Here is a 57,671-nt window from a genome sequence, read left to right on the forward strand (position 1 = left end):
GTACTGCGGTAACACGTGGGAGAGTAGGTCGGTGCCAAATATTAAAAGAAACCCTTCAGCAGAAATGCTCAAGGGTTTTCTTCGTTTATGGGCATTTTGTTCTGTACCCTTCACTTTTCCACCATTAGGGAGTGAATAAAAGTTAGGGGGCCTGATACCGGATATTCCCTAATGCCCTTAATCCCTTAATGGTGAAAGGAACTGTAACAGCGGTTATTTCTATCATTAAGGAGTTAAGATGAGTTAAGGGGTTGTTCCCGCAGATTACACTGATTTGCGCAGAGTATATTCATCAATCGTTTACACTTCAATCCCAGGTTCAATAGCCCTGATGGCAGCGGAAATCCCTTTTGGGCAGGGGTAGATTGTTTATCCCAAGGGTTTCCCAAAAGGATTGCAGCGGACAGCAGGACGGAACCCAACCTATATTTTACTGTTATTGCGCTCCAGATCATCAAAAAATTAATCTTCTGGATTATACTTAACAAATAATATTGAATAGCGTATTTAAAAGAAGAGATTAAGCGTTAGCTTCCTCTTTAACCGCTAACTGCCCGCAAGCGGCATCGATATCTTTACCACGGCTACGGCGGATATTGGTATTGATCCCCTGGCTTTTTAAATAATTGGAAAAAGCATCGATCTTATCGCCTTCTGCATTGGTGAAATCGGCGAAAGAAATAGGGTTATATTCGATCAGGTTTACCTTGCAGGGAATATGTTTACAGAATTTAGCTAAATCCATAGCATCCGAAATTTCATCGTTAAAATGATTAAAAACAATGTATTCGTAAGTTACCGGATTTTTAGTTTTAGCAAAATAATATTTTAGCGCATCGGCCAATGCTTTTAACGAGTTGGCCTCATTGATCGGCATAATCTCATTACGTTTTTTATCATCAGCAGCATGAAGCGAAAGTGCCAGATTAAATTTTGCACCATCATCGCCTAATTTCTTGATCATTTTAGCAATACCCGCAGTAGAAACCGTAATACGCTTATAACTCATGTTTAAGCCATCAGGAGCAGTGATACGCTCAATCGACTTCAGTACATTGGCATAATTTAACAGTGGCTCTCCCATGCCCATATACACGATATTGGTAAGCGGATTGTTATAGTTCTGTTTAGCCTGTTTATCGATCAATACTACCTGGTCATAAATTTCATCTGCGTTTAGATTACGCTTACGGTCCATGTAGCCAGTTGCACAGAACTTACAGGTTAAACTGCAACCTACCTGAGAACTTACGCAAGCGGTCATACGGTCTTCTAAAGGAATTAAAACCCCCTCTACAATATTACCGTCTGCTAACCTGAAAGTGTTTTTAATGGTATGGTCGTTACTGAACTGAGAATTGTTAACCTGAACAGCATTAATGGCAAAAGTTTCGTCCAATGCCTTACGAAGATCTTTAGAAAGATTGCTCATCTGCTCGAAACTCGTAGCCGATTTCTCCCAAAGCCATTGGTAAATCTGCTTAGCCCTAAATGCAGGCTGTTGCATCGCTACAAGGCGTTGTTGCAATTGAGGTAGATCTAATGCACGGATATCGGTTTTTTTTGCTGTTACCATTTGTTGCAAAGGTACTTAAAAAAGGTGTAAGGCAGAAAGGTAGAAGGTTGAGGGTGCCTGCAAGATGCCAAATTTTACAATTAATTAGCTTTATCTTCCTCTGCCTCTTGAGTTTGACTTGCTGATAGCCTTACCTTTGGCAGGCCTGGAATTTCTGTTCCCTGCATTGCTTTTACCTGTCGGTTTTGCTCCTGAATGACCTGCGCTCTTTTTTCCTGTTGATTTTGGGCCAGACGGCTTTGGTTTAAATGCCTTTTTTGGCTGTTCTTCTCTAAGTTCAGGGATTTCTTCCCAGGCATTTGCTTTTTTCTTAGTGCTTTTGGGCTTTATTTTGGCTTCGGATGATGAATTTTCAACACTTTTAGTGATGCTTTTCATCTCGTCTTCGGTAAGTTCTCTAAATTCTCCTGTAGGAATACCTTTTAAATTGATATTCATAATGCGGGTACGCTCTAGCTTGGTAACCTCGTAACCAAAATGCTCGCACATTCTACGGATCTGCCTGTTTAAGCCCTGAATTAAGATAATATTGAATACAAATGTGCTGATCTGCCTTACCTTGCATTTACGCGTATTCACCCCTAAAATCGGAACACCATTGCTCATTTCGAAAATAAAATCTTCAGTAATCGGTTTGTTTACCGTTACCACATATTCCTTTTCGTGTTTATTTCCTGCCCTTAAAATTTTGTTAACGATGTCGCCGTTGTTGGTTAGAAAGATCAGACCTGACGAATCTTTATCCAATCGGCCAATTGGGAATATCCTTTCGCTGTGGTTAACATAATCTACAATATTATCGCGTACGCTGCCTTCTGTCGTACTGGTAATGCCGACAGGCTTGTTAAAAGCCAATAGAATGAAATTACTTTCTTCTTTAGGTTCGATATTATGACCGTTTACCATCACTTTATCGCCTGCAAAAACCTGATCGCCTACTTTGGCCCTTTTTCCATTGATGAAAACTGTGCCCTTTTCGATATAACGGTCTGCTTCACGGCGTGAACATAATCCACTTTCACTGATGAATTTATTTAAACGGGTTGCAGAGTTATTGTTCATACTGCAATTTTACGGAAATAAATCGTGTTATCCATTCTCGATACTGGCAACAAATGAATCGATAGTGCTTTTGAGTGCTGTTAAAGTTTCCTTATCGGTAATTGCTGCCTCGTTATTAATCTTCGCTTTTGCAAATGAGATAAGCTGGGGCGATACCCTCGCTTCAATTACCGTTAAAATATCAATGATGGATCGATAAGCTTTTTCGCCTTGGGTTGAAGCAACAAGTGCTAAAACGGGTTTCCCAGAAAATGAGGCTGAACTTACAGTCCAATCGAGGAGGTTTTTTAACGACCCCGGTAAGCCCATTGCGTATTCTGGTGTAGAGATGATGATTCCATCTGCCTTTTTGATGATTGAGCGAAGCGCTTCGACGGGCTGTGGTGGATTTTCCTGGTCTAAATCAGGATTGAAATGTTGAATATTTGCAATGGATGGAAGGTTTGTTACCTCGAAGTTTCCACCCAAAAGCCTGGAGATGGCAGTTATGTAAAGTGCATTGGTTGATACTGCTTTCGTGCTTCCAGAGATTGCCAATATTTTTTTCATTGCTAAAAGTAGCAAAGCGGAAATGGAATGTCAAGGTAGTCTGGTAATCGTGTTGTCATTTCAAAACGGGCCGTCGAAACACACCAGGTTTCAACAGCCCATTCGAAAAAATTATTAACAACTAAAAGTTTTGATCGTCTGCACTTGGGCCATAGCTGCCTGGGATTGGGATATCCAACAATCTTAAGTAAACGCCTAACTGTGCCCTGTGGTGAGTAGTTTGGCTAAGTGAATGGCGGATGGTTTCGTATTTAGAATAATCTGCCAAAACCTGTTTGCCCATGCTCAACACCCAACGGCCATCTAGGTCTTCTTCTGTAGCTTTTTCCAATTCTGCTTTTCCCAGTGCATAATTTTCCGCTAGAATTTTAACCAGGTCATCGGCACTTTCTACAGGTTTTTCTACATAAGGTGCTGTTTCAAAATCCAGTCCATCAGTAGTTAAAGCCAGCGAAACCCAACTCGGCAGATCAGCAATATGAACCACAAGCGATTTCATTTTCATGCTTTTTTCGTGTGGTGCCCAGTCAAATTTATCTACAGGTACAATAGCCAGGAATTTTTTTGTCGTATTAAATTCGGCTTCTAACTCTTTCAATAATAATTTAATAATGTCCATATTTTTCTGTTTTGTTTTTTCTGCGGTATTTAAATCCATTAGTAGTAAATCGGCTATACTCATGATTTTGGTGTTTAGTTATACAAAGAAAATACAGCCCACTGACAACCCTATGGCAGTGTGAAAAATATTTTTTTAATAATTTACGGGAAGCAAGTGCATGTATTCACTTAACGGCATGTGCTGCGTTTTTTTGAAAGGAATACCTAAATTTTTAAGGCAGATGATCCGGGTGAGGTTAAAATCACGGTATTGATTCCGGTAATGGCACCAGGCAATTAAATGCCAGCTAAAAGCATAGAAAATCAATCCAATTGGTTCTACTTCTCGTCTGCTCACTTCCTCCTTATTGTTTTTATAATCGAGTTCGATCAGGTGTTTTTCGGCAATGGCGTGTTGAATAAGTGATAGGTATTCGAAGTTAAAATTTAATCTTTCAGGAATCTGCAATTTAATGTGCTGGTTCAAGGTTTCGAGCTTTTCCTTTTGTCCCGATTTTAATACCGCCTTTACTTTTGTCAGTGCTGTAGCGTAATGGGTACGGATAGAAATATCCGCAAATCCGTTCACCAAACTTTCAACCAATAGCAGTGCATTGGCTTCGTCCATATTAAAAGAAACTGGCGGCAGGAAATAACCCTGAACCAGATAATAGCCTTTATGCTGTTCAAAACTTACCGGTATTCCCTGTTCACCTAATGCTTTAATATCACGGTAAACCGTGCGTATGCTCATATCAAACCTTTCCGCAATTTTTTCTGCGGTAATGTATTTTCTGGATTGAAGCAGGGTTAAGATTCCGAAAAGTCGGTCGATACGGTTCATAGTTTGTTTTTTAGGCATTTAAAATTAAAGTTTTTTAATCAATTTTTCTTGTGGTACGTTATTTGTAAAAGATAAACACATATCAATTCTATAGGTTAAACCGTTATAATTAGGGTTTATCATACATAATCTAAATTAAATGGCTGCTATTATCCAAAAGCGTTTCTTCCGGGCAATAAAAAGTAAAGTAATTATAGGTTTCCTGTTCGCCTGTTTTGCATTGCTATTGGCATGGGGCATCAGCAAGTTTGCTTTTACGCGGATGCTGGATACCGTTGAAGAAATTTCGGCGCCAAACGACCGCTTAAGGATCGTAAATGATCTCTCACATAAGATTGCAAGATTAGATCAGTTACAAAGGGATGAAGCTTTCAATAAACAAGGAACCTATAGTTTTCTTAAAGAGTCGCGTAAGTTAAGGGCTAGTTTAGATACCTTACGTAAATTGTACAAGGGCGATTCCGCTCAGTTGGCCAGGATAAAGTCGATCAAGAATCTGTTAACCGACCGGGATAAACAATTTATCAATTATTTAAAAGTGAGAGAAACGTTGGTGAATACCAAATCGTTCTCTAATGAGGTTCAGAAATTAAATGAACTGGTTGCTACACGTACCAGGCAGACGGACAGTGCGGTACTGACCACCGAGACAACTACATCGACCACTACGGTTGCACCTGAAGAAGAACAGAAATCGAGAGGTTTTTTAAGTAAACTGTTTGGCAAGAAGAAATCTGATGTATATAAAATTATTAATGAGGAGTTTAAGGTAAAGCGCGATACGCTGAATGCTAAAGCTGAAGATAGCATTATGAAGAGCATGACGGGGGCCTTAAAAAACATAGAACTGGAGCAACGTCAGAAAAGTCAGAAATTTTTAAAACGCGAAGCAGACCTATCAAATGCCAGTAATGCCCTGACAGCACAGATGCTACAGATTTTAAGAGAAGTGGAGGGTGAGGCAGTGGCCCAGGTAGATTTAAACGGTATTCAGGCCAAAGAAGTAGTTAATGACGGGATTACGCAGATTACAACCATTATTATTATCTTTTTTCTTTTAACGGTTATTCTGCTGTATTTGATTTTAGCTGACATTACAAAAAGCAACAGGTACAGAAGGGCATTGGAGCTTGCTAAAGATGAGGCCGAATACCATGGTAAGGCTAAGCAACGGTTCCTATCGAACATGAGCCATGAGATCAGAACGCCACTACAGTCTATTTTAGGCTACGCCGAGCTGATTACCCAGCAGGATGTACCGAACAAAAAAGATGTGGATGCCATTTATCAATCTTCCATTCATTTACTTCAAATTGTGAACGAGGTATTAGATTATAACCGGATTATTTCGGGCGAATTTAGTTTTAATAACCAGGTGTTCAACATCAAAAAAGCTTTAGATGAGGTAGTTTCGGTAATGCGGCCTTTGGCAGAACAGAAATCACTTCAGTTAAATACATCACTTGATCTTGCCGATCTGGAATTTGTAAAAGGCGATGCTTTTAGGTTAAAGCAGATTTTATTTAACTTATTGGGTAACGCTGTAAAATTTACATTGAGAGGCGAAATTAAACTTTCGGTATCGTATAAAAAGCAAGGTGATGCTCTGCATTTCCATTTTACTATAAAAGATACCGGAATTGGGTTTGAAGAAAAGGATATTCCTAAAATCTTTAATGAATTTGAGCAGATAGAATCTCCTGAAAAATACATCATTAATCAGGCTGGTACAGGTTTGGGACTGCCTATTGTTAAATCTTTGATCGAAACGCAAGGCGGAAGAATTTATGTAAAAAGTAAACCAGGCATTGGTACTACATTTAATATTTACATGAAATATGAAAATACCAGTGAGCGTGTAAACGATGCTTTGGATTTGGAACATTTTGCAATTGTAAACCCAGGCACGGTTTGGGTAATTGATGATGATAAACTCATTCTAGATTTATGTGGAATGATTTTTCAGAAAAACAACATCCCGTTTAGAAGCTTTACCCAGGTGGCCGATATCTTACACGCAGCACCTGAGCCAGATTTAAAATACGTGCTGGTTGATATGCGTATGCCTGAAATGACAGGATTCGAACTTTGCCATTTGTTAAAGAAGAAACTACCGGGGCACATTAAATTTTACGCCATTACCGCACAGGTTTTACCCGAAGAACGCGAAATGGTTTTGAGTGAGGGCTTTGATGGACTGATAATGAAACCGTTTAGGGCTGTAGATATTCTATCTATATTTGATAGAACTGAAATTTTAACGGAACAGCCTGAATTCGATTTTTCTTCCATTGAGAAAATGACTTTTGGCGACCACCAAATGCTGGAAAAAATATTGAACCGTTTTAAACAGGATTCTATAGATGATGCTGCAGCGTTGAAAAAACATTTGATCGATAATGACCCAGATCAGGCCAGGTTATTGGTTCATCGCCTTGCAGGGCGCACGGCGCAAATGGGTTCGAAGACTTTGGCAGGCGCATTCCGCACCCTGGAATTAGAAATTGCCGAAAAAGGCTTAACCAGCAATATTAAATCTGAAGTTTTATTACAGATCAGAAAACTGGATAGCTTAATTGCCTTTATGGAGGAAATCGATTACGCCAATGCCGGATAATTATTCTATACCGTAACGCTCCATCTTGGCATAAAGGGTTTTACGGTCGATGTTTAAAATCTTAGCGGCTTTTGATTTGTTATGTCTCACTTTGATCAACGTTTCAGTAATCAACGCTTTTTCATTCTGTTCGTTTACTGCTTTAAGGTCGGATGAATTACCCGGAGCTGACTGGTGATGGACAGAGATCATCATTTCATCAGGTAATGCGCCAATCTGGGCAACATCGCCTGGGCTTAATAAAACCATACGTTTAATCACATTGCTAAGCTCCCGCAAATTTCCCGGCCAATCGTAACTAAGCAAAAGTGCTTTTGCCTCACTAGAAACACTTTTTACATTTCGTTGTAAATCGCGGTTTGAAAGCTGTATAAAGTGGTTGATAAACAGTTCTAAATCTCCGCCTCTATCTCTCAAGGGCGGAAGCTGGATTTTGAATTCATTTAAACGATGATATAAATCTTCTCTAAACTCGCCCTGTTGCATACTATTGGCGAGATCATCATTGGTAGCCGTAATGATGCGAACATTAACCGGGATTTGTTTGGTACTGCCCAAAGGCTGGATTACCCTTTCTTGCAAGGCCCTCAGTAATTTAATCTGCACTTCGTAACTTAGGTTACCTACTTCATCTAAAAATAGTGTTCCGCCATTTGCGGCCTCAAATTGGCCTTTTTTGTCATTTAAAGCGCCTGTAAAAGCACCTTTTACGTGCCCGAATAATTCGCTGGCGGCTAAGTCTTTCGATAATGCCCCGCAATCTATTGCTACGAAAGGTTTATCGGCACGCTTGCTTTGCTGGTGCAGGGTTCTGGCGGCAAATTCTTTTCCTGTACCGCTTTCGCCCTGTATAATTACCGACATGTCTGTTGGGGCTACCAAACTGATGTGCTCATACAATTTATCTGCAACTGCACTTTTCCCTTTTATAAAATCACTGTTTGTTTCTTTTGGTTCAACACTTTTTAAATCCTTTTTAGCTAAAGAATTTTTGATCACCATGAGTAATTCATCTGGATTAACCGGCTTGGTAATATAATCAAAAGCACCCAATTGAATAGATCTGACCGCAGTCCGAACATCATTAAAACTGGTCATGATGATTGCAGGTATGGATAGACCCAGATCACGAATGTGGCTAAGCACTTCTAGACCTGTCCCATCAGGCAGACGGTAATCGATTAGAAGTAAGTCGAATTCATTGTTTTCAACTTGCTTAAATGATTGCTTTACTTGGGTTACAAGGGTAATCTCATGACCGTTTTTTGTTAAAAAACCTTCAAGTAATTGAGCAAATGTAGTATCGTCTTCTAAGATCAGGATTCTCGCCATGTAACAAAAATAAGAAAAGCCGGACATAATCCGGCTTTCTTATAATAGGTAGATGTAATTATTTGGGTTTTTATTGTACTGGCTTACCGTCTTTATCAATTTTAACCGAACCAGTTTCTGCTTCTTTTTTAACATTGATTAAGTAGTATTCCTTTGTTCCTTCTTTAACAGACCAGGCTTCAGTAGCAGTCCATCCTTTATAAGCATCAGATTTTAATGCTGTTGTAACTGGAGCAGGAAGTTCTTCCAATTTAACCGGAGTTTTTACTGCGCTATCTTGAACTGCAACAATTGCAGCATTTTTGATTGTATTTACCTCACTTGCCTGTACTGCTGAGAATCCTGCAAAAGCTAAGAACGCAGCTGATAAAATTAATTTTTTCATGATATTATTTTTTAGATAGTATTATTTTAGTTTATGCGCAGCCCGAAGGCCACGCTTATATTGATTATGCCTGTGCGGCGTATTTATTTGAGATTATTGTACTGGCTTACCGTCTTTGTCGATTTTAACTGAACCAGTTTCTGCTTCTTTTTTAACATTAATTAAATAATATTCTTTCGTACCTTCTTTAACAGAGAAAGCTTCAGTAGCGGTCCAGCCTTTGTATGCATCCGATTTTAATGCGGTGGTTACTGGTGCAGGAAGTTCTTCCAATTTAACCGGAGTTTTTACTGCACTATCTTGAACTGCAACAATTGCAGCATTTTTAATTGTATTTACTTCACTTGCTTGAACTGCTGTGAAACCTGCGAATGCTAAAGTAGCGGCTAAAATGATCTTTTTCATGATATATAATTTAAAGTGTTTGTAACTTGCGTTACTTTAATATGCTTGTTAATTATTTAATTATGGAGCGAATATTTTTGTGTTGATTATTGAACAGGTTTACCGTCTTTGTCAATTTTAACAGAATTTGTTTCTGCTTCTTTTTTAACGTTGATTAAGTAATACTCTTTTGCTCCTTCTTTCACAGACCAAGCTTCAGTAGCGGTCCATCCTTTGTAAGCATCAGATTTTAGTGCTGTTGTTACTGGCTCAGGAAGTTCTTCCAATTTAACTGGAGTTTTCACTGCGCTATCTTGAACTGCAACAATCGCAGCATTTTTGATTGTATTTACTTCACTTGCCTGTACTGCTGAGAATCCTGCTAATGCTAATACTGTTGCTGCTAAAACGAACTTTTTCATAGTATATATTTTAAAATTTAATTTGTGTAACGATACTTGCTAATATTTCACAATGATGCCAAACCACTAATTTTGTTTAACTGTCTGTTTTTTAGATATTTATGTGTGTGCCAGGATTTTGGCATTGTAGAGCTTCTCCACACTTTGTGGTGAATGACTACAAGTTTGCCGTTATTTTTTTCATAATTGGAAATGCTGATTGCCTGTAAAGCGTTCTTGTGCCGTCAGATGTTATCATCTGGCGGATTTTGAAAATTCTCTGGAATTCCTTTAGCTGTCAGATGCTAATATCTGACAGCACACTAAATATTTTCAAAAAAATAATTTTCAATTTTCAAAAAAGAAGATTTTTTTCTATCATTGCAGCCCGATTAAAGCCTCCTTAGCTCAGCTGGTAGAGCAACTGACTTGTAATCAGTAGGTCATTGGTTCGATTCCGATAGGAGGCTCTTTTTCTTTCCCTTTTCTAATTTCTTAAGAAATTAAATCAAAAATCATTTTATCATCAAAATAGGTCAGGCACATAAAAATATTTTTTATTTGCTCCGGTTATTCCGCTAATTTGCGGTATGTTAAAATACTTTTCAGCCGATTGGATTTTCCCCGTTTCATCACCACCGATTAAAAACGGAGTGGTAGTCGTAAATCCAGATGGTGAAATTGAAGAAGTGTTAACCCAGGAAGAGGCCATGAGTCTTGGTTTAGCCATTACGAAACATAAAGGCTCAATCGTTCCGGGTTTTATCAATACCCACTGCCATTTAGAACTCTCGCACATGTTGGGGCAAATTCCCGAGCAAACGGGTTTGGTAGAATTTGTACAAAGTATTATTAAAAGCAGGCAGGGCGATATAGAAGAAATTAAAACGGCTATGTACGCTGCTGATCGGAAAATGTTCGAAAACGGGATTGTAGCCGTTGGCGATATTTCCAACCAAATTTCATCAATAGAAGTAAAAGAGCATAGCAAAATATATTATCACACCTTTATAGAGGTCATGGGTTTTAATCCTGGACGGGCAAATGCGATAATGGATGATGTAAAGAAAATTAAGCACACTTTTGGCACTTTGCCCACCTCCATTGTACCACATGCACCATATTCGGTATCGCCTGAATTATTCGGATTGATAAAAGTGGAAGCCGAAAAAGATAATGCTTTTATCAGTATTCATAACCAGGAAACGAAAGATGAAAATGCTTTCTTCGAAAATAAATCAGGTGGATTTTTAGCGCTATACAAATTTCTAGGACTCGATATTTCTTTTTTTGCACCCACAAAAAAAACATCGTTACAAACTTGGTTACCATATATAAAGGAGCAGAAAACTTTGTTGGTGCACAATACTGTTTCTAGTAGAGCCGATATCGCCTTTGCAAAAGAAAACAACAATAATTTATATTGGTGCCTTTGTCCGCAGGCTAATTTATATATCGAAAATGCTTTACCCGACGTTGACCTGCTAATTGAAGAAAATGTAAAGATTACCTTGGGAACGGATAGCTTAGCTAGCAACCATCAACTTAATATCCTGTCAGAAATGATCACCTTGCAGAAATACAAGCAGGTTACTTTTGAGAAACTGTTGAGCTGGGCAACTATAAATGGAGCCGAATTTTTGGAGCTTGATCAGCAAATTGGGACAATAGCGGTTGGTAAAAAGCCAGGATTGAATCTAATCCAGCTGTCCGCTGATTTTAAGATTGAAAGCGATCAGGTAAAGCGGTTGATTTAATATCTGGATATTATACATTAGTTATTTCTTTATCAATCTTAAAAAGTGTGTTTAAAGCATGATCTGTTCTCATGATAAATTTTAATGCCATTTAGCTTTTTCACATTAGAAATGTGATATTTTGAGGTTAAGTGCTTTAAAGTTGTACAGGGTATTCTCAGGATAGCAGATATTTCCTAATTTGTCACTCATTTATAAAGTAAATATTTTCAATGAATCCAATCTGTAAACTTTTCAATATTAAATACCCTATTATTCAGGCTGGAATGGTTTGGTGCAGTGGCTGGAGGTTGGCATCGGCAGTTTCCAATGCAGGAGGCCTTGGCATTATTGGAGCGGGTTCAATGTATCCTGATGTTTTAAGATCGCATATCCAGAAATGCAGGTTAGCTACCGATAAACCCTTTGGCGTTAATATTCCATTGCTCTATCCCAATATTCAGGAAATTATAGATGTGGTAATTGAAGAGAAAGTTGAAATTGTATTTTCTTCCGCAGGTAACCCTGCCACATGGACCAGTTTTTTAAAGGAAAAGGATATTACCGTTGTTCATGTAATAGCGAATACAAAATTTGCGATAAAAGCGCAGGAAGCTGGCGTTGATGCTATTGTTGCTGAAGGCTTTGAAGCAGGTGGACATAACGGTAGAGAAGAAACCACCACCATGTGTTTAATTCCGATGATAAGGGATGCTGTTAAAATTCCGGTCATTGCAGCTGGTGGCATTGCGAGTGGAAAAGCCATGCTGGCCGCATTTGTCTTAGGTGCTAATGCCGTTCAGATCGGTTCGGCTTTTGCTGTTGCAGAAGAATCATCTGCCCATCCGGCATTTAAAAATAAAATTATTGCTGCTGCAGAAGGCGATACTAAACTGGCCATGAAAAAACTGGTTCCGGTGCGGTTGCTGAAAAATGAATTTGCCGATGCAATATCGGTAGCAGAAGCTGAAGGTGCAGATCGAGGCCGCTTAATGGAGCTTTTGGGCAGAGCAAGGGCAAAAGCAGGGATGTTTGAAGGCGACATGGAAAATGGTGAACTCGAAATCGGTCAGGTTTCAGCTATGCTGGATGAAATTAAACCCGCAAAAGAAATCCTGGAAGAAATATGGTCAGATTTTAGAGGCGAATTGCAAAGATTTAACAGTTTAACAAGCGAATTGGGCTTATGAACATAGGGATACACAATTGCTTTACTAACTTTGCAACAATAAATTTTAGCATGAGCGAAAAAAATATAAAGTCTCCACAAGGGGATTTAGGGGTAAAACACCTCAATATAACAATAACAGGTAAAGTGCAGGGCGTTGGCTTCAGAGAAACCACAAAAATTATTGCCAATCAAATGATGGTAACCGGTTTTGTAAGGAACGAAAAGGACGGATCGGTTTATATTGAAGCAGAAGGCGAAAATGTTTTTCTGGAAGAATTTGTAAACTGGTGCCACGAAGGGCCAGATCGCTCGCGGGTAGAAAATGTAGCGGTAAGCGATGGTGAAGTAAAAAACTATCGTAATTTTGAAATCTTAAGAAAATAAATTGCTGAATTGTTGGATTGCTATATTGTTCCGCTAAGGAGCCTATCTCAATACGCAGTACTCAAATCTCAATCATAAATGTCTGTATATAAAAAGTTTCTTGGGCAAACCATGGTTTATGGTATCAGTACCATTGCCTCACGGTTACTCAATTTCATATTAACACCAATATTTACCAGGAGTTACGGTGCAAGTGCATTAGGTGTTTTTACCAAAATGTATGCTTATGCATCTATGACAAATGCTATACTGGCCTTTGGAATGGAGACTACTTTTTTTCGGTATCTCAATAAACATGAAGATAAAAAACAGCAGGTTTATAACAATTCTTTCCTGATCGTTGCCTTTATATCCATACTGTTTTTAATTACAGGCCTTGTTCTTACCGAACCGATCACCAAATGGTTGTTAAACAGCAATATGTCGCACTATCAGGATCAAAAAAGATATGTGCAGTATTTTCTTTGGCTCTTGTTTTCGGATGCCATCTGTGTAATTCCCTTTGCGAGGATCAGGGCTGATGGAAAGCCTTTTAGGTATAGCATCATTAAATTTGTAAATATCTTAAGTTATGTGCTCTTAAGTCTGTTTTTTATTTATGGTATTCCACTGATCATTAAACACGATTTGCCCGGTGCGGCGTTCTTTCAAAGTTGGTTTCGTGATAAGTGGGTTGGCTATGTATTTATTGCCAATCTGGTAGCTAGTGCCTTAACCTTTTTGCTTTTAGTGCCAGAATTTTTAAAGGTTCAGTTTAGATTTGACCGTGATTTATTTAAAAAAATGCTTTCTTACAGCTGGCCTGTCCTGATCGCAAATTTATCTTTCATCGTTAATGAAAATCTGGACAAAATACTTTTGGATAGATACACAACTGAAGCAGAAGTAGGTATTTATGGTGCTGTTTGCAAGCTGGCTATATTCCTGAGTATTTTCAATATGGCTTTTAGATTGGGGGCAGAACCGTTTTTCTTCAGCTATGCCAAAAATGAAAACGCAAAGGTTACTTATGCAAAAATTCTGGAGTACTTTGTAATTGCACTTTCCATTCTTTTTGTGGCGCTCACTGCAAATATCGAAATCCTGAAATACTTTATTAGCCGGGATGCAAAACACCTGGCCGAGTATTGGGTAGGTTTGCCTGCAGTTCCTTATTTACTGATGGGATACGTATGTTTAGGTATTTATATGAACCTTTCTATTTGGTATAGATTGTCTGATCAAACCAGGTTTGGATTGTATATTTCTTTAATCGGGGCCTTTATCACCATTGTATTCAATATCATACTGATCCCAAAATTTAGTTATATGGGTTCTGCCTGGGTTTCGATGGCAACCTATGGAACGATGATGATTATTTCGTATATCCTAGGGCAAAAATATTACCCGATCCCGTATAACCTTAAAAAGATTTTATCCTACTTAGTCATTTCGATCATATTGGTATTCTCTTCGTTTTTTGTATTCCATAGAAACATTTATATTGGTAATGCCATGTTGATTGTTTTTGTTGCAGGCATTGCCTATTTCGAAAAGAATGATTTAATGAAAATACTAAAAAGGTAAACGGCTAAAAGGTTTAGGGTTTAAGGCTTCTGGTTTTGTCTAAAATCTAGCATCTCCAATCTCATATCTAATAAAATGGAAATAAAAATTATCAATACATCGGAGCACCCACTTCCACAATATGAAACTGCACATGCGGCTGGTATGGATCTGAGGGCATCAATAATAGAAGAAATGATATTGAAACCTTTGCAGCGCTTATTGGTGCCAACGGGTTTGTTTATTGAGTTGCCGATTGGTTACGAAGCACAGATCAGACCCAGAAGCGGCTTGGCCTATAAGCATGGTATTAGCATTGTAAATGCACCAGGTACAATTGACGCCGATTACCGTGGTGAAATAAAAGTTTTATTGGTAAATTTATCAGATACAGATTTTAAAATCGTTAATGGCGATAGAATTGCACAAATGGTTGTGGCAAAACACGAAACCGTTAGCTGGCAAACTGTTGAACAATTAGGAGAAACTGCACGCGGCGAAGGTGGTTATGGGCATACGGGAAAATAAGTTTGGAGTTCACAGTTTTCAGTTTGGAGTTAATTTTTGGATGAATAAAATGATATGAAATACAAAGTACATTTTCTTGTTGGAGCTACTTTAATGAGCGTCCAGGCTTTTGGGCAGGGAACGGTTACGCCAAGTACCAATCGCGATAGCAATATGGTAAAACAATTGTTTTTTGCGGGCCTACGGGAGAAAATGTCTGAAAATTATGTTGTTGCCTCTACCAATTTCAATAAAATTGTTGGTTTAGATCCGAATAACCATGCAGCCTATTTTGAGCTTGCCAATGCAAACCTGCGTTTAGATAAACTTTCGGAAGCTGAACAGCACATAAAACAGGCAATTAAATTAAACGCCGGCAATTTATGGTACTGGCGCTTACTCGGTGAGGTATACAAGCGCACCAATAAAATGCCCGAACTCATTGAGGTTTTTAATCAGTTGATCCGCCTCGATCCTGAAAACGATGCCTATTATTTTGATAAAGCCAATGCGCAGTTCTTAAGCAATCAACTTGACGCTACAAAAAAGACCTATGATGAAATTCAGGCTAAATTTGGCGAATCAAGAGATCTGGTTAATGCCAGAAAACGTTTGCAATCTAACGGCAATGCCACTGAAAGTGATATTGTTAAATTACTGGAAGGCAATCAGGCTGATGTAAAGAACTATTTATATGCTGCAGGTTTGCTTTTGCAGAAAGGAAATGATCCGGAAGCATTAAAGGTATTAACCAAAGCCCAGCAGCTCGAACCCAATAATTTTGAGGTAAACCTGGCTTTGGCCGATATTTACCGCAAGCAGAAAAATGATGAAGCTGCATTTTCTTCCTTAAAATTGGCTTTCGAAAGCAATGAAATGCCACTTACTGAAAAGGTGAAGATTATCGCCGCACTTTTCCCGAAACTTAACCAACCCATTGTCGCCAAAAATGTAACTGAACTAAGTAAACTGGTTGCAGAAAAAAATCCGGCTGATGCAAAAGCATTGGCTCTTTATGGCGATGTACTTTATCAGCAGAACCACTTAAAAGAAGCATTGGCCCAATATCAGGCTGCTTTAAAACTCAACGAACAGGTTTATGTAGTTTGGGAGCAGGTTATTAATATCCAAACACTGCTCGGGCACTATGATGAAGCCATAAAGGTTGGCGATGAGGCTTTAAGCATTTATCCCAATCAGGCCAGCTTATATTATTATATGGCTTATGCCCTGTTTAAAACAGGTAAATACGAGCCTGCTCAAAGCAATTTAAAAAGCTCCTTACAGTTGGATGTGGAGAATAAAAGCCTGCAGGCGCAGATTTATGCACTACAGGGCGATATCTACATCAATCAGAATAATTTTGCCCTGGCTAAAACAGCTTTCGAGAAAGCCATTTCAACAGAGCCCGATAATTATCTCATCATGAATAATTATGCCTATTATTTGGCGTTAAGAAATGACGACTTAACCAAGGCGGCAAAATATGCAGAAACAGCGGCCAATGCCATGCCTAATAATCCTTCAATTGTAGATACTTATGCCTTTATTCTGTTTAAACAGCAAAAATACGATCTGGCCAAAACATGGATCGAAAAGGCTTTGCAAAACAATAGCAGTAAAAACGGTGTTTACCTGGAGCGATATGGCGATATACTTTTTATGAAAGGTGAAAAGGATGCTGCATTAATCCAATGGCAAAAAGCAAAAGAGGCTGGAAACGGATCAGAAGTATTAATTAAAAAGATAAATGAAAAGAAGTATTTTAAATAGCGCATTCCTGTTAGGAACTGTAATTTTTGTTTCGGCATGTAAACCTAAAAAAGAAATTGTAGTGGCTCCTCCCACCAAAACAGAAACCAAAACTGATAATTCGAAAGCAGAGGCCTTAACACTACTAAATAGCAAACAACTTAAATTTAATACACTTTCTTTAAAAGCAAAAGCCACTTTAGATATTGCCGGTGATGTGAACGATGTAACCATGAATTTCCGAATGAAAGACAAGGAAACCATTTGGGTTAGTATTACGGCTCTAGGTGGGGCATACGAGCCAGCAAGAGCATTGATTACGCCAGATAGCATTAAAATTATGAACAGGGCAAAAAGTGAATATCTAAAAAAACCTTTCAGCTATATTTATAACTTCACCAACAAACAGGTTAATTTTAACACCTTGCAATCCATTTTAACGGGCAATGCCATGGGTGAGTTTTTAACAACAGAATCAGATGTTAAACAGGAAAATGGTGTTTGGGTAGTTTCGGGAAGCAAATCGGAGTTAGACTATAAATTACTTTTTAACACACTGTTTAAAGTAGCTGAAACCAATTTAAATGACGTTAAAAACGGTCAGGCGCTAAAAGTTACCTATACCGACTATCAGAAATTGAACGAATCTTTATTCCCTAGTGCGTTGCAGATCAAAACACTATCTAAAGCAAAGCGTATAAACATCGACCTACAGTTTGTAAAAATTGATGGCAATGTTCCGGTCGATTTTCCGTTTAATGTACCAAAGAGATTTACGGTTGTAAAGTAGGATTAAAAACTACATTCACATATGCTATCAATAATTTGCCAGGTTAGGTACAGGATTAGTATAGCGGCTCTGGCAATCTTTGTTATGTATGAAGATTGAGTGAAGACAGTTCTGTAATAAGCAATTATGACTTTAGTATCTCGATTTTAATATTTTTTACTACAAAATTTTTATACTTTTGGCTTAATGAAGCTACAAAAACTCCTATTTATCCTTTTTTTAAGCGTGTTAACCCTTTCGGCGGTTGCACAAACTGAAAGCCAGCTCAGAAGGAAAAAAGAAGCTATACAACGCGAAATTGAACAGCTTCAAAAGAATTTGAATAAAACTGCAAGTGGTAAAAAGCTTACTATCCAGCAGATTAATACGATTAATGCACAGATCAGGCTGCGCCAGGATAAAATCGGTACAATCAATTCTGAAATAAAAAATCTCGATAACCAAATCTCTCAGAACACAAATACCGTACATACGTTACAAGGTCAGTTGGGTGATCTTAAAAAAGAGTATGCGGGGATGATCCGCTTTGCACAGCGCAACAGAAATTCGTACGATAAAATGATGTTCATTTTTGCGGCAAAGGATTTTAACCAGGCATATAAAAGAATAAAGTATTTGCAGCAGTTTAGTCAATACCGTAAAAAACAGGCCGGATACATTGAAAATACACAGCAAGACCTGAACGGCAAGATTAAAGTCCTGGATAAAACACTCAGAGAAAAAAGTGATCTGTTGAAGGAACAGGAAAGAGAGCGTGAGCGTTTAAGTAAAGATAAAAGTAAACAATCAGTAGAGTTAAACAAACTGAGCAAGGACGAAAAACAGTTTAAACAGGATATTAACAGTCGTAAAAAACAACAAGCCCAGATAGACAGGGCCATTAGTGCTGCCATTCAGCGGGCAATTGAAGAAGCGAGAAGGAAAGCCGCAGAAGAGGCAAGAAGAAAAGCGGCTGAGGAAGCACGGATTGCGGCGGCAAAAGCCAAGGCTGAAAATAGACCTGTACCTACTGCACCAGCTACACCAACCGCTAAAGCAAAATCGACAGGAGAATTGCTTACTGCAACACCTGAGGCAGCCAGATTATCGGCGGGTTTTGAAAATAACAGAGGAAGGTTACCTTGGCCTGTAGCAACAGGAACAATAACCGAAAGGTTTGGTTTACATAAGGTCGACCAGGCAAGTTATACCAACGATGGAGTAGATATCACCACAAGTGATGGGGCAACTGTTAGAAGTATATTTGCAGGTAAGGTTGTTATGGTGCAAAATATTATGGGCAGAACTGCTGTAGTAATTAACCATGGTGAGTACTTTACAGTGTACCAAAACTTAAGATCAGTTAGTGTGAGTGTGGGTAATTTAGTTGAAACCAAACAGTCTATTGGGATTGTGGCAAATACAGGTGACGACGCCATTTTAAAATTCCAGATTAGAAGAGGCCAGGGAACTTTAAATCCTGAAGCCTGGATTAGTAAATAAACTTAAGACAAGTTAAAATGTCTATATTTGTATAAATTATATTAGTGATGTATCAAGGCACGTTATTAGAGTTTTTAAACATGGGTGGATCAGAGATCGTACTCATTTTAGTGGTAGTTCTATTGTTGTTCGGAGGTAAAAAATTACCCGAACTTGCAAGAGGACTAGGGAAGGGGATCAGAGAATTCAAAGATGCCTCTGATGGTGTTAAGCGTGAAATCCATAGAAATATAAATGCAATGGATTTAGATAAAGAAGAAGCAGAAGAAACAGCGGTAAACCATAGTCAACGTCATCATCCAACAGAAGAATCACCGGTTGATGAAAAAATAGAGGCAAGTGAGTCACACATTGATCTGAGCAAGCCTACTGACGAAAAAATTGTAACTGACAAAGAAAAAGTTTAAACAAGAAAATCATGTTAAATACAACAATAGCAGCAATGCTTGGAACACCAGAAATTATCATTATTGCGGTAGTGGTATTGTTATTATTTGGTGGTAAAAAAATTCCTGAACTAATGAGAGGTTTAGGTAAAGGTGTTAAAGAATTTAAAGATGGTAAAGATGGTGTTGATGGAGAACAGGTAGATCCGTCTAACCGTGATAAAACCGTTTAATTGCAATAATTTTTAGTTTTGAAGAAATACAGCTCTCTTAAAGAGATTCAAACACTCATTGCGCAAAAGCAATTAACTTTACCCGATTTATTAGCTTATTATTTTAAGCAAATTGAAAATAATGAACACCTCAATGCATTTAATGAGGTGTTTTTTTTATCGGCCGAAGTTCAGGCGAAAGCGATACAGCAAAAAATAGAAGAAGGTACTGCAGGTAAACTTGCAGGAATGGTAATTGGTATTAAAGATAATATCTGTTATAAGGATCATATCGTTACTGCATCATCAAAAATGCTCGAAGGTTTTGTATCTCCATATTCTTCTACAGTTGTGCAGCGATTGTTACAGGAAGATGCCGTTATTATCGGCCGTTTAAACTGTGATGAGTTTGCTATGGGCGGCTCCAATGAAACTTCATACTATGGTGTTGCTAAAAATGCTGCAAATCCCGACCTTGTTCCTGGCGGATCTTCAGGCGGCTCAGCTGTAGCCGTTCAGGCCGATATGTGTTTGTCTGCCCTGGGTACCGATACCGGCGGTTCGGTAAGACAGCCAGCTGCATTTTGCGGCCAGATTGGACTTAAACCTACTTATGGCCGTATATCGAGGTATGGTGTTATTGCCTATGCTTCTTCTTTCGATCAGGTTGGGCCAATTACCTCTTCAGTAGAAGATGCTGCCTTGCTTTTAAAGGTTTTAGCTGGTGCAGATGATTACGATTCTACCGTTTCACCAGATGCAGTGCCCGATTACCCTGCTCATTTGAATGAACATAAAAAACAAAAAATAGCAGTATTAAAAGAAACTATTGAGAGCGAAGCCCTCGATCCCGAAATCAAATCGGCTATTTTAAAATCAATTGAGCAGCTCAAATCAGATGGACATATTGTTGAGTATGTTTCTTTTGATCTGTTGGACTATCTGGTTCCGGCCTACTATATCTTAACAACGGCTGAAGCCTCTTCAAATCTTTCGCGTTATGATGGCGTTCATTACGGACATCGTAACCTGGAGGCGAAATCGCTAAATGAACTTTATAAATTATCACGCGCCGAAGGTTTTGGCGAGGAAGTAAAACGCCGCATCCTTTTAGGTACTTTTGTTTTAAGTGCTGGATATTACGATGCTTACTATCAAAAAGCACAGCAGGTTCGCCGCTTGATCAGAGAAAAAATGGATGTTTTGTTCCAGGATTATGATTTAATTCTTTCCCCTGTGGCACCAACAGCAGCTTTTAAAATTGGCGATAATGTTCAGGATGCAATTGTGATGTATATGGCCGATATTTTTACCGTATTACCTTCTTTAAGCGGAAATCCGGCTATTGCTTTGCCATTAGGCAATAATGCAGCAGGATTGCCGTTAAGTATACAGTTTACAGCCAAACATTTTGAGGAAGATAAGCTTCTGGCTTTTTCTCAGGCATTTTTATCATAGTTTTATCGTCATTGCGAGTTACAAAGCATTATTGTTAAGTATGGCAATGGCATTTTATTAGCTGTTTTTCTAGGCGTTGTCTAGAAGGTTCGCAGGTTCTTACTCTTTCCTTGTTATGAAAAGATGAGTCTGTATAAAGGTTTGTGAGTATACAAGCCACGGTTAATGAAAATTTGAACCAATAGCCCATGATTAAAAAATTACTTTTTGCTTCAATTTGCGCTTGTTTAGGATACATTTCTTCTTCTTCCGCGCAACAAACGCTCAAACTGGATAGTCTTCCGAAGATTCACAACAACATTTTTATCAATACCGATACCGTAGCTGTACCGGTTGTTTCAGAAAACCCATTAACCATGGGTCAGAACTTTATCTATAAACTCAGGTTAGATTCTATCGCTAAAACGGTACCTCTTCCTTACAATGAGTACGTTCAGCAGTATATCGATATTTATGCCAAGCGTAAAGATATGTTCGGGAAAATGATCGGCTTATCTAGCTATTACTTCCCGATTTTTGACAAAGCTTTAAAAGATTATAATATTCCGCAGGAAATAAAATATTTAACGATTGTCGAATCACAGATGAATCCACATGCCATTTCTAGAGTAGGGGCAACGGGCATCTGGCAGTTTATGTTCGGTACTGGTAAGGCCTATGGCCTAAAGATGGATAACTTTGTGGATGAACGTAAAGATCCTATCCAGGCCAGTTATGCAGCGGCAGCCTATTTTAGAGATGCTTTTGAAGAGCTTGGCGATTGGTTGTTGGCCATTGCCGCTTATAACTGCGGAAAGGGGAATGTTAACCGGGCTATTGATAAAGCAGGATCGAGAGATTTTTGGGTAATCAGACAGTTTTTACCTAAAGAAACCAGAAATTATGTACCGGCATTTATTGCCGCAGTTTATGTAATGAATTATTCTGGCAAACATCAGATTACCGCGCAAGCCTCGAGCATGTTTTTAAAAACCGATACCGTTCAAACTACCCGTTTCGTGTCGCTATCTACGCTTGCAAAAGTGTTAAATGTTGATGAGGCAGCGATTATGGCCCTAAACCCATCGTACAAGAAAAAGATTGTAAATGGTACCGATGATGAACCGAAACGTATTGTAATGCCCAAGTTAAGGGATATCGATTACGCGGGTATTTATGATGTATTAAACAATCAGGAAGTGGATGTGAAGATGAAAGTAGTGGCCGCCAGTACCGATGATGCAAGAGATTTAAGAAAGAAAAAAACTAAAAGTATAACTACATCCTCCGTGGTTTACCATAAAGTTACCTCAGGGCAGAGTTTAACAGCTGTTGCCGATAAATATGGTGTAGAGGTACAGGATTTAAGGGTTTGGAACGGTTTAAAAAGCAAAACGCTGGTGCCGGGACAAAAACTAAAGATTTATGCCAAAAACCGGATGCCATTAAAAGCACCATCGTCGTTTTTAAGTTACAAGGTTAAAACCGGCGATACCCTGTCTGAAATTGCAGAGAAATTTGATGGCGCAACCGTTCAGAGCATCAGAAGAGATAACCGTTTATCAAAAGCGGGTTTGCAAGTAGGAATGATCCTGAAAATCAGCAGAGGATAAACAGGATAACCTGACAATGGCACTCATTTCTTGATCAAATAGTTTGAAATTCTATCAACAATGCTTGGTTTAACCTAATTAGTGTAACGGCAGTATAATGTAACGTCTTATTTAACTTTTTTGAAGGGCTTTTTATTTTATGCCTCATAAAAAGAATTGTACCTTTGCCCCCGTCACTAATAAGTTACGTAATGAGTAAGACCACTAGAAAGCAAGATGCGCTTGATTACCACTCGCAAGGCCGTCCAGGAAAGATACAAGTAGTACCCACAAAACCTACAAATTCGCAAAGAGATTTAACTTTAGCGTATTCCCCTGGCGTTGCAGAGCCGTGTTTAAAGATTGCAGAAAATAAAGAAGATGTTTATAAATACACCGCAAAGGGTAACCTGGTTGCGGTAATTAGTAACGGTACAGCCGTATTAGGTTTAGGCGATATTGGCCCCGAAGCCGGAAAACCGGTAATGGAAGGAAAAGGTTTACTTTTCAAGATATTTGCTGATATTGATGTATTTGATTTAGAGTTAGATACCAAAAATGTTGATGATTTTGTGAAAATCGTTAAGGCTTTGGAGCCAACATTTGGTGGTGTTAACTTAGAAGATATCAAAGCGCCTGAATGTTTCGAAATTGAGCGTCGCTTAAAGGAAGAAATGAACATTCCGGTGATGCATGATGATCAACATGGTACAGCGATTATTTCGGCTGCGGCATTGTTGAACGCTTGCGAAATCTTCAAGAAAAAAATGGATAAGATTAAAATTGTAGTTAATGGTGCTGGTGCCGCTGCAATTTCTTGTACCAAACTTTATGTTTCTTTGGGTGCTAAAAAAGAGAATATCGTTATGTGCGACCGTTCTGGCGTGATCCGTAAAGACCGTGAAGTACTTGATGATATTAAAGCAGAATTTGCTACAGATAGAAAAATCAACACTTTGGCAGAAGCCATGAAAGATTCAGATGTATTTATCGGCCTTTCATCAGCAGATTGTGTTACAGCAGAAATGCTGACTTCTATGGCCAAAAACCCTATCGTTTTTGCAATGGCCAACCCTAATCCAGAGATTGCTTACGAACTGGCGATTAAAACCCGTAAAGATATTATTATGGCTACAGGCCGTTCTGATTATCCGAACCAGGTAAATAACGTTTTAGGTTTCCCTTATATTTTCCGTGGTGCGCTTGATGTTCGTGCAACAGGTATTAATGAGCCGATGAAAATTGCTGCCGTTAAAGCCATTGCAGAATTAGCTAAAAAATCTGTTCCAGAGGCTGTGAACTTAGCTTACAATGCCCGTAACCTTAAATTTGGTAAAGAATATATTATTCCAAAACCTGTAGATTTCAGGTTAATTACCGAAGTTTCTATCGCGGTTGCTAAAGCAGCAATTGAAAGTGGAGTAGCCCGTAAAACTATTACCGATTGGGATGCCTATAGCGAAGAACTGAGAAAACGCCTGGGCTTGGATGATGCCATTATGCGTGCCATCACTACCAAAGCTAAAACAGATCCAAAAAGAGTTGTATTTGCTGAAGCCGATAATTACAAGATTTTAAAGGCCGCGCAGATTGTTAACGACGAGAATATCGCTATTCCGATCCTTTTAGGAAATAAAGATAAAATACAGGCGATTATTGATGAGCACGGTTTAGAGTTAGAAGGTGTTGAGATTATCGATCAGATGCAGAACCCTGATAAAACCAAACAATATGCCGAGGCGCTTTATCAAAAACGTCAGCGTAAAGGGGTTTCATTAACTGATGCCACTAAATTATTGAGAGACCGTAACTACTATGGTGCATCGATGGTTGAGTTTGGCGAAGCGGATGCGATGATTTCGGGTCTGACCAAAAATTATGGATCTACCATTAAACCTGCTTTACACGTAATCGGTGTTGATCCGAGTGTAAAACGCGTTGCTGGTATGTACATGATGATGACTAAAAAAGGTCCTGTTTTCTTCGGCGATACCACTGTAAACGTAGATCCAACGGCAGAAGAACTGGTAGATATTACTTTATTGCTTGATAAATCTGTTAAGCAGTTTAACATCAAGCCCCGTATTGCATTATTATCATATTCGAACTTTGGTTCAAATGATGGGGTTACCCCAAATAAAGTAAGAGAAACGGTTAACCTCCTACATAAAAATCACCCGGAGGTAATTGTAGATGGAGAGATGCAAGGAAACTTTGCCATCAACAACGAACTACTGAAAGATAATTTTCCATTTAGCACTTTGGCCGATGCTCCTGCGAACACTTTAGTGTTCCCAAATCTGGAGTCTGGAAACATTGCATACAAATTGTTACAAGAGTTAGGCGGTGCCGAAGCAGTGGGTCCGATCTTGTTAGGACTGAATAAACCTGTTCATATTGTTCAATTAGGTAGTTCTGTACGCGAAATCGTCAATATGGTTACCATTGCTGTTGTAGATGTGCAAGCAAAAGAGGAAATTGCAACATCGAAACGAAAAGGTATATTTGGAAAAACAACTAAAAAGTAGAATTACATGTACGCCTATATTGATGGTAAATTGACATTCAAAAACCCAGCATATGTTGTGGTTGAGGCCGGAGGTATAGGCTATCATATAAACATTTCTTTAAATACATACAGCGCTTTAGCTGATGCAGAAAGGTGTAAACTATACACCTGGCTGCATGTAAAAGAAGATGCACATACATTATACGGCTTCGCTGATGAAGGCGAACGCCGTTTATTTTTACACTTAATATCGGTATCGGGAATTGGACCAAATACTGGTAGAATGATTTTATCATCTATCACACCGGTTGAAATCCAGACCGCCATTGTTAAAGCAGATTTGCCTCTAATTCAAAGGATTAAAGGCTTAGGCGCTAAAACCGCACAACGCCTGGTTTTAGAGTTGCAGGACAAACTAAAAAAAGAAGGGGCAGATTCATTAATTTCTATGCCTCAACACAATACTGTGAAAGATGAAGCGTTATCAGCATTGGTAATGCTCGGATTCGCCAAACAAACCGCCGAAAAAACTATTGACCAGATTTTAAAAGTGACAGAGGGGACACTTTCGGTAGAGCAACTAATTAAACAAGCTTTAAAAACTTTATAGATCTACTGCCTTTGAAGAGAATATCTACATTTCTGTTTCTCATCCCTCTTTTCTTAATTGCTTCTCAAAACGCTTTCTCTCAAGTTGTTCCAAGCAAAACGGATACTATTACCCCAAAAAACAACTTTGGTTTACGTGAAAAAGAACGTTTAGGACTTAGTCCGTCCGTTAATCCGTTTTATCCGGCACCTAGTAATTTAAAGCGTGTTGTAGAGTACGATGCGAAGAACAAACGTTATGTGGTAAAGGAATTAATTGGCGAAAAATTTGTTTTAAACACACAATACTTAACCATTGATGAATACCAGCGATTGGTTAATAGTGAGATAAAACGGGGCAACTGGCGCAGCATTTCAAATGCAGAGGTAAGTGATTACAGAAGCACAGGCATTATTCCGCAGATCCAGGTAAACAGCAAAGCTTTCGAAAAATTATTCGGTGGAACAACCATTGATATTCAACCCCGTGGAGAGGCAGAACTCACCTTTTTAGGCCGGGTAAATAAGAATGAAAACCCGCTTTTTAACGAAAGACAAAGGGTGCAGACCAATTTCGATTTTAACCAAAGGATCCAGATGGATCTGGTTGGTAACATCGGGACTAAACTAAAAATCAAAAGCAATTACAATACCGAGGCCCAATTTGACTTCGAAAATCAGATTAAGCTCGATTATACCGGCGGGCCTGATGATATTATCCAAAAAATTGAAGCGGGTAACGTAAGCTTGCCTTTAAATACCTCTTTAATTACCGGAACCCAGGCACTCTTCGGTATTAAAACACAGTTGAAATTCGGGCGTTTAAACGTAACAAGTGTTTACACTCAGCAAAAATCTCAATCACGGGAAATTAAAATTACCAATGGAGCGCAGCAAAATACCACCACGGTAAATATTGATAGCTACGAGGCCAATAAACACTATTTCCTCTCACAATATTTTAGGAATAACTACAATAAAAACCTGGCCAACGCACCTATTATCACCTCCCCGATCCAAATTACCAAAATTGAGGTATGGATTACCAATAAAGCAGGTAATACTACCGACTCCAGAGATGTGTTGGGCTTGATGGATTTGGGTGAAAATGTTCCTTTTAACAATAATTTAATTACCGGAGGAACTTCTGGTTTGCCGGCAGGAACTACCGCTACGGGTTTCCCGCAGCAGTCAAACAACTTGATCTCGCAGTTAAATGCTTATCAGGGCGGTGCTATAAGACAGACAAATTCCAATGCCATACTTTCTTTCTTCCAGACAACGCCGGCTAACAGCAGCAATACCGATAACTTTGCTAAACTGGTTTACGCCAGGAAATTAACAGAACGCGAATTTACCTTTCAGCCGCAACTGGGTTATTTATCGCTGAACAACCCGTTAAATGCTGATGAAGTTTTAGCTGTTGCCTACCGCTATACCTATAACGGTGTAGAATATCAGGTAGGTGAGTTTTCTACCGATGTTTCTTTTGATGCGGCAAATCCAAAAGTGCTTTATGCTAAATTGTTAAAGAACGAAACGACCAAGATCCAACTGCCAACATGGGATCTGATGATGAAAAATATTTACTCTATCGGAGGGTACCAGATCAGCAGTCAGAATTTTAAACTTGATATTTACCGCATTGATAACGAAACCGGTGTGGACAACCCGGTAATGACTGAAGGACAAAATACTGCAAATAAGCAGTGGATTGCCTTAACTGAATTTGATCGTTTGAACCAGCAAAATGAGCGCAGGCCCGATGGAGTTTTCGATTTCGTGGCCGCAAATAATGCTTTTGGTTCTTATTCTACTGCAAGCAATGCCAATCAGGCGAGTATGTTCGGCGTGGGAAGCAATGGACAAACTTCGTTGGTTACCAATACCAATTCGGGTTATATCACCATCGATCCGGCTAATGGAAGGATTATTTTTCCTGTGATTGAGCCATTTGGTAAAGATTTAGCTGCGAAGTTTTTACCCAGTGAGCAGGCATTGATCAATAAATATACTTTTACTGCGCTTTACGATTCAACTCAAACCATCGCTAAGCAGCTATTCCAAAACCAGAACAGGTACACCATTAAGGTAAATTACCAATCTGATATTTCTTCTGAATTTAGTTTAAATGCTATTAACGTTCCGGAAGGATCGGTAAAGGTTTTTGCCGGAACAATGCCATTAACTGAAGGGGTAGATTTTACTGTAGATTATCAGGGTGGCCGGGTGAGCATCATCAATCAGGCACTTTTGGTATCTGGTCAGCCGATTCGGATTACCACCGAAAACAGTGAGACCTTTGGCCTGCAGCAACGATCACTTTTTGGAACCCGTTTAGATTACCGAGTAAACAATAAGCTAAATCTGGGCGGTACCATCATGAACCTAACCGAGAAACCTTTAACCCAAAAGGTAAACATCGGCGAAGAGCCTATTTCAAATACCATTTGGGGAGCAGATATTAACTACAGCTCGCCATCAAGATTTTTAACAAAACTGGTTGATAAACTTCCGTTCATTTCAACCAAAGCACCTTCGAGTGTAACGTTTTATGGTGAGTTTGCGCAATTGATCCCTGGTCACCCAAGGGCATTAAATTTTGCCGGCAGTAAAAACGGAGTAAGTTACTTAGATGATTTCGAAGCATCCAGATCAGTAATCGATTTAAAGAGTGCCATTGCCTGGCAGCTGTCGGGTACGCCACAGCTTTTCTCAGAGTTTGATAAATCCAATGATTTATCTTATGGTTACAACCGGGCAAGAATTGCATTTTATAACATCGACCCAACTTTTTATAATTCGGCGGCATCTACCACTCCGTCTAATATTAGGGGCAACCGGGGAGAACTTTCCAATCACTACGTGAGAGAGGTAATTGAGCAGGAGGTTTTTCCTTTTAAAGAAACGGCAACCGGACAGGCCTTAAATATTACTACTTTTGATGTTGCTTATTATCCAACTGTTAGGGGGCCATATAACTTCCGCCCAACAGATTTTAGGCCCGATGGAACATTATTACAACCTAAAAATAACTGGGGAGGTTTCCAACGAAAAATCGAAACCAACGATTTTGAAGCCTTAAATGTGGGCTTTATTGAGTTTTGGGTAATGGATCCATTTATCTATAAACCAAATTCTGCCGGTGGCGACATGTATTTTAATTTGGGAAATATCTCAGAAGATATTCTTAAGGATGGCAGAAAATCCTTAGAAAATGGTCTGCCCGCCACAAACGATCCAAGCAAATACGAAGAAACCGCTTGGGGCCGTGTACCAAAACTGCAACCCGTTGTGCAGGCTTTCGATAACAATGCCGGTTCGCGTAGGGCACAGGATGTAGGTTTGGATGGATTATCAGATGCTGATGAAAAAGTAAAATTTGCAGCAGCAATTACGCAGATTAAATCGCAGTTAAATGCCACCGCTTCTGCCGCACTCGATGCCGATCCTTCATCAGATAATTATACTTATTTCAGAGGTCCGGCATTAGATCAGATCAACGCGGGTATTCTTAAACGCTACGAAAAATATAATGGAACGGAAGGAAACTCTAAAACTTCGCAACAGTCGCAAGAAGAATTAGGGCTTGAAAACTCTGCATCTACTTCTTTACCCGACGGGGAAGACATCAACCGCGATAATAACATGACGCAAAGTGATGAGTATTTTCAGTATAAAGTTTCGATCCGTCCGGGAGATTTAAACGTTGGTCAGAACTTTATTACCGATAAGGTTACCTCGCAGGTAAAATTGGCCAATGGAAATACCCAAGCCGTTTCATGGTATCAATTCAGAATCCCGATCGGTCAATACCAGGAGAAAGTAGGCGGTATACAGGATTTTAAGTCGATCCGTTTCTTCAGGATGTTTATGACCAATTTCGCCGATACTGCTGTGATGCGTTTTGCAAAGTTGCAGTTAATCCGTGGGGAGTGGAGAGAATATAATGCTTCCAACCAAGCTGCACAGGTAATCGTCGATCCATCGTTGCCTGCACTTACTCCTGATAATTCTACTATTGAAGTTTCGACAGTAAATATTGAAGAAAATGGAAAACGTTCACCGATTCCGTATGTTACCCCTCCGGGAATTCTTCGCGAGCGCGACTATAGCAACTATCGTGGCGATACACGTTTAAATGAGCAATCGCTGTCGGTTATTGTAAAATCGTTAAGGGATGGCTATGGTAGAGCTGCATTTAAAACAGCCTACAGCGATTTCAGATCTTACAAACATTTGGAAATGTTTATTCATGCCGAGGCTGTTAATAACCAAATCTTAAATGATAATGATGTTGCCGCATTCTTAAGAATCGGAACCGATAACCAGGATAACTATTATGAATATGTAATCCCGTTAAAGGTGACCAATCCAGGTACAAGTGATCCTGATGCCATTTGGCCGGAAGCCAATAGAATGGATATTGATTTAACACTTTTCCAAAATGCCAAGCTCGCCCGTAACGTAGCTAAACAAGCCAACGGACAACCATGGCCTACAAATGTTCCATTTACCTATACCGACGGAAATAGAACTATTATAGTTAAAGGGCAACCTGATATGAGCAAGGTTAGGGTGTACATGGTGGGGATTAAAAATCCGCTCCGTGCTGCCAGTGATGAACAGAACGACGATGGCCTTGATAAAAATGCACTGGTTTGGTTTAACGAATTGAGGTTAACTGAATTTGACGAAAAAGGCGGTTGGGCAGCTACCGGAAGATTGAACTTAAAATTGGCTGATTTTGCAGATGTAAATATTTCCGGAAGTAAATCTACCATCGGTTTCGGATCTATCGATTCGAAAGTGAGCGAACGGAACCGTGCAGATAATGTATTGCTTGATGTTTCTTCTGCAATGGAATTAGGTAAGTTTCTGCCGCAAAAATCGGGTGTGAAAATCCCGATGTTTGTGAGTTACTCTAAACAGGTCTCTACCCCTCAATACAATCCTCGCACTCCGGATATCGAGCTCAAAAATGCGCTCGAGCAGTCGACAAAAGAACAAAAAGATTCGATTTTAAACTTTGCACAGGATTATACTGTTAGAAGAGGCATCAACTTTACCAACGTTAGAAAGGAACGGACCAATAACAGTAAACCTGTAAGGCTATGGGATATTGAGAATTTTGCCGCAAGTTATGCTTATACTCAATATAATCATCGTGATTTTATTAATCAGAGCAGTATTCAGAATACCTACAGGGCATCATTACAATACAGTTATTCTAAAGAAGCCAAAACAATAGCCCCGTTCGAAAAGATTATTAAATCGAATATGCTGGCTTTATTGAAGGATTTTAACTTCAGTATTTTTCCAAGTGCCATTAATTTCAGGATTGATGTAGACCGTTTATATTCAGAAAATACCTTACGGAATAACGATCCGAATAATACTATCGGGGTTTACCAGAGTGGTTATGGGACCACCTTTAACAAAAACTTTACCATGAGCAGGATTTATGGTGTTGCCTGGAATCTTACCCGTTCGTTGCAGTTAGATTTTAATGCTACAAATTATTCGATCATTGATGAGCCGGATGGAAGACTTGACGGTTTAAAACGCGATACCGTTTGGCAAAATTTAAAACGTTTAGGGCGTACAACCGATTATAACCATAATTTAAACGTTACCTATAACCTGCCAATTGATAAAATACCAGGACTAAACTGGATTACCGTTAAAACCCGTTATGGCACCAACTTTAACTGGCAAACTGAGCCGCTTTCTACTTTACGTGATCCGAATATTAATTTGGGTAACACGGTACAGAACAGCAGAACGGTACAGGTAAACCCAACCTTAAACCTAACTACTTTATACAACAAGTTTGGTTTTATCAGAAAGGCAGGCAACGACCAGGAAGGAAGTGGTGCTAAGACATTTTTTATTAATCTATTAACGAGTGTAAAAAACGTTAATGCCAGCTTTGTACAAACCAAAGGTATTTTCTTACCGGGCTATCTGCCAACCACTAAGTATTTTGGCATCGATAATGCAACGGGGGCACCAGGTTTGGGCTTTGCTTTCGGCAGTCAGCGCGATATTCGCGATATGGCATTAAACAATGGATGGCTCACCACCGATACCTTGCAGAACCAATTGTATGTAAATACACTCAGAGAGGATTTTCAGCTTACTGGGCAAGTTGAGCCATTTAAAGATTTACGGATTACGCTAAAGGCCAATAAGGCCCAAACAAGAAACTTTTCTACCAATTTCAGGTATGTAGCCAGTGTATCATCGTTCGAAAACTTAAGTGCCATTACCACGGGCGATTATAGCGTATCGTATATTGCTTTGGGGACGGCTTTCAAAGAAAATAACTCAACGGTAATTTCGGGTCTGTTTAACCAGTTTATGGCCAATAGGATCATTATATCCAGAAGATTGGGCGCTCAGAATCCAAATTCGGGAGGTGTTAACGGCGGTTATGCCGATGGTTACAGTAAAGAAAGTCAGGATGTAATTATCTCTGCTTTTATGGCTGCTTATTCAGGCAAAGATGCCGGGAAAACGAAAATGAATGCCTTCCCTAAAATTCCGCTTCCAAACTGGAGTTTAACCTATAGTGGTTTAACACGTATTCCTTTTATCGCCGATAAGTTTTCGTCTGTCGATATCAGACACGGCTATCGCTCTGCCTATAATATTAATGGCTTTAACTCATTATTGCGCTATCAGGAAACCAATGGTGCGGTTAGCAGTAGAGATGTAAATAATAACTTTTTACCAGAATACCAGTTTGCTCAGGTAACCATTTCTGAATATTTTTCTCCTTTGGTCGGCGTTGATACCAGGTTTAAAAATAACCTGACCGCTTCTTTCGAGTTAAACCGTTCACGTTTATTGGGATTAAGTTTATCAAACAGCCAGCTGGCGCAGTTATCAGAAAACAATATGGTTTTAGGATTGGGCTACCGTACCAATAAATTCCGTTTCCCATTTGGATGGTTTAAAAGCCTGAAAATGGATAACAACATGGATTTCAAACTGGATGTAGCTATCCGCGATAATAAAACCGTTATTTACCGTGCCGATGTTACCGAAGCCGAAGTTTCTTCAGGAGCGAAAAACATTACCTTAAGGCCAAGTGTAGATTATGTGTTGAATCAGAAATTTAATATCAAATTATTTTACGATTCGAATATTACCAAGCCATATACCTCTCAAACCTTTAATACTTCATTCAGTAATTTCGGGTTTAGTTTAAGGTTTACACTGAATTAATAGATAAAGTGTTTGATTATTTAAGTGATGATCGTAAAATGAATTAACATCCTGTAAATCTCAAAAATCCTGATTAACTTTGACAAACTAATTTAGAACAAATGAATTTTCCATCAGAATTAAAATACACTAAAGACCACGAGTGGGTTAAAGTTGAAGGTAACGAAGCTATTATCGGTGTAACTGATTTCGCTCAGCGCGAATTAGGTGATATTGTTTATGTTGATATCAACACTGTAGGCAGCGAAGTAGCAAAAGAAGAAGTTTTTGGTACGGTGGAAGCTGTTAAAACCGTGTCTGATTTATATATGCCGGTTACGGGTACAGTATTAGAGGTTAATGCTGAGCTAAATGATAATCCGGAATTGGTAAACGCTGATCCATATGGAAAAGGTTGGATGGTAAAAGTATCTTTGGCTGATTTAGCTGAAGTAGAGGATTTATTAACAGCAGCGGCTTACCAGGAATTGGTAGGGGCTTAATTATTATATTTTGTACAAAGCACTGAAACAGCAAAAATGGGCCGTTCTATGGACCATAGTAGTTTTAGTGCTTTGTAATATGGAAATTTCCGATTCAGTAGGTGGAAGCGGTTTTTTCTTTAAAGGCTTTGATAAAATGACCCATATGGGTTTTTTCTTTGTTTTATCGGTATTACTCTTCTATGGGAAAATAAGATACCAGCATACCTTCGCTTTCAGAACATTAACCATTTTTAAGATTTTGCTCATCAATGCAATACTTGGAGGCGGAATTGAACTGTTACAGTGGAAAGTTTTTACCTACCGATCTGCAGAATGGTGGGATTTTGGCTGCGACATGTTAGGCGCATCTATGGCGGTTTTTAGTTATGTATTGCTTCACAAATTAAATTTTAATGAAACCATGATGAATACACCGCTTACCAAAAACAATTAATCTATTCGGAATAGCTCATTGCAATTGAAAATAAAATAAAATCAATGAAAACGAAAATTAGCATCATCTGTGTAATTGTAGCCATATGTTTAAGTGGATGCAGTATCTTCAAAAAGAACTGTAACTGCCCAAAAGTGTACTACAAAACTTACCCTTCACCACAAAAATAATCCCCCCTTTCCGATCGACCTTCCTTTTGATCTGATAGCCTTGCTAAAAAGCTGTATTTAAAATGTTACCAAGCTTTTAACACACCTTAACAAACCTTTGCACCTTTCCCTAGTCTGATAGCTTAGTTTTGTATTAATATCTAATTTTTTTTGATGAAAAAAAACGTTCAGTGGGCAATATTCATTGTGCTCCTATTTTGTGGATATATTGCCCAGGCTCAAAATACTGGCTCAATAAGCGGTAAAGTAATTAACGCGAAAGATAAAAAGCCGGTTGACTTTGCTACAATAGCAGTTAAAAGCTTGAAAGATTCGAGTGTCGTGGCATCCGGCCAGACCAGTCCAGACGGCTCTTTTAGTTTTAAGAGCATTGCCCCAGGTAAATATAGAATCTACTCTGCCTTTTTAGGTTTAAAAACAGTTACGAAAGATGTTGAAGTGGCCAAAGCAGCTGTAAATGCCGGCGAAATTGCCATGGTTGATGATGGCCTTGATTTAAAAGATGTTAACGTTACCGCAAGCATTCCGGTAGTTGTAAAAACAGATACCATTGAATTTGATGGGAAATCGATCAAAGTTAGAGAGAACGCCGTTGTAGAAGATATGTTGAAAAAACTTCCTGGAGTTGAAGTGGCAAAAGATGGAAGTATTAAAGCGCAGGGCGAAACCGTTACAAAGGTTAAAGTAGATGGTAAAGAGTTTTTCGGAACAGATCCCTTATTGGCTACAAAAAACTTACCTGCTGATATGGTAGATAAGATTCAGGTAATTGATGAGATGTCTGAGCAATCTCAATTTTCTGGTGTTGATGATGGTACGAGGAATAAAATCTTAAATATCACAACTAAAGCCGGAATGAAAAAGGGTTATTTTGGAAATAGCACGGTTGGATACGGTACAGAAGATCGTTATGATGCAAGTTTAAATGTGAACAAGTTCAATAATGACCAGCAGTTCAGTTTTATTGGTCAGTTTAACAATGTAAATAAACAGAATTTCGGGCAGGGTAATGGTGTTGGAAATGGTTTTGGTGGCGGTGGCCGGGGTAATTTCGGTGGTGGAGGAAGTGGGGCTGGTAGCGGTGGTATTACAACCACGAATGCTGCAGGTTTGAACTTTGCCGATACCTATAAAGATGGGACCCAAATTCAGGGGAGTTACTTCTTTAACAAATCGGCTGTAACAAACCAACAGACAAGTTTCACTCAAAATTTATTGGGGAACAGGATTACTACCGTTTCGAACAATGCGGATAATAATACGGACAGGATCAATCATAGGTTTAATTTTATGATCGATACCAAGCTAGATTCTTCTACAACAATTAAGATCCAGCCAAACGTATCCTATACCGAAAGTGATGCTACAAACCTGAGCGATTATACCCGAAATCTGATTCAGTCTACAACTATCGGAGATCAACGCTATATCAGCAACAGCACTACCCCAAACATCAGTAACAACCTTTTGGTCCGTAAAAAGTTTAAAAGACGTGGTAGAACATTATCACTCAATGTCAACACGAGTATCAATAATAATGATGCTGATAACTATAATTATATATCTGAAACGAATACCATTAACAGTATACCAACGGCTAGTTTGATCGATCAGTTGAACAAGGTAAACACGAACTCTATTAATAATACCTCCAGATTGGTATATACCGAGCCCTTATCTAAAACAACGAGTTTAGAGTTTAACTATCAAAACGGATATAGCCATGATAACCAGGGCCGCCAGGTATTGGATTTCAATTCAGCAAGCGGGCAATACGATCTGGTTAATCTGGATTATACCAATATTTATGAGAACCAAACTTTAACAAATGCTGCGGGTGTAAGTTTTACCACCAACGAAAAGAAATATAACTGGAATATTGGTTTAGCCGCACAGCAAACCAATCGCGAAAACACCAACCTTACAACTGGTTTGGTAAGAACACAGAATTTCATCAATTTAACGCCTTCGGCAAATTTCAGGTACAATTTCAGTAACTCCAGAAGATTGAATATCCGCTATAGGGGAACAACCCAACAGCCTAGCATCAACCAGATTCAGCCAATAGCCGATAATACGAATACGCAAAGTGTTTTTGTTGGTAATCCAGGATTAAAGCCACAGTTTAATAACAATTTAAATATCAACTATAACAATTTCGATTTCGCCAAAAGCAGAATGTTCTTCGCTTTTTTAAGTTTGAGTCAAACTTTTAATGCAATTGGTAACAGTAGCCAATTGGTGACCGACCAAAATGATAAGGATTTCGGTAAAATTAGAACGACATACGTTAATGTTGACGGAGTTTATTCCGGTAATGCAAGTATCAATATGGGGGTGCCAATTTTACCTGAACGTAAATTGACACTGAATGCATCGTTAAATGGAAACTACAACAGGAATGTGAATTTTACCTCGGGTGATAATAACACTACTGATCTGGTAAAAAATATCACGAATTCCTGGTCGGTTACCAACAGATATAATTTTGTAACCAACTTTGATAAGTTTGATCTTACTGGTGGTATTTCTGGAACTTACAACAGGGCAACTTACTCTGCTCAGCCAAACTCGACTACAAACTATTATACTTTAAATCCTAGTTTTGATATCAGTTACTTATTTCCCGGAAATATCCGTTTAGCGGTAGATTTAGATTATATCAAAAATACAGGTAGAGGTGAAGGATATAATACCGAATATACTTTGGTGAATTCTTATATCAGTCGTCAGTTCTTTAAAAACAGAGGCACATTTAAAATTGCTGTTAACGATGCTTTTAACCAAAATCAGGGCATTAGCAGAACAGCAACAAATAATACCATTACAGATTTAAACTATAATGTGTTAAAACGTTATTACATGTTCTCATTTACTTATTCTTTAACACGTATTGGCGGGAGAAATATGAGTGGAGATATGCAGATGCCTGCCCAGGGAGGCGATGGCGGCCGTCGTATGAGAATGTAAAAAAAATATCAATTAAATAAAGGAAGTCTCGGTTTTAACCGGGACTTTTCTGTTTTATAGTCACAGGGTCTATGATTAAATGTATTGTTGACATTTATGTATTCCAAATGTTACTTAAGTAAAATAAACCTTTATAAAAGTCGATAGTCTCTATGCTATAAACCAAACTAACCGAATGAAACAAATTTTTACGCTCCTTCTAATTTTATCATCTTTTTATGTTTATGCCCAGAAGACGGGTTCAGTTAGCGGACGGGTTGTCCAATCAAAAGATAAGAAACCAATTGATTATGCTTCTTTAGCCGTAAAAAATCTTTCAGATTCTAGTATGGTGGGTGCGATAAGTACCGCTGAAGATGGAAAATTTGTTTTCAAAAATCTAAAGCCAGGTACTTATAGGCTTTATGCTGCTTTTTTAGGGCTCAAAAACACCACAAAAGATTTTATCATTACCGCCGATAAAACAGATATTATACTGGGAGATATTGTACTGGAAGGTGGTGCAATAGATCTTCAAACGGTTGATATTAAAGCAGAAGTTCCGCCAATTGTGGTAAAAAAGGATACCCTCGAGTTTAATGCAAGCTCGTTTAAAGTGGTAGAGAATGCTGTAGTAGAGGATCTGTTAAAGAAATTGCCAGGAGTAGAGGTAGATAAGGCTGGAACAGTAAAAGCCCAGGGCGAAACCATTACAAAAGTTAAAGTAGATGGTAAAGAGTTTTTTGGGAATGATCCTTTATTGGCCACTAAAAACCTTCCAGCCGATATGATCGATAAAATTCAGATTATTGATGAGCTGTCAGATCAGGCACAGTTTACCGGAATCGATGATGGTTCGAGAACAAAGATCATTAATATCACCACCAGGAAAGAAAAGAAAAATGGTTATTTCGGAAACAGTTCTGGAGGTTACGGTTCTAACGACCGTTACGATGTAAATGCGAACATCAATCATTTTAATCAGGATAAGCGATTGAGTGTAATTGCGCAGTTCAATAATGTAAACAAACAAAACTTTGGCGGCGGCCTGGGCGGAGGGAATGGCGGCAGTAATGGTGGCCGGGGCGGAATTACCGATACAAAAGCTGGCGGCTTTAATTTTTCGGATGAGTATGCCGATGAGACTGAAATCAGTCTGAGTTATTTCGTAAATAAATCTGATAACCTTATTCTGTCGAACAGTGTAAGGCAAAATTTATTGGGTGATGAAACTACGGTTTTTAAAAACAATCAGGTCAATAATTCTGATCGGTTAAATCACCGCTTAAACTTTATGGTCGATACCAAGATTGATTCATTGACGTCGCTTCGGATACAGCCAAATTTAAGTTATACCGATAACGAGAGCTTAAACAACAGTACATATACCCGCGATTTTAATAAGTATATGATTACCGGGTCACAATCGTTAAGAAATCACAATACAGCCCCATCCATTAGCAACAACATTTTATTGCGTAAAAAATTTATGCGCAGGGGAAGAACGCTTTCATTAAACTTCAGTACCAACATCAACAATAACGACGCTGATAATTACAATACGAACCCTGAAACCAGAAAAGAAAACGGGACGACCACTCAAAAAACAACCGACCAGTTTAACGATCAGGAGAGCGAGTCCATCAGTCAGAATACAAGACTGGTATATACCGAGCCCCTGGATAAAACCCTGAGCCTGGAGTTTAATTACCAGAATGGTTATAACCACAATACATCCGATCGTTTTACCTATAATTTCAATCCTGCTACCTTACAGTACGATCTGTTGGATGAAACTTTTAGCAATGCCTACGAAAATACCATTTTAACCAACTCGGCAGGTTTTAGCTTTAATAAAATGGCGAAAAAATACAACTGGAATGTAGGTATGGCGGTTCAGAACACTGATCGCACAAATAACAATATCAGCAAGGGGTTTGTACTCAAGCAGAACGTTTTCAACTATACACCCTCGGCCATGTTCAGGTATAATTTTAGCAACAGCAAACGCCTGGTGTTTAACTATAGGGGCAGTACAAACCAGCCGACCATTCAGCAGTTGCAGCCGATCCGGAACAATACCAACACACAAAGTATCCCCGTTGGTAATCCAGATCTAAAACCCGAATTCAATAATACCCTTCGCGTAGCCTACAATACATTTACTGTTGGCAAAAACAGATCGTTATTCGTTAATTTAAACCTTACCCAAACCGCTAACCGGATTGCAAATAGCAGTAGTTTAATTCAAAGTGGCGAAGACCAGGGGAAACTTGCCATTACCCCGGTTAACGTAAGTGGCGTTTACTCGGGGTCTATTTCCTCTTCATTAAGTTTGCCGATTATGGCAGAGAATAAACTGAATTTCCATATTAATGTTAGTGGTAGTTATGATAGGGATGTAAATTTTACCAATTCTTTAAAAAATATTACCAATAGCTGGTCTGTTACCAATGGTTACCGCTTGGTTTCAAATTTAGATAAACTCGATTTAACCGCAGGCGTAAGTGGCTCCGTTAATCGTGCAACCTATTCGGTTCAGCCTAATTCTAATACACGTTACTATACCTTTAGCCCAAATGTGAGTGTAAGCTATTTATTCCCAGGTGATATCCGCTGGGCAATAGATGCAGATTATAACCAGAATACCGGAAGAGGAGAGGGGTTCGATACACATTTTACACTTGTAAATTCTTACATCAGCAAACAGTTTTTTAAAAACAGGGGAACCTTTAAAGCGGCGGTAAACGATCTGCTGAACGAAAACCAGGGCGTAAGCCGTACGGCCAACAACAACACCATTCAGGATGTAAGTTATAATGTATTGCAGCGTTATTTTATGTTTTCGTTTACCTATTCCTTAAACCGCATGGGCGGTAAAAACCGGATCAGGGGCGGAGAAGAAGGTGGTAGGAACCGTGGCGGTAATGGTGGTGGTGGCTTTGGCGGTGGCAGACAGCGGAACTAGATCATTTGAGGGTAAAGCTGTGTAATTTATATCCCACGCACGGCTATCTTATTTGGAATAAATCTAAAGAAAGGTTAACTTGCACCAAATTTAGCACATGAAGCTGTCGCACCTAAAAGTTGGAGAAAAAGGAACAATTGTAGCTTTTACAGATTTAGATATGTCTGTAAAGTTAATGGAGATGGGCTGCTTGCCGGGTGAGGTCGTAGAGGTAGAGCGTTTTGCTCCTCTGGGCGATCCTATGGCGATCCGTGTTGCTGGTTATCAGCTTTGCTTGCGTAAAAGCGAAGCCGATGTTATCATTATTCAATAAAAAAGCTGGGTTTGGATATTAAAGTTGCGTTAGTTGGTAATCCCAATACAGGTAAATCTACTTTATTTAACCGTTTAACAGGGTTAAATCAAAAAATCGGAAATTTTCCGGGCATTACTGTCGATAAAAAAACAGGTTTTACAAAACTTGCCAGTGGTAAAGAAGCCGAAATAATCGATTTACCGGGAACCTATAGTTTATATCCAAAAAGTGCTGATGAAAGTATCGTTTTTCAAGTGCTTGCCGATAAAAAAAACAATAGCCATCCTGATGTTATTGTCCTCATTGCGGATGCTTCCAATTTAAAGCGGAATATGCTTTTGTATTCGCAAGTGGCAGATTTAGGCATTCCTATGATTTTAGCCCTGAATATGATCGATCTTTCGGCTAAACAGGGGATCGAGATCAATCTGGATAAACTTGCAGCGAAACTGGGCGTCCAGGTGGTTCCCATTTCAGCACGGAACAACGTTGGGATTGACAAACTAAAACAAGCCATTGCCAATACCAATAAAATTGCCACACAGCTCCAGGATATAGATGTGAATTTTCTGGCACCTGAAGCCATTAATGCCATAAAATCGAAGCTTAATTCTGATAACGATTATTATGCGCTGCAGGTTTTGCACCAGCATGAGCATTTAACTTTCTTTACAGAAAAGGAACAGGAAGAAATTGAAAATATAGAGCAGTCGCACCATTTCGAATCTTCAAAAATTCAGGCTGCAGAAACCATTGCCAGGTATAAACACCTCAGTACTATTTTATCTGATGTGGTTGTTGACAAGGGTACCGAAAAGAAGTTTTCTTTCAGCGATAAATTAGATGCTATTTTAACCCATAAAGTTTGGGGATTTGCCATTTTCTTGCTGATTCTATTTGTTATTTTCAATGCCATATTTGCCTGGTCATCTTATCCAATGGACTGGATTGAGACTGGTTTTGGTTTTATTACCAGTATTGGACACGAATATTTGCCGGCAGGTATGCTTACCGATTTGTTATTGGATGGTGTTGTAGCCGGGCTAGGCGGCATATTCGTATTTATCCCACAGATTGCAATCCTTTTTGCCTTTATATCCATTTTAGAAGATACCGGCTACATGGCCCGTGTTACCTTTATGATGGATAAAATTATGAGCAAGGTTGGGCTTAACGGTAAATCGGTAGTGCCGATGATCGGTGGTTTAGCCTGTGCAGTTCCATCTATTATGGCTGCGAGAAATATCGAAAACTGGAAAGACAGGATGATTACCATCATGGTTACCCCATTGGTAAGCTGTTCGGCAAGGCTTCCGGTATATATTTTAATCATTTCCTTAATTATTCCCTCTCAAACCGTTTTAGGTATTTTTAACCTGCAGGGACTGGCGCTGATGGTGATGTACCTGGTAGGGATTATTGCTGCGGTATTGGTGGCGTGGGTAATGAAATTCATTATCAAAACCAAAGAAAGGTCTTATTTTATCATGGAATTGCCTGTTTACCGCATGCCAAGGTGGAAAAATGTACTCTACACCATGTACGAAAAATCAAAAACCTTTGTTTTCGAAGCGGGTAAGGTTATTATCGCCATTTCCATCATTCTCTGGGTAATGGCCTCTTTCGGGCCCGGAAAGCGCTTTGAAAGCATCGATAAAAAATACGAATCTGCTTTGGCTGATACCACAAAAAATACAGATCACATTAAAACCCTCGTGGCTACCGAGAAGTTGGAAAACTCTTATGTAGGTATCCTTGGCCATTGGATCGAGCCTGCCATTCGCCCTCTGGGTTACGATTGGAAGATCGGCATTGGCTTAATTACCTCTTTTGCCGCCCGCGAAGCCTTTGTTGGTACTATGGCTACCATTTATAGTGTGGATGGTGGCGATGAGGATACCAGTACGATTAGAGAGCGCATGTCGGCCTCGGTGAACAGCCGTACCGGTTTGCCTGTGTATACTTTTGCCACTGGTATTTCATTAATGCTTTTTTATGCTTTTGCGATGCAGTGCATGAGTACGGTTGCTATTGTATACCGCGAAACTAAAGGCTGGAAATGGCCGGTTATCCAATTGGCTTACATGACGGCCATGGCTTACGTTGCTGCGCTTGTTGCTTATCAGTTGCTAAAATAGTGTTGTCTTTCTCGATTGTCGCCCTGAGCGTCGTCGAAGGGCTTTATCAAAAAATACATTAATATTTGGCTTGGAGAGCAGCGCCTGTAGAACTATCTAGGTTTCTTCCCGCTTTACTTTGCCTGCGGCGTCGTGTTCACTCCATCCGATAGCTATCGGATCGGGCTGGGGGTGGCTTGTGAGGTAGCGCTATTTTTGGCCAGGAGCATACCTACTTCTTGTCTTTAGTTCAAAGATCTCTCCACTCCGCGTTGCTCCGGTCGAAATGACGATTTTTCTAGTGTAGTCTGTCAACGATAGCAGAATCGAAGAGTTAATAGGCAATTTGCTATTTATTGCACAAACCTTTGTTGCTAAACCCGGTAGTAGCGGCAGCCCGATTCTTCATCGGCTATAGCGAATAACGGGACTACTGTTTCCGAAATCCCACTCAGCGTTCATTTCCTAATAATTATAAGAATACCAATAGCGTTTTACCATATAAGGCATATGAGATCATTTAAGCTTCGTGTTCTTAATGAAATCTTTTTGCTTTAGTCTTTTACCTTTAGTCTTTGTGCTTTAACCCAGTTCAATCTGACGCTTTATGCTCTCTTCTAACGAAATTAAAGTCTCCGTACGCTGAATACCGTTCACGGCCTGTATTTCTTCGTTTAAAACGTGGCGTAAGTGATTGGTATCCCTGCAGACAATTTTGGCAAACATACTGTAGGCACCGGTGGTATAATGCAATTCTACCACTTCTTTAATTTTGCTCAATTGCGCAACTGCATCTTTGTACTGGATTCCTTTCTCCAGGTAAATACCCAAAAAGGCGCAAATATCATATCCAGCTTTCTGCGGATCAATGATTAAGTGAGAGCCCTTAATAATCCCCATTTCTTGCAGTTTCTTCATCCTAACGTGTATCGTGCCGCCCGAAACAATCAGATCTTTAGCGATTTCTGTATAAGGTTTAGTGGCATCCTGCATCAATTGCTTTAATATATCGATGTCGAGGTTGTCAATTTCTAAATTGGAATTGTCTTTTTTAAGCATATTTTTGAATTATGATAAGCGAATTTACGAATATTTATCAATATTATAAAAATAAAATTAAATGTTTAAAATATTTGCAAGGTATTGGATGTTCCTTTACATTTGTATCAAGCAATTAACAAAAAGAAACGTTCTTTCAAAATTGCATAACATAATGTAGGGTGGTGAAACAGGCAGACACACCTCCTTGTCTCGGTGGCGGAGAATAATGGGAATATACCGGTTTCGGTACTAACCACTCCTTGAAGGTTCGATTCCTTCCCCTACAGCCAGTTCAGTTGGCAATTTACAGTCGGCAGTTTAAAAACTGAAAATTGGAAATTGAAAACTGTTAACTTTTAAAATGTTGGGTGGTGAAATTGGCAGACACGCCTCCTTGTCTCGGTGGTGGGGAATAATGGGACAAACGCAGTTTATTGGGTTGACCACAAATTAATTTTTTGAACTGTAGCTAACTACCCCTTGAAGGTTCGACTCCTTCCCCAACAGCATTTTTTATGAATAATAAGTTAGTTAATCGAGCAATCCTGGATAGGTTGCTCTTTTTCTTTTTAAGCTAGTTTTTTCATATCCATCATATATTTATAGATATATTGGTATATTACCAGTCAAATTTTATTCGTTCAATGCCTGTGATGAAGAAACGCGTTTCAATTAAAGATATAGCTAAACAATTAAATATTTCCATTACAACCGTATCGTTTGTAATTAATGGGAAAGCAAGAGAAAAAAATATTAGCGAATCGCTTACCAAAAAAGTATTAGAACTGGTTGCTGAATTAAATTATCAGCCCAATACCCTTGCAACAAGTTTAAGAACAGGCAAAACAAAAATTATCGGATTCCTGGTTGATGATATTTCTGAGCCTTTTTTCTCGGGTATAGCACGCCGAATTGATGAAATTGCTTCGAGCCTTGGTTATAAGATACTTTTTAGCAGTACCAGGAACGATACCGAAAAGGCAATAGAATTGCTGCAGATTTTTAAAGACAGGCATGTTGATGGCTATATTATGGCCTTGCCTGAAGGTTTGGAAGAAGAAGTTAAAAAATTGATTCAAACAGACGCTCCAGTGGTACTATTCGATCGGTATGTACAGGATGTTAAAACAGATTATGTAATAATTGACAATCAAAGCAGCACCTACGGCGCCACCGAGCACCTCATTAAGAATAATTATAAAAGAATAGGTTTTGTAACCATCGATACCTTACAGCAACAGATGGTAGACCGTTTGGCCGGCTATGAAAGCGCTGTAGAAAAATATAACTTGCCGTCAATTGTAAAAAAGATTAAATATGTAAATTCTGCCGAATCAATTGAGGAAATGATAAAGTTTTTTAAAACAGAAAAACAGCTAGATGCAGTAGTTTTTGCAGCTAACTATATTTGTTTAGACGGTTTAAGAACTTTTAGAAAACTAGGTATTCAGATCCACAAGGATATGGCTGTTGTCTCTTTTGATGATTTCGAAATCCTGGAGTTTTGTGAGCCTCCGGTTACGGCTATTGCACAGCCTCTTGAGGCCATTGCAGAAAACGTGATGAAAATTTTATTGAACAAGCTTAAAAGAACAGGAAAACCTGTCGAAAACACGCAGGTATCGTTACCTACTATTTTAAACGTTAGAGGTTCAAGCGCAAAGAAATAAGGCAATAAAAAAGGGAATAGATTTAAGTCCATTCCCTCTCCGATTGTATTTTATACAGATTAAACTGTCATTACATCTTTTTCTTTAGCCTCGGCATGTTTGTCAACCTTGATGATATAAGCATCGGTTAATTTTTGCACTTCGCCTTCACCTGTTTTAATCTCGTCATCAGAAACACCTTCACCTTTTAGTTTTTGAATTTTGGTATTGGCATCTTTACGGATGTTACGAACGGTAATGCGGCCTCTCTCGGCTTCTTCCTTCACTTTTTTCACTAAGTCTTTTCTACGCTCTTCTGTTAAAGGCGGTACAACCAGGCGGATAACAATACCATCATTTTGTGGATTGATACCAATATTGGCTACTTGAATAGCTTTTTCAATTGCAGTTAAAAGTGATTTTTCCCAAGGTTGGATTACGATTGTTCTGGCATCAGGCGTATTAATACTGGCTACTTGTGATAATGCTGTAGCTGCGCCATAATAATCCACGAAAATACCATCCAACATTCCAGCTGATGCTTTGCCAGCTCTGATTTTTGTTAATTCAGATTCACAATGATCGATAGCTCTATCCATTGCAGATTGAGCATCCATTAATTGTAATTGTATGAGGTCGTTCATAATTGTGTGTATTTCTACAAAAATAATAATTTTTATTCCTTATTTAACCAGGGTTCCAATAGGATCGCCATTGGCAATTTTCATGAAATTGCCATGTTTGTTCATATCAAACACAATAATAGGCACTTGGTTTTCTTCACAAAGCGTAAATGCGGTCATATCCATCACATTAAGGCCTTTATCGTAAACTTCCCTGAAAGAAATTTCTTCGTATTTAGTGGCCAATGGATCTTTTTCAGGATCTGCTGTATAAATTCCATCAACACGCGTTCCTTTTAAAACAACATCTGCTTTAATTTCGATCGCACGTAAAGCTGCTGCAGAATCGGTTGTGAAGTATGGATTACCGGTTCCGGCACCAAAAATAACCACACGGCCTTTTTCTAAATGGCGAACAGCTCTTCTGCGAATAAATGGTTCACAGATCTGCTCCATTTTAATAGCAGTAAGTAAACGTGTTTTAATACCCACTTTTTCTAACGCATCTTGCAAGGCCATAGAGTTGATAACTGTTGCCAACATACCCATATAATCGGCTTGCGCCCTGTCCATCCCACTTTTTTCGGCGCTTAAACCTCTAAAAATATTCCCTCCTCCAATTACGATTGCGATTTCTAAACCTTTATCGTGTACAGCTTTGATATCTTCTGCGTATTGTTTAACGCGCTCATTATCAATTCCGTATTGTTTGTCGCCCATTAGCGATTCTCCGCTAAGCTTTAATAGGATGCGTTTGTATTTCATGACCTCAAAAATATTAACAATTTTTTACTTACAGGCTATTGTTTTAATATTTGATGTAAATATTTAATTAGGTTAGCTGTATAAATAAAAAAGGGCGATATTTTCATATCACCCTTTTCTGTTATTGGATTAATTATTGTGCTTTAGCAAGCCATAATGAGGCATTTAAATGCAAAGCCGGATGGGAGGTGTATCCAGATGGTACATCACCAGACCAACCATTAAATAAGTTATCGTTCGTATCGCCGGTTCCATCATCAGAAGGCGAACTATCGCCAACAAAGGCTACTCTTCCGCTTCCGTATGTCGAAATTAATGCCATTACACCATTAGTACTTCCTAATGTGCTGCTCATTCTCCAGAATAATCCTTGTACTGTAGAATTTTGTGTTGGAAACAAGGTTGCAGTTGTACCATTATAGAAAGCTAATTTTGAAGCATTTCCGGCAGCACCATTTAAAACCAGATTGGCAATGGTACTTGTTCCGGAGTAAACTTTTGTGCTTGGTTTTTCGCTAATGTCAACATAATCTACATTAAAGCCGAAAGGTTTGTTGTTGTTAATGCCGTTATTGCTCATCAAATCATTCCAAACTCTTGGAGAATCGTAGCCATCGCCATCTCTGTCTGAAGGATTATAGCCATTTGCATCTGTTCCGGCTGTACTTGCAGCAGTATGATCGGCCACCATCATTAAACCGCCACCATTGGCCACAAAATTCATAATTGCCGTTTTTTCGGCTGCAGTAAATAATTTATTCGGTTCAATCACCACATAAACATCGTAATTTTTTAAATCCTGGGGATTAGCGGTATTGCCATAAGTAATGGCAGTACCCCCTGGCAAAGTTTCTACCAGTTCGCCACGTTTTACCAATTCTACGGCCCAGGCAGACATGGCTCCTTTCCAGTAGGTTTCAGGAGTTGAAGCAGTTATACCGGTATATGAGGGTGTAGGAAATCTTTGGGCTTTAAGTTCAACAGAGGTGCCTCCTTGATAACCTGGAACATTTTTCAGTACCATCTGCATCTATCTGCCAATCGGCGCTACCTGCATTTTCCAGTTTTGAGGCATCAAATAAAAACTTCTTACCCGTAAGTACAGGATTTGTACCCGGATCGGTACCTCCACCGTTATCATTAATTGTAAGATCATCAAAGTTTATTCTATTTGAAGCGCCAGAAAGTTTTCTGATTTCTAAGCGGATATTTCCGGTAAGATTTAGGCTGAAAGATTGTGTTTGCAAGGTTGATGTGCTGGTTATATTGGTGCCCGACTGTGTCCAGCTGCTTCCTCCATTGGTTGAAAACCATAAACCCCATTGACTAGCGGCATCTGTACCATAAGTAGCATGCTGAACACTTATTGTACTAATTCCGGTTGCAATATCAAACTGCATCGTAATTTTTCCCGAGTTACGGATACGGGCAGACCATGAACCATTTTTTTTATCAGCAGCAAGATTTCCGATTAAGGCGTCGAAAAAATTCCATGACTTTCCGTTAAGTGTAATGTCATCTCCACCTGCTGAGCCGGATGGGGAAACATCATAAGCCGTTTTAGGACTGGTTGAGCCAACCTCAAAATTTTCTAAAGTTTGTGCCGTGAGTGTAGCATTTGAAGCAGAGAGGCCTAATAATTTTGCCTTAGGTAAAGCATCTTGGCTGGTTTCAGTTTCTTGTTTTTTACAAGCGCTAAAGCTTAATAATGCAGCAAACGCTATTACAGCGACGCCCGTTAATTTAAATTGTTTTTTCATAATATTGATAGATTGAAGATATTTAAACCTACTCTAATTATGTTAAGCAACTGTTGCCGGCTTATTACATTTACATTATCCCTTTTATATCAAAAATGGCTGAATCGTTATCCGATCCAGCCATTTTTGATTTTTTAGTTTGAAAAATTATTGATTAAATCTATATCTTAATCCGAATTGGATTCTCCAACGGGCAGTTTCATCAATATTGCTTGAAAATGTATTAACCAAGGGCACGTTGTTGTCTGCATTTAGGTAAGGGAAAGAAAAAGTAGGTTTACCAGATGTTGCATCCACTCCTTTAAAGTTAAGAAGTCCGTTAGCCCTGTTGGCAAATTTTGGAACTCCCCAAGTTTTATTGATCATATTTCCGAAATTGAAAATATCAAAAGTAAGCTGAAGAGAGTGCTTTTTGCCTTTCAGGTTTGCGAATAAATCTTGTGCTAGTCGAATATCAAGCGTACCGATTACATTACCAACAAGACCATTTCTTTCTGCATACTGACCTCTTTTTTTGTTAAGATAATTGTCTTGACTGATGTAGCTGTTCAATTGACCCCAAAGCTGATCAGGTGTGCGGGTATCAGCAGCATTTTCTGGTACCAAAACGATGTCGGATTTATTTGCCGGGACATAAATTAAATCGTTTCCGCTTAAACCATCATTGTTTAAGTCGCTTCCATAAGTGTAAGAATACCTAAAGCCATCCTGTAGTTGATAGAACATAGAGAATGTTGTACCTAAGTGGTTAATGTATTCCTTTCTGTAAACAACAGAGGCAATGAACCGGTTTTTAACCATATAGCTTGAATAAGAAAGTGCATCTGTATTCGGGCTGCCAGATACCTGACGGTCTCTCCACATACTTTGAGCAATAGAGCCACCATCATTAACTGATCTCGAATCGGTATAAGTATAACCTGCGGTTGCAAAAAGACCTCCTGCAAACTCTTTTGATAATGTTCCTGTAATTGCTAAACTATGGCCTTTATTGGTATTGGTCATTACAACTGCATCAGAAATGTTTGGGTTAGCAGGAGTAGGGGTTGCCGATCCGTAAATTCTTGAGCTAGTGTACCTCGGGCGGTTATCTGCACCTTTTAAAAGGGTGTATGCCGAAGTGTTTAAATTCACATTACGGAAATAAACAGAATTAATGTCTTTTGAATATAGCGCTTCGATTGTTCCGGTTATACCGCCAGGCAATTTCTGATCAACAGCCAAATTTGAACGCCAAACCTGCATAAATTTAAAATCCTGTTGGGCTACTGCCAGATTGTAGGCTGTGTTGTTTGCTGCTGTAGCCTTATTTACATTTCTATAAGCATCAACGTTGGGGGTAAATGGTCTGTTGGTTGGGTTGTTAATCGATTCAGAACCAAATTGAACACCATTGTTGCTGGCCTGGTTAGATACCCAAACCAGTGGAGGTCTTCCTGTAAATAGCCCCGTACCACCTCGTACTTGTGTTTTTCCGGCATGATTTACATCCCAGTTAAAGCCTAAACGCGGCGACCATAAAATAGAACTTTTAGGAAATCTGCTCACATCAATTTTTTCGTCATTTTCGAAAGTCAGCTTTTCTACATTCGGGTTGCTTAGTGATGCTGGTGAAGAAACGCTGGTTAAATCTGCACGTAAGCCAAGGGTTAATTTTAACTGATCGTTAACTGTAAAGGCATCTTGCGCATACAAGCCATACATATTCGACTGGATTTCTGCATAAGGGAATGATCCATCAGGCATAACCGAATATTGAACCTGGTATTTCGTTGCATTTGATACACCATTATTGGCACTGTTATAAAAATCGGCAAGGCTGTTAAAGGTATAGGCACCATAATAGTTGGGGGCGAAACCGTTAAGCGTTCTGTAGCCTTCATAATTGGCGCCCAATGTTATTTCGTGGCGGCCTGCATAGATATTAAAATTATCTGTAATCTGGTAAACTTTAGTTTTTAAGGTATTAAAGGCAGTAAAAGGTTCGTAGCCAAAAGCGGTATACGAACTTCCATCAGGATTCATAATATCAACAAGTGGAAAAGGTTTGTTCCCCTTTGATTCTCTGAAATCGTTCATGCTGTTGTAACCAACAGTTAACTGATTAGAGAATTTATTGTTAAAACGTGTTCTGAACTCGAGGTTAACGTTATCCATGTTGTTGTTTATGCCATATCCTGCCGATTGAAAAGGAAGGCCCAATTGCGATGGCTGGCGGTTATTTTTTGGCGCACCGCTATTACTTGGCAAAATATCTTTATAAGATCTGAAATAGAAATATTTTAAACTTAAAGTGTTTTTATCATCAATATTATAGTCTAATTTGGCAGATAGTTTATCGCTCCTGGTTTTTAAAGCATAATTTTCGTAAGCCCCCGGATCGTAACCAAGTGTTTGTAGAAAAGAACTTAACTTATCTAAGTCTTCGCCTTTTGCCTGAGATATATTTGGTCCCGTGCTTCCACCCCTTGAGGCTGAAAATCCTGTTCCTGGGTCTGATCTTCTTTCCAATTCTCCACTGGCAAAAAAGAATAATTTATTTTTAATAATCGGTCCACCTAAAGTAAATCCATAACCTTTAAGGCTGAAGTTGGTTACCGGCACCTTTAATCCAGCATAATTGTAATCACTTACCAGGTCCTGATTTCTGTAGTAAGTATTTAAAGAGCCTTGAAATTCATTTGTACCACTTCTGGTTACCGCATTTATTGCAGCGCCTGTAAAACCGCTCTGACGGATATCATAGGGCGCAATATTTACTGTAATTTCTTCGAAGGCATCCATATTAATCGGTTGAGAACTCGTTTGGCTCCCAATGGTACCCTGTAAACCGAATGCATTATTAAACAGCGCTCCATCAACCGTAAAATTGTTGGCCAGGTTACTTCTTCCTGCAATACTTGGACTTCCAAACTGTAAAGAGAACTGAGGGGTAAGCTTCACAAAATCGGTAAAGCTTCTATTTAAAGTTGGTAAATTTTGAATTGCTGTTCTTGAAATATTCTGCGATGCACCCGTTCTTCCCGAGTTAAAAACTTTACTTTGTTTTCCTGATACCGTAACTTCTGATAAATTACTGGCGTCTTCACTTAAAGATACATTTAAAGTAGAACTTTGGCCAAGGGCCAATTTTTCAATACGTTGTGTTTGATTTTTAAAGCCAATAAATGAAACGGTAATGGAGTAAGGGCCACCAATACGCATGGCTGGTAAATTGTAACGGCCATCCGATCGGGTAGAAGTGGCATATCTTGAGCCTGACGGTTCATGTATGGCAATCACTGTAGCCCCGCTAATTGGCCCTTTAGCATCGACAACTATTCCATTTATAGATGCTGTTGTTTCATTTTGCGCAACAGCATCTATTTTTAAGAGTATTAAAAATAGAAATGTTGTAAATAGAAGTAAGGTTTTTTTCATGAGTAATTTTTAAGCAAAAATACTCCGACTTACTGTAGCTAATGTTGCATTTATATTAATTAATAGTTAACAGTTTCCCTTGCTTAGGAAATATTAAGTTTAAATTCAGTGCGTTTTCGGTAAGTAATTGATGTTTTATTTTTTCGGCACTACGTTGGGGAGGTTTAATATGGGTTACTATAAAAGAAACTTTTTTAATGGCATCGCCATCTGTTAAACTTTTAAGTTTACCAATTTCACTGAAAAAAAGCTTTGGGGTAAGGTGTCCAAATAATTGCTTATCAGGTTGCTCATTTGGGAAAGAAACTTCCAAAAAGATTGCTTTTAATTGGCCTTGATTAATCAATGGGGATATGGTTTGCCATAAGCTGGCGAGTTTATCCGATTTTTCAATTTCATCTGCGCCGGTATCTCCGAGGTACAATACATAACTATCATTGTGACTGATCAAAAAAGCAGTGCTCTTATACGGATTTCCATGGCTAAGTTCGAAAGCCTTTACTTTCATTTCCGTTCCATCAAGCAGATTGGTATTGCCTTCAATCAATGGAAAATAAGTATACTTTTTTAATTGTGGCTTTTCGCCTTCATTTGCAAAATTGGCCCAGGCATCCCAGGTAAAATATTTATCCTTTAAAATATTCAACACTGAAGGTATTCCGTAGATGTTTTTGGATGTATCGGCCGGAGAGTTGATAATCAATCCTGCTACATGATCTAAATGTGCATGTGAGATCAAATATCCCTTAATCTTTTTGCGCTGAATCTCTTCGCTTATTCCTCTTAATGATTTATATTCAATGGCCTTTTGAATACCGGCATTTATGGTGCCTGCATCTAAACAAACATAATTTGCGCTACCTTTTGGAGCAATCATATAAGAGGATAAATTGCTCTCATCGTCTCCGCCCTTCACTCCGAGGGGTATTATTGTAAAAGCAGTACCTATTTCTTGTCCCCAGGAATTACTGGTATAAACTGACAAGAATATTATTGCTGCGAGGATTTTGTTGAACATGTTAAATTAATTATATCGTTTCGCCTTTAAATACGACCTCTTTTAAATTCAGGTCATCATCAAGTACCAATAAGTTTGCCTGATGCCCGGTTTCTATCGTTGCAGTAAGATTTTCGATGCCGATCAATTGGGCAGGGTAGAGCGTTCCCATTTTAATTGCATCATTTAAGCTGATATCACAATGTAGTACACAATTTTTAACAGCTTCTAACATCGTGAGCGATGAGCCGGAAAGTGTCCCATCTGGCATCACATATTTATTGCCTTTTTGAACATGCTGATACGGCCCTGTTGAACAAGCAGTAACCGCATCGGTAATGAGGAACAAACGTTCTTTTAAAAGTTTTTGGGCAAACTTAACCACTTCGAAATCTACATGCTGACCATCGGCAATAATACTGGCCATAGCTTTGTTGTGGCTAAAAACAGCTGTTGGTATTCCAGGTTGGCGATGGTGGATGGGGCTCATCGCATTAAAGAGGTGTGTAGTGGTTTGGATGCCCTTGTTATAAGCAGCCGTTGCCTCATCAAATGTCGCATTACTATGCCCTAATGAAACCACCACCCCATTAGCTAACAAATATTCGATCACTTCATCATCCTGAAGTTCTGGGGCAATGGTCATCATTTTAATTACCCCATCACCAAAATCAATCAGTTTCTTAATTTCATCTAGGGAGGCTTTACGTACAAAGGCCGGAACATGCGCACCCAAACGTTTTGGATTTAAAAACGGCCCTTCCAAATGTAATCCCAGGAAATTTTTTGCAGCTGTACGGTGTTCTTTAGCTGCTTTGATACAGTCATCAAAAACTTCAGGAGAATTTGTTGCCATACAAGCTAAAAAGCCTGTAGTCCCTTTTTTAAGCAGGTCATTTTCCATGATGCTTAACGATTCTGCGCTTGGCTCGGCTGAAAATAACCTGTCGCCTGCACCATAAATCTGTAAATCTATAAAACCTGGTACAACAAGCGAATGGCTGGTTTCATTGTTTCTGCTTTCATTAATATTGGAAATTAGAGCGCCATTAATTATGATGTCCAGATTCTTTTTTAAATCGTTTCCCTCAAAATAGGAGGCATTGGAAATTACTTTAGGCATATCAAACGTTTGAGTAAATTTAATCTTACACGGTCAAAGTTAAATATTGTAGCTATATATTTGGATAATAAGATGAAATAACCAAATGAATGAAAATCAGCCAAATAGAAGAAGTTTTTTAAAGGCCGGACTAACTTTAGGTGCCGCTACCCTGGTAGCGCCATCTGCAGCCATTGCAAACGTAACCCTTAGGGACGATGAATTTAAAATTGCAGTAGGCCCTTATCTCCAAACCAATTTCAATAACTCGATGACCATTCTTTGGTTAACCAATAAAAATGCTGCAGGTTGGGTAGAATTTGGGGAGCAGGCAGATCAACTGAGCCAAAAAGCATATGGAAAGGCCGAATTGGGCTTAATGCAGGCTAATAGTAAGTTAAACGCCGTAACGCTCAAAAATTTAAAACCAGGAACAAAATATTATTATAAAATCGTTTCAAAAGAAATTAAAGATTTCCAACCCTACAAATTAACCTATGGTGCAACGATAAGCAGTACTGTTGAAGAATTTGTGAATGCCGACGGGGCGAAAGGTGAGGTTTCATTCTTAATGATGAATGATACGCACGATCGCCCGGAATCAATCCCTCAATTGTTAGCGCTTGTTCCCGACAAAAAGCAAGACTTTATTTTCTTTAATGGAGATATATTCGATTATCAAACCGATGAGAAACAGATTATCGAACATATGCTGCAGCCCTGTGTAGATAGTTTTGCAAAGCGTACACCTTTTATTTATGTAAGGGGCAATCACGAAACGCGTGGTAAATTTGCACGCGAATTTCCGCAGTATTATATGCATGTTGGCCATGCAGCTTTTACCTTGGGGCCTGTTCGCTTTGTAATTTTAGATACTGGTGAAGATAAAGAAGATGCGCATCCAGTATATGCCGGTATTGTAGATTTTGATGATTATAGAATTCAACAGGCTGAATGGCTTAAAACAGAAATAAACTCAAAGGAATTTAAAAAAGCACCGTTTAGAGTAGTATTGATGCATATTCCACCACGCTTTTCGGGCGATGCACATGGGCCAAAACATTGCACTGAACTATTTGAGCCATTGTTGAATCAGGGTAAAGTAGACTTGGTTTTAAGTGGTCATACCCATAAGTACATGGTGCACCAACCTGATAAAGCATTAAACCATTACCCTTTAATTATTGGTGGCGGGCCAAGGACAGGAACAAGAACAATTACCAAAATAAAAGCTGATAAAAATAAACTCGTGGCAAGTATGCTCGATGATTCGGGTAAGGAAGTGGGCGCTTATACTGCACTTAGAAAGTAAGGTCGCATAACTGGCCGTCAGCGGAGTGCAAATGTAATCGAGAACCATAAATGCTCAGCGAAGCTAAATTTATCTTTATAGATCTCTCCATTTCACTGCGTTTCAGCGAGATGACGGAAATTATTGGAATATAAGGCATAAAAAAAGTCCCGATTTTCATCAGGACTTTTTTATATTGTTTATAATGCTTATGCACCTAATTGTACACGTTTGAAAGCCGTTACTGTTAAACCTTTAGAAGTGTTATCTAAATATTTACGCACATCGATAGAACTATCTTTAACAAACTCCTGGTTTAATAAAGTACTGTCTTTGTAGAATTTATTCAATTTACCAGCAGCAATTTTCTCAACCATTTCCTCTGGTTTGCCTTCTTGACGGATAACGTCTTTAGCAATTTCGATTTCACGTTCAATAGTAGCAGGGTCAACACCATCTTTATCAACAGCAACTGGGTTCATTGCAGCAATTTGCATAGCAACATCTTTACCGGCTTCAGTAATATCTGCACCATTAGCGCCTTCAAATACCACTAAAACACCCATTTTGCCATTAGAGTGGATATAAGAAACGATTTTCTCGCCAGATATATTTGCATACTCTTGAATAACGATTTTCTCTCCGATTTTACCGGTTAGTTCAGTTATGGTTTCGGCAACTGTACGTCCATCTTCCAAAGTAATCGCTGATAATTCTTCAGTAGTAGCAGGATTGTTGGCAACTGCTGCAGCTAAAACAGCCTGAGCTAAATTACGGAAATCTTCAACTTTAGAAACTGGCTCAGTTTCACAAGCTAAAGCAACTAATTTACCATTTGTGCCATCCGCTGAAACATTGATAGATACCAGACCTTCAGAAGTAGCATTACCAGAACGAGCGGCAGATACTTTTTGACCTTTTTTACGCAATAAATCAACAGCAGCTTCGAAATCGCCATTAGCTTCTAATAGTGCTTTTTTGCAATCCATCATACCAGCACCAGTTTGTTGGCGTAGTTTATTTACATCTGCGGCAGTAATTTGTACTGTAGACATTTTATTTCCTTTTTTAAATTTACAATCTTGTTATAACAATTACAGGTTACAAGTTACAAGCGCCAAGTTAAACTCATGTTAAGCCAACTTAAAACCTGAAACCAGTAACCTGCAATTAAAAAATATTACTATTCTTCTGTTTTAGTTTCTTCTGATGAAGGAGCTTCAACTTCTGCTTCAGCAGTTACCTTTTTAGTAGTTGGTCTTTTTTCACCAGCTGCTCTAGGCTCTTTTGATTCTGGAGCATCAGCTGCAACTTTCGCTGCTACTGCTTCTTTTTCAGCTTCATCATCTTTTTCGCGTTTACGCTCATCTAAACCTTCTTCAATAGCTTTGATGATTACATCAGTAATTAAAGAGATTGATTTGGTAGCATCATCATTCGCCGGGATAGGGAAATCGATGTTAGAAGGATCAGAGTTAGTATCAACCATTGCAAAAGTAGGGATGTTTAATTTTAACGCTTCAGTAACTGCAATATGTTCTTTCTTAACATCAATTAAGAATAAAGCTGCAGGTAAACGGTTTAAATCAGCAATACCACCTAAAAGTGATTCTAATTTAATACGCTCACGTTGAATCATTAAGCGCTCTTTTTTAGATAAGATCGAATAAGTACCGTCTTTAGTCATTTTATCGATGTTAGACATCTTTTTGATTGACTTGCGAACAGTAGCAAAGTTAGTTAACATACCACCTAACCAACGCTCGGTTACGAAAGGCATGTTTACTTTTTTAGCTTGTTCAGCTACGATTCCTTTTGCTTGTTTTTTTGTTGAAACAAATAATACTTTACGTCCTGATTTTACGATTTGTTTAATCGCAGCCGCAGCTTCTTCAGTTTTAGTTAAAGTTTTATTTAAATCTATAATGTGAATTCCATTGCGCTCCATGAAAATGTAAGGAGCCATTTTTGGATTCCATTTACGGGTAAGGTGACCAAAGTGTACACCTGCATCCAATAAGTCTTGATAAGTTGTTCTTGCCATTGTCTTTGCCTCCTGTGATTAACGTTTACTGAATTGGAATTTCTTACGAGCTTTAGCACGTCCTGGTTTTTTACGCTCAACCATACGCATATCACGCGTCATTAGGCCTTTAGCACGTAATGCAGGTTTTTTCTCCGCATCTAGTTCAACAATCGCTTTAGCAATAGCTAAACGAACAGCTTCTGCTTGTCCTTTTACTCCACCACCCTGTACATTTACAGTGATATCGTAACGACCTACAAGCTCAGAAACTTCTAAACTTTGGTTTACGATATATTGCAAAGGTAAAGTTGGGAAATATACTTTGTGATCTTTACCGTTAACGGTAATTGCGCCAGCACCATCTTTTAAGTAGATACGTGCAACAGCTGTTTTTCTTCTTCCTGAAGTGTTAGTAACTGACATTTCTTAAAGTTTAATGGTTTTTGGAGATTGAGCTGCATGAGGGTGAGTTTCACCAGCATACACAAAAAGATTGGTGTATAATT

45 protein-coding genes and 3 tRNA genes (1 of these 48 running past the window's edge) are annotated in these 57,671 nt (G+C 38.8%); 27 read left to right on the forward strand and 21 right to left on the reverse strand.

Features of this window, described 5'->3' with window-relative positions:
* Positions 1-520: 520 nt before the first annotated feature.
* From rlmN to ACTJKN_RS25080, 5 genes are all read right to left on the reverse strand, one after another.
* The gene (gene rlmN, locus ACTJKN_RS25060; RefSeq protein WP_440828384.1) at positions 521-1,576 is read right to left on the reverse strand and encodes a 23S rRNA (adenine(2503)-C(2))-methyltransferase RlmN; all 1,056 of its coding nucleotides are present in this window, start codon (positions 1,574-1,576) and stop codon (positions 521-523) included.
* A 90-nt stretch (positions 1,577-1,666) separates the two neighbouring features.
* Complete coding sequence (gene rluF, locus ACTJKN_RS25065) at positions 1,667-2,638, reverse strand: 23S rRNA pseudouridine(2604) synthase RluF (RefSeq protein ID WP_440828385.1); 972 nt, start codon at positions 2,636-2,638, stop codon at positions 1,667-1,669.
* Positions 2,639-2,665: 27 nt separating this feature from the next.
* On the reverse strand, positions 2,666-3,187 hold the full coding sequence (locus ACTJKN_RS25070; protein WP_440828386.1) for an NADPH-dependent FMN reductase: 522 nt from the start codon (positions 3,185-3,187) through the stop codon (positions 2,666-2,668).
* 121 nt (positions 3,188-3,308) lie between these two features.
* On the reverse strand, positions 3,309-3,869 hold the full coding sequence (locus ACTJKN_RS25075; RefSeq protein ID WP_440828387.1) for a DinB family protein: 561 nt from the start codon (positions 3,867-3,869) through the stop codon (positions 3,309-3,311).
* A 72-nt stretch (positions 3,870-3,941) separates the two neighbouring features.
* Entirely contained in the window at positions 3,942-4,649 is a 708-nt protein-coding gene (locus tag ACTJKN_RS25080) for a helix-turn-helix transcriptional regulator (protein ID WP_440828388.1), read from the reverse strand.
* Between the two features lie 121 nt (positions 4,650-4,770).
* Here ACTJKN_RS25080 and ACTJKN_RS25085 point away from each other — a divergent pair, with 121 nt between their 5' ends.
* A complete protein-coding gene (locus ACTJKN_RS25085) occupies positions 4,771-7,248 on the forward strand; it encodes an ATP-binding protein (RefSeq protein WP_440828389.1) in 2,478 nt (825 codons plus the stop codon).
* Here the strand turns inward: ACTJKN_RS25085 and ACTJKN_RS25090 are convergent, their stop codons facing one another.
* The 4 genes from ACTJKN_RS25090 to ACTJKN_RS25105 all read right to left on the reverse strand — a co-directional run bounded on the left by ACTJKN_RS25090 (position 7,249) and on the right by ACTJKN_RS25105 (position 9,771).
* Positions 7,249-8,580, reverse strand: a complete 1,332-nt coding sequence (locus ACTJKN_RS25090; protein ID WP_440828390.1) for a sigma-54-dependent transcriptional regulator — start codon at positions 8,578-8,580, stop codon at positions 7,249-7,251.
* Positions 8,581-8,650: 70 nt separating this feature from the next.
* Complete coding sequence (locus ACTJKN_RS25095; protein WP_057931901.1) at positions 8,651-8,965, reverse strand: hypothetical protein; 315 nt, start codon at positions 8,963-8,965, stop codon at positions 8,651-8,653.
* A 93-nt stretch (positions 8,966-9,058) separates the two neighbouring features.
* The gene (locus ACTJKN_RS25100) at positions 9,059-9,370 is read right to left on the reverse strand and encodes a hypothetical protein (RefSeq protein WP_057931900.1); all 312 of its coding nucleotides are present in this window, start codon (positions 9,368-9,370) and stop codon (positions 9,059-9,061) included.
* An 86-nt stretch (positions 9,371-9,456) separates the two neighbouring features.
* Positions 9,457-9,771, reverse strand: a complete 315-nt coding sequence (locus ACTJKN_RS25105) for a hypothetical protein (protein WP_440828391.1) — start codon at positions 9,769-9,771, stop codon at positions 9,457-9,459.
* Positions 9,772-10,147: 376 nt separating this feature from the next.
* Between ACTJKN_RS25105 and ACTJKN_RS25110 the strand changes: the two genes are divergently transcribed.
* The 22 genes from ACTJKN_RS25110 (at position 10,148) to feoB (ending at position 42,512) form a co-directional block, all read left to right on the forward strand.
* Positions 10,148-10,220 (forward strand) — tRNA-Thr (locus tag ACTJKN_RS25110).
* Between the two features lie 120 nt (positions 10,221-10,340).
* Positions 10,341-11,507 (forward strand): amidohydrolase family protein, encoded by a 1,167-nt coding sequence (locus tag ACTJKN_RS25115; protein WP_440828392.1) that lies wholly within the window; start codon positions 10,341-10,343, stop codon positions 11,505-11,507.
* Between the two features lie 212 nt (positions 11,508-11,719).
* Positions 11,720-12,676: an NAD(P)H-dependent flavin oxidoreductase gene (locus ACTJKN_RS25120; protein WP_440828393.1), complete on the forward strand. Its 957-nt coding sequence runs from the start codon at positions 11,720-11,722 to the stop codon at positions 12,674-12,676.
* Positions 12,677-12,726: 50 nt separating this feature from the next.
* Positions 12,727-13,041: an acylphosphatase gene (locus tag ACTJKN_RS25125; protein ID WP_440828394.1), complete on the forward strand. Its 315-nt coding sequence runs from the start codon at positions 12,727-12,729 to the stop codon at positions 13,039-13,041.
* 78 nt (positions 13,042-13,119) lie between these two features.
* Positions 13,120-14,607: an oligosaccharide flippase family protein gene (locus tag ACTJKN_RS25130; protein ID WP_440828395.1), complete on the forward strand. Its 1,488-nt coding sequence runs from the start codon at positions 13,120-13,122 to the stop codon at positions 14,605-14,607.
* Positions 14,608-14,682: 75 nt separating this feature from the next.
* Positions 14,683-15,114 carry a dUTP diphosphatase gene (gene dut, locus ACTJKN_RS25135; protein WP_116248912.1) on the forward strand — a complete coding sequence of 144 codons (432 nt, stop codon included), beginning with the start codon at positions 14,683-14,685 and terminating at the stop codon, positions 15,112-15,114.
* Between the two features lie 54 nt (positions 15,115-15,168).
* Entirely contained in the window at positions 15,169-16,866 is a 1,698-nt protein-coding gene (locus ACTJKN_RS25140; protein ID WP_440828396.1) for a tetratricopeptide repeat protein, read from the forward strand.
* Positions 16,844-17,635, forward strand: a complete 792-nt coding sequence (locus tag ACTJKN_RS25145) for a DUF4292 domain-containing protein (protein WP_440828397.1) — start codon at positions 16,844-16,846, stop codon at positions 17,633-17,635. Before ACTJKN_RS25140 ends, ACTJKN_RS25145 begins: the two co-directional genes overlap by 23 nt.
* Positions 17,636-17,821: 186 nt before the next feature.
* Positions 17,822-19,117 (forward strand): murein hydrolase activator EnvC family protein, encoded by a 1,296-nt coding sequence (locus tag ACTJKN_RS25150; protein WP_440828398.1) that lies wholly within the window; start codon positions 17,822-17,824, stop codon positions 19,115-19,117.
* Between the two features lie 47 nt (positions 19,118-19,164).
* Positions 19,165-19,524: a Sec-independent protein translocase subunit TatA/TatB gene (locus ACTJKN_RS25155; RefSeq protein ID WP_036669953.1), complete on the forward strand. Its 360-nt coding sequence runs from the start codon at positions 19,165-19,167 to the stop codon at positions 19,522-19,524.
* An 11-nt stretch (positions 19,525-19,535) separates the two neighbouring features.
* Entirely contained in the window at positions 19,536-19,736 is a 201-nt protein-coding gene (locus ACTJKN_RS25160; protein ID WP_029287719.1) for a Sec-independent protein translocase subunit TatA/TatB, read from the forward strand.
* Positions 19,737-19,754: 18 nt separating this feature from the next.
* Positions 19,755-21,173: an Asp-tRNA(Asn)/Glu-tRNA(Gln) amidotransferase subunit GatA gene (gatA, locus tag ACTJKN_RS25165; RefSeq protein WP_440828399.1), complete on the forward strand. Its 1,419-nt coding sequence runs from the start codon at positions 19,755-19,757 to the stop codon at positions 21,171-21,173.
* A gap of 188 nt (positions 21,174-21,361) precedes the next feature.
* Entirely contained in the window at positions 21,362-22,765 is a 1,404-nt protein-coding gene (locus tag ACTJKN_RS25170; protein WP_440828400.1) for a transglycosylase SLT domain-containing protein, read from the forward strand.
* 191 nt (positions 22,766-22,956) lie between these two features.
* Positions 22,957-25,272: an NADP-dependent malic enzyme gene (locus ACTJKN_RS25175; RefSeq protein ID WP_440828401.1), complete on the forward strand. Its 2,316-nt coding sequence runs from the start codon at positions 22,957-22,959 to the stop codon at positions 25,270-25,272.
* A gap of 6 nt (positions 25,273-25,278) precedes the next feature.
* Positions 25,279-25,863 carry a Holliday junction branch migration protein RuvA gene (ruvA, locus tag ACTJKN_RS25180; RefSeq protein ID WP_057931887.1) on the forward strand — a complete coding sequence of 195 codons (585 nt, stop codon included), beginning with the start codon at positions 25,279-25,281 and terminating at the stop codon, positions 25,861-25,863.
* Between the two features lie 11 nt (positions 25,864-25,874).
* Positions 25,875-33,074 carry a cell surface protein SprA gene (gene sprA, locus ACTJKN_RS25185; RefSeq protein ID WP_440828402.1) on the forward strand — a complete coding sequence of 2,400 codons (7,200 nt, stop codon included), beginning with the start codon at positions 25,875-25,877 and terminating at the stop codon, positions 33,072-33,074.
* A 101-nt stretch (positions 33,075-33,175) separates the two neighbouring features.
* A complete protein-coding gene (gcvH, locus tag ACTJKN_RS25190) occupies positions 33,176-33,556 on the forward strand; it encodes a glycine cleavage system protein GcvH (RefSeq protein WP_440828403.1) in 381 nt (126 codons plus the stop codon).
* Positions 33,557-33,635: 79 nt separating this feature from the next.
* On the forward strand, positions 33,636-33,992 hold the full coding sequence (locus ACTJKN_RS25195) for a VanZ family protein (RefSeq protein ID WP_440828404.1): 357 nt from the start codon (positions 33,636-33,638) through the stop codon (positions 33,990-33,992).
* 323 nt (positions 33,993-34,315) lie between these two features.
* Complete coding sequence (locus ACTJKN_RS25200; protein ID WP_440828405.1) at positions 34,316-37,132, forward strand: outer membrane beta-barrel family protein; 2,817 nt, start codon at positions 34,316-34,318, stop codon at positions 37,130-37,132.
* Between the two features lie 175 nt (positions 37,133-37,307).
* Positions 37,308-40,079, forward strand: coding sequence for an outer membrane beta-barrel protein (locus tag ACTJKN_RS25205; protein ID WP_440828406.1), 2,772 nt, complete (start codon positions 37,308-37,310; stop codon positions 40,077-40,079).
* 97 nt (positions 40,080-40,176) lie between these two features.
* On the forward strand, positions 40,177-40,392 hold the full coding sequence (locus ACTJKN_RS25210) for a FeoA family protein (RefSeq protein WP_055913318.1): 216 nt from the start codon (positions 40,177-40,179) through the stop codon (positions 40,390-40,392).
* Positions 40,393-40,403: 11 nt separating this feature from the next.
* Positions 40,404-42,512, forward strand: coding sequence for a ferrous iron transport protein B (gene feoB, locus ACTJKN_RS25215; protein ID WP_440828407.1), 2,109 nt, complete (start codon positions 40,404-40,406; stop codon positions 42,510-42,512).
* A gap of 561 nt (positions 42,513-43,073) precedes the next feature.
* Here feoB and ACTJKN_RS25220 read toward each other — a convergent pair.
* Positions 43,074-43,550: an Lrp/AsnC ligand binding domain-containing protein gene (locus ACTJKN_RS25220; protein ID WP_440828408.1), complete on the reverse strand. Its 477-nt coding sequence runs from the start codon at positions 43,548-43,550 to the stop codon at positions 43,074-43,076.
* 155 nt (positions 43,551-43,705) lie between these two features.
* Here ACTJKN_RS25220 and ACTJKN_RS25225 point away from each other — a divergent pair.
* From ACTJKN_RS25225 to ACTJKN_RS25235, 3 genes are all read left to right on the forward strand, one after another.
* A tRNA-Asp gene (locus tag ACTJKN_RS25225) sits at positions 43,706-43,822 on the forward strand.
* Positions 43,823-43,894: 72 nt separating this feature from the next.
* Positions 43,895-44,039, forward strand: a tRNA-Asp gene (locus tag ACTJKN_RS25230).
* A gap of 146 nt (positions 44,040-44,185) precedes the next feature.
* Positions 44,186-45,202 carry a LacI family DNA-binding transcriptional regulator gene (locus ACTJKN_RS25235; RefSeq protein WP_440828409.1) on the forward strand — a complete coding sequence of 339 codons (1,017 nt, stop codon included), beginning with the start codon at positions 44,186-44,188 and terminating at the stop codon, positions 45,200-45,202.
* 59 nt (positions 45,203-45,261) lie between these two features.
* Here the strand turns inward: ACTJKN_RS25235 and frr are convergent, their stop codons facing one another.
* The 7 genes from frr to nagA all read right to left on the reverse strand — a co-directional run bounded on the left by frr (position 45,262) and on the right by nagA (position 53,869).
* Positions 45,262-45,825: a ribosome recycling factor gene (gene frr, locus ACTJKN_RS25240; RefSeq protein WP_029279059.1), complete on the reverse strand. Its 564-nt coding sequence runs from the start codon at positions 45,823-45,825 to the stop codon at positions 45,262-45,264.
* 39 nt (positions 45,826-45,864) lie between these two features.
* Positions 45,865-46,569, reverse strand: coding sequence for a UMP kinase (gene pyrH / locus ACTJKN_RS25245; protein ID WP_116248891.1), 705 nt, complete (start codon positions 46,567-46,569; stop codon positions 45,865-45,867).
* Between the two features lie 133 nt (positions 46,570-46,702).
* Positions 46,703-47,593, reverse strand: coding sequence for a hypothetical protein (locus ACTJKN_RS25250; RefSeq protein ID WP_440828410.1), 891 nt, complete (start codon positions 47,591-47,593; stop codon positions 46,703-46,705).
* Entirely contained in the window at positions 47,547-48,329 is a 783-nt protein-coding gene (locus ACTJKN_RS25255) for a hypothetical protein (RefSeq protein ID WP_440828411.1), read from the reverse strand. Before ACTJKN_RS25255 ends, ACTJKN_RS25250 begins: the two co-directional genes overlap by 47 nt.
* 147 nt (positions 48,330-48,476) lie before the next feature.
* A complete protein-coding gene (locus ACTJKN_RS25260; RefSeq protein ID WP_440828412.1) occupies positions 48,477-51,749 on the reverse strand; it encodes a TonB-dependent receptor in 3,273 nt (1,090 codons plus the stop codon).
* Positions 51,750-51,804: 55 nt separating this feature from the next.
* Positions 51,805-52,767, reverse strand: a complete 963-nt coding sequence (locus tag ACTJKN_RS25265) for an MBL fold metallo-hydrolase (protein ID WP_440828413.1) — start codon at positions 52,765-52,767, stop codon at positions 51,805-51,807.
* Between the two features lie 10 nt (positions 52,768-52,777).
* Complete coding sequence (nagA, locus tag ACTJKN_RS25270) at positions 52,778-53,869, reverse strand: N-acetylglucosamine-6-phosphate deacetylase (protein WP_440828414.1); 1,092 nt, start codon at positions 53,867-53,869, stop codon at positions 52,778-52,780.
* An 85-nt stretch (positions 53,870-53,954) separates the two neighbouring features.
* Between nagA and ACTJKN_RS25275 the strand changes: the two genes are divergently transcribed.
* Complete coding sequence (locus ACTJKN_RS25275) at positions 53,955-55,160, forward strand: metallophosphoesterase (protein WP_440828415.1); 1,206 nt, start codon at positions 53,955-53,957, stop codon at positions 55,158-55,160.
* 188 nt (positions 55,161-55,348) lie between these two features.
* Here ACTJKN_RS25275 and tsf read toward each other — a convergent pair whose 3' ends face one another.
* From tsf to rplM, 4 genes are all read right to left on the reverse strand, one after another.
* A complete protein-coding gene (gene tsf, locus ACTJKN_RS25280; protein WP_108197831.1) occupies positions 55,349-56,194 on the reverse strand; it encodes a translation elongation factor Ts in 846 nt (281 codons plus the stop codon).
* 128 nt (positions 56,195-56,322) lie between these two features.
* Positions 56,323-57,183, reverse strand: a complete 861-nt coding sequence (gene rpsB / locus ACTJKN_RS25285; RefSeq protein ID WP_029279074.1) for a 30S ribosomal protein S2 — start codon at positions 57,181-57,183, stop codon at positions 56,323-56,325.
* Positions 57,184-57,201: 18 nt separating this feature from the next.
* Positions 57,202-57,588: a 30S ribosomal protein S9 gene (rpsI, locus tag ACTJKN_RS25290; RefSeq protein ID WP_029279076.1), complete on the reverse strand. Its 387-nt coding sequence runs from the start codon at positions 57,586-57,588 to the stop codon at positions 57,202-57,204.
* Between the two features lie 3 nt (positions 57,589-57,591).
* Positions 57,592-57,671, reverse strand: the 3' end of a protein-coding gene (gene rplM / locus ACTJKN_RS25295; protein ID WP_010602007.1) for a 50S ribosomal protein L13. It continues 364 nt past the right edge of the window; only the last 80 of its 444 coding nucleotides appear in the window; its start codon lies beyond the right edge, outside the window — the gene reads right to left on this strand; its stop codon occupies positions 57,592-57,594.

Origin of the sequence: Pedobacter sp. 22163 (assembly GCF_052045595.1) — a bacterium.
Lineage (GTDB): Bacteria > Bacteroidota > Bacteroidia > Sphingobacteriales > Sphingobacteriaceae > Pedobacter.

Bases quoted from the DNA above. Each gene is read 5' to 3' on its own strand.
- rlmN (WP_440828384.1), bottom strand. From the start codon at position 1,576: ATGGTAACAGCAAAAAAAACCGATATCCGTGCATTAGATCTACCTCAA.
- rluF (WP_440828385.1), bottom strand. From the start codon at position 2,638: ATGAACAATAACTCTGCAACCCGTTTAAATAAATTCATCAGTGAAAGT.
- ACTJKN_RS25070 (WP_440828386.1), bottom strand. From the start codon at position 3,187: ATGAAAAAAATATTGGCAATCTCTGGAAGCACGAAAGCAGTATCAACC.
- ACTJKN_RS25075 (WP_440828387.1), bottom strand. From the start codon at position 3,869: ATGAGTATAGCCGATTTACTACTAATGGATTTAAATACCGCAGAAAAA.
- ACTJKN_RS25080 (WP_440828388.1), bottom strand. From the start codon at position 4,649: ATGCCTAAAAAACAAACTATGAACCGTATCGACCGACTTTTCGGAATC.
- ACTJKN_RS25085 (WP_440828389.1), top strand. From the start codon at position 4,771: ATGGCTGCTATTATCCAAAAGCGTTTCTTCCGGGCAATAAAAAGTAAA.
- ACTJKN_RS25090 (WP_440828390.1), bottom strand. From the start codon at position 8,580: ATGGCGAGAATCCTGATCTTAGAAGACGATACTACATTTGCTCAATTA.
- ACTJKN_RS25095 (WP_057931901.1), bottom strand. From the start codon at position 8,965: ATGAAAAAATTAATTTTATCAGCTGCGTTCTTAGCTTTTGCAGGATTC.
- ACTJKN_RS25100 (WP_057931900.1), bottom strand. From the start codon at position 9,370: ATGAAAAAGATCATTTTAGCCGCTACTTTAGCATTCGCAGGTTTCACA.
- ACTJKN_RS25105 (WP_440828391.1), bottom strand. From the start codon at position 9,771: ATGAAAAAGTTCGTTTTAGCAGCAACAGTATTAGCATTAGCAGGATTC.
- ACTJKN_RS25115 (WP_440828392.1), top strand. From the start codon at position 10,341: ATGTTAAAATACTTTTCAGCCGATTGGATTTTCCCCGTTTCATCACCA.
- ACTJKN_RS25120 (WP_440828393.1), top strand. From the start codon at position 11,720: ATGAATCCAATCTGTAAACTTTTCAATATTAAATACCCTATTATTCAG.
- ACTJKN_RS25125 (WP_440828394.1), top strand. From the start codon at position 12,727: ATGAGCGAAAAAAATATAAAGTCTCCACAAGGGGATTTAGGGGTAAAA.
- ACTJKN_RS25130 (WP_440828395.1), top strand. From the start codon at position 13,120: ATGTCTGTATATAAAAAGTTTCTTGGGCAAACCATGGTTTATGGTATC.
- dut (WP_116248912.1), top strand. From the start codon at position 14,683: ATGGAAATAAAAATTATCAATACATCGGAGCACCCACTTCCACAATAT.
- ACTJKN_RS25140 (WP_440828396.1), top strand. From the start codon at position 15,169: ATGAAATACAAAGTACATTTTCTTGTTGGAGCTACTTTAATGAGCGTC.
- ACTJKN_RS25145 (WP_440828397.1), top strand. From the start codon at position 16,844: ATGAAAAGAAGTATTTTAAATAGCGCATTCCTGTTAGGAACTGTAATT.
- ACTJKN_RS25150 (WP_440828398.1), top strand. From the start codon at position 17,822: ATGAAGCTACAAAAACTCCTATTTATCCTTTTTTTAAGCGTGTTAACC.
- ACTJKN_RS25155 (WP_036669953.1), top strand. From the start codon at position 19,165: ATGTATCAAGGCACGTTATTAGAGTTTTTAAACATGGGTGGATCAGAG.
- ACTJKN_RS25160 (WP_029287719.1), top strand. From the start codon at position 19,536: ATGTTAAATACAACAATAGCAGCAATGCTTGGAACACCAGAAATTATC.
- ACTJKN_RS25170 (WP_440828400.1), top strand. From the start codon at position 21,362: ATGATTAAAAAATTACTTTTTGCTTCAATTTGCGCTTGTTTAGGATAC.
- ACTJKN_RS25175 (WP_440828401.1), top strand. From the start codon at position 22,957: ATGAGTAAGACCACTAGAAAGCAAGATGCGCTTGATTACCACTCGCAA.
- ruvA (WP_057931887.1), top strand. From the start codon at position 25,279: ATGTACGCCTATATTGATGGTAAATTGACATTCAAAAACCCAGCATAT.
- gcvH (WP_440828403.1), top strand. From the start codon at position 33,176: ATGAATTTTCCATCAGAATTAAAATACACTAAAGACCACGAGTGGGTT.
- ACTJKN_RS25195 (WP_440828404.1), top strand. From the start codon at position 33,636: ATGGAAATTTCCGATTCAGTAGGTGGAAGCGGTTTTTTCTTTAAAGGC.
- ACTJKN_RS25200 (WP_440828405.1), top strand. From the start codon at position 34,316: ATGAAAAAAAACGTTCAGTGGGCAATATTCATTGTGCTCCTATTTTGT.
- ACTJKN_RS25205 (WP_440828406.1), top strand. From the start codon at position 37,308: ATGAAACAAATTTTTACGCTCCTTCTAATTTTATCATCTTTTTATGTT.
- ACTJKN_RS25210 (WP_055913318.1), top strand. From the start codon at position 40,177: ATGAAGCTGTCGCACCTAAAAGTTGGAGAAAAAGGAACAATTGTAGCT.
- ACTJKN_RS25220 (WP_440828408.1), bottom strand. From the start codon at position 43,550: ATGCTTAAAAAAGACAATTCCAATTTAGAAATTGACAACCTCGACATC.
- ACTJKN_RS25235 (WP_440828409.1), top strand. From the start codon at position 44,186: ATGAAGAAACGCGTTTCAATTAAAGATATAGCTAAACAATTAAATATT.
- frr (WP_029279059.1), bottom strand. From the start codon at position 45,825: ATGAACGACCTCATACAATTACAATTAATGGATGCTCAATCTGCAATG.
- pyrH (WP_116248891.1), bottom strand. From the start codon at position 46,569: ATGAAATACAAACGCATCCTATTAAAGCTTAGCGGAGAATCGCTAATG.
- ACTJKN_RS25250 (WP_440828410.1), bottom strand. From the start codon at position 47,593: ATGGTACTGAAAAATGTTCCAGGTTATCAAGGAGGCACCTCTGTTGAA.
- ACTJKN_RS25255 (WP_440828411.1), bottom strand. From the start codon at position 48,329: ATGAAAAAACAATTTAAATTAACGGGCGTCGCTGTAATAGCGTTTGCT.
- ACTJKN_RS25260 (WP_440828412.1), bottom strand. From the start codon at position 51,749: ATGAAAAAAACCTTACTTCTATTTACAACATTTCTATTTTTAATACTC.
- ACTJKN_RS25265 (WP_440828413.1), bottom strand. From the start codon at position 52,767: ATGTTCAACAAAATCCTCGCAGCAATAATATTCTTGTCAGTTTATACC.
- nagA (WP_440828414.1), bottom strand. From the start codon at position 53,869: ATGCCTAAAGTAATTTCCAATGCCTCCTATTTTGAGGGAAACGATTTA.
- ACTJKN_RS25275 (WP_440828415.1), top strand. From the start codon at position 53,955: ATGAATGAAAATCAGCCAAATAGAAGAAGTTTTTTAAAGGCCGGACTA.
- tsf (WP_108197831.1), bottom strand. From the start codon at position 56,194: ATGTCTACAGTACAAATTACTGCCGCAGATGTAAATAAACTACGCCAA.
- rpsB (WP_029279074.1), bottom strand. From the start codon at position 57,183: ATGGCAAGAACAACTTATCAAGACTTATTGGATGCAGGTGTACACTTT.
- rpsI (WP_029279076.1), bottom strand. From the start codon at position 57,588: ATGTCAGTTACTAACACTTCAGGAAGAAGAAAAACAGCTGTTGCACGT.